This is a genomic window from Haladaptatus litoreus, from assembly GCF_900156425.1.
Classification (GTDB): domain Archaea; phylum Halobacteriota; class Halobacteria; order Halobacteriales; family Haladaptataceae; genus Haladaptatus; species Haladaptatus litoreus.
Genome location: NZ_FTNO01000002.1, coordinates 383183 through 439237, shown reverse-complemented (window position 1 = coordinate 439237; position 56055 = coordinate 383183). Strand labels below are relative to the sequence as shown.

At 58.6% G+C, this 56055-nt stretch carries 59 protein-coding genes (2 of these 59 only partly in view); 31 read left to right on the top strand and 28 right to left on the bottom strand.

The genetic code is table 11. The features are described from left to right. The 4 genes from BW974_RS13335 to ahaH form a co-directional block, all read right to left on the bottom strand. On the bottom strand, positions 1-291 hold the beginning of the coding sequence (locus tag BW974_RS13335; RefSeq protein WP_076430752.1) for a V-type ATP synthase subunit E. Its footprint begins 291 nt before the window's first position; 291 of the gene's 582 nt are visible here — the first part of the coding sequence; the start codon lies at positions 289-291; its stop codon lies off the left edge, out of view. Positions 292-315: 24 nt separating this feature from the next. Further along, positions 316-594 (bottom strand): F0F1 ATP synthase subunit C, encoded by a 279-nt coding sequence (locus BW974_RS13330; protein WP_076430751.1) that lies wholly within the window; start codon positions 592-594, stop codon positions 316-318. Between the two features lie 195 nt (positions 595-789). Continuing rightward, positions 790-2949: a V-type ATP synthase subunit I gene (locus BW974_RS13325; RefSeq protein ID WP_076430750.1), complete on the bottom strand. Its 2160-nt coding sequence runs from the start codon at positions 2947-2949 to the stop codon at positions 790-792. Further along, complete coding sequence (ahaH, locus tag BW974_RS13320) at positions 2936-3268, bottom strand: ATP synthase archaeal subunit H (protein ID WP_076430749.1); 333 nt, start codon at positions 3266-3268, stop codon at positions 2936-2938. Before ahaH ends, BW974_RS13325 begins: the two co-directional genes overlap by 14 nt. A gap of 383 nt (positions 3269-3651) precedes the next feature. On the opposite strand from ahaH, the gene BW974_RS13315 reads away from it, so the two are divergent. Continuing rightward, a complete protein-coding gene (locus tag BW974_RS13315) occupies positions 3652-4275 on the top strand; it encodes a methyltransferase domain-containing protein (RefSeq protein WP_076430748.1) in 624 nt (207 codons plus the stop codon). A 15-nt stretch (positions 4276-4290) separates the two neighbouring features. On the opposite strand, the gene BW974_RS13310 is transcribed toward BW974_RS13315, so the two are convergent. After that, entirely contained in the window at positions 4291-4755 is a 465-nt protein-coding gene (locus BW974_RS13310) for a type IV pilin domain-containing protein (protein ID WP_076430747.1), read from the bottom strand. Positions 4756-4782: 27 nt separating this feature from the next. Then, a complete protein-coding gene (locus BW974_RS26490; protein ID WP_245800079.1) occupies positions 4783-6048 on the bottom strand; it encodes a DUF7096 domain-containing protein in 1266 nt (421 codons plus the stop codon). A gap of 154 nt (positions 6049-6202) precedes the next feature. On the opposite strand from BW974_RS26490, the gene BW974_RS13300 reads away from it, so the two are divergent. From BW974_RS13300 to BW974_RS13280, 5 genes are all read left to right on the top strand, one after another. Next, positions 6203-7342, top strand: a complete 1140-nt coding sequence (locus tag BW974_RS13300; protein ID WP_076430746.1) for a helix-turn-helix transcriptional regulator — start codon at positions 6203-6205, stop codon at positions 7340-7342. 105 nt (positions 7343-7447) lie between these two features. Next, positions 7448-8239 (top strand): electron transfer flavoprotein subunit beta/FixA family protein, encoded by a 792-nt coding sequence (locus tag BW974_RS13295; RefSeq protein ID WP_076430745.1) that lies wholly within the window; start codon positions 7448-7450, stop codon positions 8237-8239. Then, the gene (locus BW974_RS13290) at positions 8236-9189 is read left to right on the top strand and encodes an electron transfer flavoprotein subunit alpha/FixB family protein (protein WP_076430744.1); all 954 of its coding nucleotides are present in this window, start codon (positions 8236-8238) and stop codon (positions 9187-9189) included. Before BW974_RS13295 ends, BW974_RS13290 begins: the two co-directional genes overlap by 4 nt. A gap of 85 nt (positions 9190-9274) precedes the next feature. After that, complete coding sequence (locus tag BW974_RS13285; RefSeq protein ID WP_076430743.1) at positions 9275-9997, top strand: class I SAM-dependent methyltransferase; 723 nt, start codon at positions 9275-9277, stop codon at positions 9995-9997. Between the two features lie 42 nt (positions 9998-10039). Then, complete coding sequence (locus BW974_RS13280; protein ID WP_076430742.1) at positions 10040-10882, top strand: polyprenyl synthetase family protein; 843 nt, start codon at positions 10040-10042, stop codon at positions 10880-10882. Between the two features lie 22 nt (positions 10883-10904). Here the strand turns inward: BW974_RS13280 and BW974_RS24680 are convergent, their stop codons facing one another. Next, positions 10905-11585: a DUF8100 family protein gene (locus tag BW974_RS24680; RefSeq protein ID WP_139328874.1), complete on the bottom strand. Its 681-nt coding sequence runs from the start codon at positions 11583-11585 to the stop codon at positions 10905-10907. A gap of 156 nt (positions 11586-11741) precedes the next feature. Between BW974_RS24680 and BW974_RS13270 the strand changes: the two genes are divergently transcribed. Beyond that, the gene (locus tag BW974_RS13270) at positions 11742-12197 is read left to right on the top strand and encodes a DUF5814 domain-containing protein (RefSeq protein WP_076430740.1); all 456 of its coding nucleotides are present in this window, start codon (positions 11742-11744) and stop codon (positions 12195-12197) included. A gap of 34 nt (positions 12198-12231) precedes the next feature. On the opposite strand, the gene BW974_RS13265 is transcribed toward BW974_RS13270, so the two are convergent. Continuing rightward, entirely contained in the window at positions 12232-12633 is a 402-nt protein-coding gene (locus tag BW974_RS13265) for a DUF8146 domain-containing protein (RefSeq protein WP_076430739.1), read from the bottom strand. A gap of 40 nt (positions 12634-12673) precedes the next feature. Next, on the bottom strand, positions 12674-13336 hold the full coding sequence (locus BW974_RS13260) for a helix-turn-helix domain-containing protein (RefSeq protein ID WP_076430738.1): 663 nt from the start codon (positions 13334-13336) through the stop codon (positions 12674-12676). An 87-nt stretch (positions 13337-13423) separates the two neighbouring features. Between BW974_RS13260 and hutU the strand changes: the two genes are divergently transcribed. The 3 genes from hutU to hutI are packed head-to-tail and all read left to right on the top strand — an operon-like array spanning position 13424 to position 17342. After that, complete coding sequence (gene hutU, locus BW974_RS13255; protein WP_076430737.1) at positions 13424-15169, top strand: urocanate hydratase; 1746 nt, start codon at positions 13424-13426, stop codon at positions 15167-15169. Beyond that, entirely contained in the window at positions 15166-16110 is a 945-nt protein-coding gene (gene hutG, locus BW974_RS13250; protein WP_076430736.1) for a formimidoylglutamase, read from the top strand. The genes hutU and hutG overlap by 4 nt, the downstream gene beginning before the upstream one ends. Beyond that, the gene (gene hutI / locus BW974_RS13245; RefSeq protein ID WP_076430735.1) at positions 16107-17342 is read left to right on the top strand and encodes an imidazolonepropionase; all 1236 of its coding nucleotides are present in this window, start codon (positions 16107-16109) and stop codon (positions 17340-17342) included. Before hutG ends, hutI begins: the two co-directional genes overlap by 4 nt. 112 nt (positions 17343-17454) lie before the next feature. Here hutI and BW974_RS25695 read toward each other — a convergent pair whose 3' ends face one another. Next, positions 17455-17616: a hypothetical protein gene (locus tag BW974_RS25695; protein WP_175609697.1), complete on the bottom strand. Its 162-nt coding sequence runs from the start codon at positions 17614-17616 to the stop codon at positions 17455-17457. A gap of 152 nt (positions 17617-17768) precedes the next feature. On the opposite strand from BW974_RS25695, the gene hutH reads away from it, so the two are divergent. Further along, positions 17769-19340: a histidine ammonia-lyase gene (hutH, locus tag BW974_RS13240; RefSeq protein ID WP_076430734.1), complete on the top strand. Its 1572-nt coding sequence runs from the start codon at positions 17769-17771 to the stop codon at positions 19338-19340. A gap of 22 nt (positions 19341-19362) precedes the next feature. Here hutH and BW974_RS13235 read toward each other — a convergent pair whose 3' ends face one another. From BW974_RS13235 to BW974_RS13225, 3 genes are all read right to left on the bottom strand, one after another. Next, a complete protein-coding gene (locus tag BW974_RS13235) occupies positions 19363-19590 on the bottom strand; it encodes a hypothetical protein (protein ID WP_076430733.1) in 228 nt (75 codons plus the stop codon). Between the two features lie 116 nt (positions 19591-19706). Continuing rightward, positions 19707-20387, bottom strand: a complete 681-nt coding sequence (locus tag BW974_RS13230; RefSeq protein WP_076430732.1) for an RPA family protein — start codon at positions 20385-20387, stop codon at positions 19707-19709. Position 20388: 1 nt separating this feature from the next. Then, a complete protein-coding gene (locus tag BW974_RS13225; RefSeq protein ID WP_076430731.1) occupies positions 20389-21318 on the bottom strand; it encodes a replication factor A in 930 nt (309 codons plus the stop codon). A gap of 268 nt (positions 21319-21586) precedes the next feature. Here BW974_RS13225 and BW974_RS13220 point away from each other — a divergent pair, with 268 nt between their 5' ends. The 4 genes from BW974_RS13220 (at position 21587) to BW974_RS13205 (ending at position 24198) form a co-directional block, all read left to right on the top strand. After that, the gene (locus BW974_RS13220; protein WP_076430730.1) at positions 21587-21898 is read left to right on the top strand and encodes a DUF7091 family protein; all 312 of its coding nucleotides are present in this window, start codon (positions 21587-21589) and stop codon (positions 21896-21898) included. A 282-nt stretch (positions 21899-22180) separates the two neighbouring features. Continuing rightward, positions 22181-22777: an HdeD family acid-resistance protein gene (locus tag BW974_RS13215; RefSeq protein WP_076430729.1), complete on the top strand. Its 597-nt coding sequence runs from the start codon at positions 22181-22183 to the stop codon at positions 22775-22777. A gap of 98 nt (positions 22778-22875) precedes the next feature. Beyond that, positions 22876-23865 (top strand): mannose-1-phosphate guanylyltransferase, encoded by a 990-nt coding sequence (locus tag BW974_RS13210; RefSeq protein ID WP_076430728.1) that lies wholly within the window; start codon positions 22876-22878, stop codon positions 23863-23865. A gap of 63 nt (positions 23866-23928) precedes the next feature. After that, positions 23929-24198 carry a hypothetical protein gene (locus BW974_RS13205; protein WP_076430727.1) on the top strand — a complete coding sequence of 90 codons (270 nt, stop codon included), beginning with the start codon at positions 23929-23931 and terminating at the stop codon, positions 24196-24198. Positions 24199-24277: 79 nt separating this feature from the next. On the opposite strand, the gene BW974_RS13200 is transcribed toward BW974_RS13205, so the two are convergent. The 4 genes from BW974_RS13200 to BW974_RS13185 are packed head-to-tail and all read right to left on the bottom strand — an operon-like array spanning position 24278 to position 26777. After that, positions 24278-24967: a Dph6-related ATP pyrophosphatase gene (locus tag BW974_RS13200; protein ID WP_076430726.1), complete on the bottom strand. Its 690-nt coding sequence runs from the start codon at positions 24965-24967 to the stop codon at positions 24278-24280. Continuing rightward, positions 24967-25752, bottom strand: coding sequence for an SDR family oxidoreductase (locus BW974_RS13195; RefSeq protein ID WP_076430725.1), 786 nt, complete (start codon positions 25750-25752; stop codon positions 24967-24969). Before BW974_RS13195 ends, BW974_RS13200 begins: the two co-directional genes overlap by 1 nt. 22 nt (positions 25753-25774) lie before the next feature. Further along, complete coding sequence (locus BW974_RS13190) at positions 25775-26290, bottom strand: Tfx family DNA-binding protein (RefSeq protein WP_076430724.1); 516 nt, start codon at positions 26288-26290, stop codon at positions 25775-25777. 37 nt (positions 26291-26327) lie between these two features. After that, positions 26328-26777, bottom strand: a complete 450-nt coding sequence (locus BW974_RS13185) for a TRAM domain-containing protein (protein ID WP_076430723.1) — start codon at positions 26775-26777, stop codon at positions 26328-26330. A 433-nt stretch (positions 26778-27210) separates the two neighbouring features. On the opposite strand from BW974_RS13185, the gene BW974_RS13180 reads away from it, so the two are divergent. Then, positions 27211-27390, top strand: a complete 180-nt coding sequence (locus BW974_RS13180; protein WP_076430722.1) for a hypothetical protein — start codon at positions 27211-27213, stop codon at positions 27388-27390. A gap of 25 nt (positions 27391-27415) precedes the next feature. Here the strand turns inward: BW974_RS13180 and BW974_RS13175 are convergent, their stop codons facing one another. Further along, a complete protein-coding gene (locus BW974_RS13175; RefSeq protein ID WP_076430721.1) occupies positions 27416-28411 on the bottom strand; it encodes a radical SAM protein in 996 nt (331 codons plus the stop codon). A gap of 83 nt (positions 28412-28494) precedes the next feature. Then, positions 28495-29376, bottom strand: a complete 882-nt coding sequence (locus BW974_RS13170) for an alpha/beta hydrolase (RefSeq protein ID WP_076430720.1) — start codon at positions 29374-29376, stop codon at positions 28495-28497. A 323-nt stretch (positions 29377-29699) separates the two neighbouring features. On the opposite strand from BW974_RS13170, the gene BW974_RS13165 reads away from it, so the two are divergent. Continuing rightward, complete coding sequence (locus tag BW974_RS13165; protein ID WP_049969296.1) at positions 29700-30797, top strand: DUF373 family protein; 1098 nt, start codon at positions 29700-29702, stop codon at positions 30795-30797. Positions 30798-30963: 166 nt separating this feature from the next. Here the strand turns inward: BW974_RS13165 and BW974_RS13160 are convergent, their stop codons facing one another. From BW974_RS13160 to BW974_RS25690, 4 genes are all read right to left on the bottom strand, one after another. Further along, positions 30964-32052: a hypothetical protein gene (locus BW974_RS13160; RefSeq protein ID WP_076430719.1), complete on the bottom strand. Its 1089-nt coding sequence runs from the start codon at positions 32050-32052 to the stop codon at positions 30964-30966. 339 nt (positions 32053-32391) lie between these two features. After that, entirely contained in the window at positions 32392-36513 is a 4122-nt protein-coding gene (locus BW974_RS13155) for a DNA-directed DNA polymerase II large subunit (RefSeq protein WP_076430718.1), read from the bottom strand. 1 nt (position 36514) lies between these two features. Further along, positions 36515-36934, bottom strand: coding sequence for a PPC domain-containing DNA-binding protein (locus BW974_RS13150; RefSeq protein ID WP_076430717.1), 420 nt, complete (start codon positions 36932-36934; stop codon positions 36515-36517). Positions 36935-37139: 205 nt separating this feature from the next. Continuing rightward, complete coding sequence (locus BW974_RS25690) at positions 37140-37313, bottom strand: DUF7556 family protein (RefSeq protein ID WP_175609696.1); 174 nt, start codon at positions 37311-37313, stop codon at positions 37140-37142. Between the two features lie 322 nt (positions 37314-37635). On the opposite strand from BW974_RS25690, the gene BW974_RS13145 reads away from it, so the two are divergent. The 12 genes from BW974_RS13145 to BW974_RS13090 all read left to right on the top strand — a co-directional run bounded on the left by BW974_RS13145 (position 37636) and on the right by BW974_RS13090 (position 51866). Next, positions 37636-39486 carry an ABC transporter substrate-binding protein gene (locus BW974_RS13145; RefSeq protein WP_175609695.1) on the top strand — a complete coding sequence of 617 codons (1851 nt, stop codon included), beginning with the start codon at positions 37636-37638 and terminating at the stop codon, positions 39484-39486. 195 nt (positions 39487-39681) lie between these two features. Next, entirely contained in the window at positions 39682-40698 is a 1017-nt protein-coding gene (locus tag BW974_RS13140) for an ABC transporter permease (protein WP_076430716.1), read from the top strand. Between the two features lies 1 nt (position 40699). After that, on the top strand, positions 40700-42169 hold the full coding sequence (locus BW974_RS13135; RefSeq protein ID WP_076430715.1) for an ABC transporter permease: 1470 nt from the start codon (positions 40700-40702) through the stop codon (positions 42167-42169). Continuing rightward, a complete protein-coding gene (locus BW974_RS13130; protein WP_076430714.1) occupies positions 42169-43245 on the top strand; it encodes an ABC transporter ATP-binding protein in 1077 nt (358 codons plus the stop codon). The genes BW974_RS13135 and BW974_RS13130 overlap by 1 nt, the downstream gene beginning before the upstream one ends. Beyond that, the gene (locus BW974_RS13125; protein ID WP_076430713.1) at positions 43242-44579 is read left to right on the top strand and encodes an ABC transporter ATP-binding protein; all 1338 of its coding nucleotides are present in this window, start codon (positions 43242-43244) and stop codon (positions 44577-44579) included. Before BW974_RS13130 ends, BW974_RS13125 begins: the two co-directional genes overlap by 4 nt. Next, the gene (locus tag BW974_RS13120) at positions 44579-45031 is read left to right on the top strand and encodes a DUF7555 family protein (RefSeq protein ID WP_076430712.1); all 453 of its coding nucleotides are present in this window, start codon (positions 44579-44581) and stop codon (positions 45029-45031) included. Before BW974_RS13125 ends, BW974_RS13120 begins: the two co-directional genes overlap by 1 nt. A gap of 37 nt (positions 45032-45068) precedes the next feature. After that, positions 45069-45641: a DUF7529 family protein gene (locus BW974_RS13115; RefSeq protein WP_076430711.1), complete on the top strand. Its 573-nt coding sequence runs from the start codon at positions 45069-45071 to the stop codon at positions 45639-45641. Between the two features lie 155 nt (positions 45642-45796). Then, a complete protein-coding gene (locus BW974_RS13110; protein ID WP_076430710.1) occupies positions 45797-46645 on the top strand; it encodes a CBS domain-containing protein in 849 nt (282 codons plus the stop codon). Next, positions 46642-48372 carry a glycine--tRNA ligase gene (glyS, locus tag BW974_RS13105; RefSeq protein WP_076430709.1) on the top strand — a complete coding sequence of 577 codons (1731 nt, stop codon included), beginning with the start codon at positions 46642-46644 and terminating at the stop codon, positions 48370-48372. Before BW974_RS13110 ends, glyS begins: the two co-directional genes overlap by 4 nt. 2 nt (positions 48373-48374) lie before the next feature. After that, complete coding sequence (locus BW974_RS13100; protein ID WP_076430708.1) at positions 48375-48950, top strand: diacylglycerol/polyprenol kinase family protein; 576 nt, start codon at positions 48375-48377, stop codon at positions 48948-48950. Positions 48951-49071: 121 nt separating this feature from the next. Next, positions 49072-51441 carry a DEAD/DEAH box helicase gene (locus BW974_RS13095; protein WP_076430707.1) on the top strand — a complete coding sequence of 790 codons (2370 nt, stop codon included), beginning with the start codon at positions 49072-49074 and terminating at the stop codon, positions 51439-51441. A 176-nt stretch (positions 51442-51617) separates the two neighbouring features. After that, positions 51618-51866 carry a hypothetical protein gene (locus BW974_RS13090; protein WP_245800076.1) on the top strand — a complete coding sequence of 83 codons (249 nt, stop codon included), beginning with the start codon at positions 51618-51620 and terminating at the stop codon, positions 51864-51866. Between the two features lie 80 nt (positions 51867-51946). Here BW974_RS13090 and BW974_RS13085 read toward each other — a convergent pair whose 3' ends face one another. Continuing rightward, a complete protein-coding gene (locus BW974_RS13085; RefSeq protein WP_076430705.1) occupies positions 51947-52588 on the bottom strand; it encodes an Sjogren's syndrome/scleroderma autoantigen 1 family protein in 642 nt (213 codons plus the stop codon). Between the two features lie 94 nt (positions 52589-52682). Here BW974_RS13085 and BW974_RS13080 point away from each other — a divergent pair, with 94 nt between their 5' ends. Continuing rightward, on the top strand, positions 52683-53351 hold the full coding sequence (locus BW974_RS13080; protein WP_076430952.1) for a CRISPR-associated protein Cas4: 669 nt from the start codon (positions 52683-52685) through the stop codon (positions 53349-53351). Here BW974_RS13080 and BW974_RS13075 read toward each other — a convergent pair. From BW974_RS13075 to BW974_RS13060, 4 genes are all read right to left on the bottom strand, one after another. After that, the gene (locus BW974_RS13075; protein WP_076430704.1) at positions 53325-53918 is read right to left on the bottom strand and encodes an L-threonylcarbamoyladenylate synthase; all 594 of its coding nucleotides are present in this window, start codon (positions 53916-53918) and stop codon (positions 53325-53327) included. The genes BW974_RS13080 and BW974_RS13075 overlap by 27 nt on opposite strands. Before the next feature lie 100 nt (positions 53919-54018). Beyond that, entirely contained in the window at positions 54019-54753 is a 735-nt protein-coding gene (locus BW974_RS13070; protein WP_076430703.1) for a M23 family metallopeptidase, read from the bottom strand. Between the two features lie 153 nt (positions 54754-54906). Then, the gene (locus BW974_RS13065; RefSeq protein WP_076430702.1) at positions 54907-55419 is read right to left on the bottom strand and encodes a redoxin domain-containing protein; all 513 of its coding nucleotides are present in this window, start codon (positions 55417-55419) and stop codon (positions 54907-54909) included. Beyond that, positions 55419-55688 carry a glutaredoxin family protein gene (locus tag BW974_RS13060; protein WP_076430701.1) on the bottom strand — a complete coding sequence of 90 codons (270 nt, stop codon included), beginning with the start codon at positions 55686-55688 and terminating at the stop codon, positions 55419-55421. The genes BW974_RS13065 and BW974_RS13060 overlap by 1 nt, the downstream gene beginning before the upstream one ends. A gap of 117 nt (positions 55689-55805) precedes the next feature. Between BW974_RS13060 and BW974_RS13055 the strand changes: the two genes are divergently transcribed. Further along, positions 55806-56055, top strand: partial view of a hemolysin family protein gene (locus BW974_RS13055; protein WP_084186272.1) — the beginning only. The gene runs 1139 nt beyond the window's last position; the window shows 250 of its 1389 coding nt (coding positions 1-250); the start codon lies at positions 55806-55808; the stop codon falls past the right edge of the window.

The following is a 56055-nucleotide window of genomic DNA, read 5'->3' as shown; positions in this document are numbered from 1 at the left end:
GCCAAGGGTTGCGATTTCTTCTTCTACGTCGGAACGAACGTCTTGCAGGACGTCCCGGCGGGCTTCCAGCCGCTTCTGCTTGGCTTCGAGTTTCGCGCTGGAGAGCTTCTGCTCTCGTTCTCGCTCGATTTGGCTCTCGATTTCGCGCTCTTTCGCCGCGAGAATCTCCTCGGCGTCCGACTCCGCCTCGGCGATTATCTCGTCCGCGCGGGTTTCGCCTTCCGCACGAATTTCTTCCGCACGCTCGCGGGCCTCGTTTCTAATATCCTCAACTACCGTTTCCAGGCTCATTGATAAGAGGGAATGTGTGTGTGTTTAGACCACGAACACAACGACGAGCGCCAGAATGACGAGCGTCTCCGGCAGAACCGTCAGAATGAGGCCCGTACCGAACAAGTCCTGGTCTTCCGTGACAGCGCCGACTGCGGCGGCACCGATACCACGCTCTGCGTATCCTGCGCCGAGTGCAGCGAAACCGACTGCGAGTGCTGCGGCGGCTTTTGGTGGAATGGCTGGCGAACTGCTACCCTGAGCGGCGCCGTCCTGTGCGAGCAGTACTGCTGCGTCGACGAATGCGAGTATGAATTCGAACATTGGTTTAGTCCTTTGTGGCTCTATAGCCTAACAAGTCGTAGTTCGAGTCACTGGATTCTTAAAACTTCCCAAAGCGTTCCGTCGGATTCGCTTGTATCGCGGGCTGTACCTGCTAAATCATGGTACCAAATACCAGTGTCGAGAGATGACCGAGGCCAAGTCGGCCGTGAAAAAACGAAAAACTGGGTTTCAGCGTCAGTCCTGCGTCGTGTGTGTTCGCTCGTAGCCGAACGGCTCGTACTCTTCGCCGCCGCCCTGATAGAACTTGCCGAAGAACTCGACGTATTCGAGACGCACCGCCTGCAGTCCTGCACTCGTAACACCGAGCGCCAGCACCAGCAGGTGGCCGACGACGAGAATGAGCAGTCCGACCAGCACGCCCGCGACGCCGGAGTGCATCAGACCGGGGAAGATGATGCTCGCTCCCTCGTAGTGGCTGTTCACGTAGCTCGGGCCGTACGAGAGCATGAAGTGCCATTCGTCGTGGTGTTCGTACGCACCGAAGAACAGCAGGTTGATGACGAACGCCATTCCCGCTTTCGCCAACAGCACCGCGGCGATACGAGTGTAGGAGATAACGTCCGACAGCGATTTCAGGCTCTCCAGCGTTCCGATGAGTGCGCCAGGGCCACCCAATTCGGAGACTTCACCGGCAATCATCAGCACGAGGCCGACTGCGGCGACCGCGAGCGCAATCGTTCCGACGGATGCCGGGAAGCCAGCGAAGCCGAGCGCAAACGGACTACCGTTGAATACCTCGAACAGGAACGGTGGCTTTGGCCCCATCATTTGCTTGCTGAAAATCCACACCCAGACGCCGAGCATGAGGATAATCCACGACCCCTTGTGGAGCAGTGCATCCTTGAACCCGTGTGAGAGTTCTTCGAAGAACCCGAACAGGTAGCCGAGCGTGAGGTGTGCAAGTCCGATGAGCAGGCTCAGAACGAGCCAAGTACTAGCATACTCAGCATTTGCGGGCTGAAGCCCTTTCTTGATCGGTGGCCCCATCTCGCCGTAAATAGTCTCACCGAGGATGTGTAATCCGAAGATTTCGCCGTACAGCACGCCGAAAATAGCGGTGAACAGACCGGCCCACAGTGCGATGCCACCGAGACTCTTCAGAGCGAGACTGCTAGTCTTCGAGTATATTGCATACCCGAATGCGAGGTACAGCAGTCCGTATCCGAGGTCACCGATCATGAACCCGAAGAAAATCGGGAACGTGAGGAACAGGATGACCGACGGGTCGAACTCGAAGTAGCGCGGTCGGTTGATGGTTTCGACGAGCAGTTCGAACGGTTTGACCGGCCCGGGGTTGTCCTGCACGACCGGGGGTTGTTCGTCGTCGTCAACGACGTGGCCGCCGTCGGTTGTGGCGACTTCTTCCGCCTCTTCAGTGACGGTGTGTGGGTGGCCTTCCTCGTAGTCGGCACGACGGAGTTCGTCCACTTCGACGTGGTCGCCGACCGTCGCGTCGAGGTCGCTCGCCAGTTTGTTGTACTTCTCGGTCGGAATCCATCCTTCGGCGATGAAGGCGTTTTCCGTCGTCGCGAACTGGAGCGGTGCTTCCGCCTTCTGCACCTCGATGCTGAGTTTCTCTTCCGCGGCGAGGAGGAATCCAGCACCGTCGAGTTTCACGTCGTGCAGTTCCTTTTCGACGCCGTCGAGTTTCGATTCGAGCTTCTGGCGTTCGTGTCGAAGCTCCGAAACGTACTCTTCCGGACTACCGGAGGCGTCCGGCACCTCAAACGATGCGAAATCCACGCCGACGAGTGCGTCGTCCAGCGCGTCTTCGTCCGCATCATCTGTCGGGTACGCGAAGATGGCGACGGTTCTGCCACCCGTGAACAGTTCGAACTCTTGGATGTCGTCGGCGTCGCGCAGCGTTTGCTCGATTTCGTCCGTGTTTCCTTCACCGACTGCGACTTGGAGGCTGTCGTAGCCCGACAGCAGGTCCAAGTCGATGCCGAGTTCCGCGAAGGGTTCCATCGAGTCGATGCGGTCTTCGACGCTTCGGAGTTCGTCTTGTAGCTCGTTTTGCTTGTCGTCGAGCGTGTTGACCTTCGTTCGGATGTCTTCCAGTTCGTCGTCCAGCGCGTCGTCGGTGACGATTCGCTGTGGCCCGGCGTCCTCGTCCTGCACATCGAGAATGCTCTCGATGGAACGAATCGTGACGAGTTTGTCGGACACCTCTTCTGCGCCCTCGATTGGGTTGCCGGGTTCGAATCCTTCCCACGACCCGTCGTAGTTCGACAGATGAACGAGATTCAGTTCGTGAATCGTCTCGATGACTTCGGACATAACGTCCCGTGACCCCGTCACCGAGACCTTGCTCATTTGCTCAGGTCTGAGCATGCACCGCCTCCTTGAACCGGTCGAGGACGAACTCTTTCGTGTCCTCTACGTTCTCTTGCGCGCGAGATTCGAGTTGCTTGCGTTCTTGCTCACCCGCCGCGAGCAGTTCTTCGCGTTCGGATTCGATTTCCGCGCGCGCTTCTTCCAAGCGTTTTTCTTCCAATTCTGTGGCCTCTTTTTCGGCTTCCTCGCGGATTTCCTCAGCCGTCTTGCGCGCCTCAGAAATCCGCTGTTCGCGGTCTTCTTTGGCTTCCGCGACGATGTCGTCAGCCTCCTCTTCGGCCTCCGTTATTCGTTCGAGAACCTCTGGCCTCGGCATATACTGTAATCACGCGGAAGGTTACTCTGGCGGCTATAAACTACTTGCGGAACCAAGCGCACGACGAGTGAAACGAGTCGTAAGCGATAGGCAGGCCGGTCAACCGGGAGAACTACAATCAACACAATCACACAAATCAGCAGGCTAATCAACCGCCAGCGGGCCAGCACACCCTCCATGAGCGAGGAGCGCAAGCGACGAGAGAGCGGGCCGACGAATCGTTCAAAGGAGCGTCGAAAACGCGACTGAGGGGGTGAGGAGGTTTTTGATCCACCTTTTTCTAGAGAGTTCGACCGGGGAGTGGCGCGATTCGCGCCACTCCTCGGCTCACGACCGCAGAAAAAGGTGGGGATTCATCACTACCCAGTCCCAAGCGCCGCCTAATGGGTATCCTCGAAAACAAACGTCGCGCACGAATCTTCTACAAATATCTCTCGAAGGTGTACGACACGGTCAATCCGTTCATCTGGAACGAAGAGATGCGAACCGAGGCGCTGTCAATGCTCGACATCGACGAAGACGACCACGTCCTCGACGTTGGCTGTGGAACCGGTTTCGGAACCGAGGGACTGCTCGAACATACGGACAACGTATACGGACTCGACCAGAGCGTCCACCAACTCGAAAAGGCGTGGGCGAAAATCGGCAAATACGACCCCGTCAGCTTCTATCGCGGTGACGCGGAACGGTTGCCGTTCAAAAACGACACCTTCGATGTGGTGTGGTCGTCGGGTTCAATCGAGTACTGGCCCGACCCAGTCGAAACACTTCGGGACATTCGCCGCGTGACGAAACCCGGCGGAGAAGTGCTTATCGTCGGCCCGAACTACCCCCGAACCGGCGTCATGCAGAAAGTCGCGGACTCGATAATGCTCTTTTACGACCGCGAAGAGGCCGACCGAATGTTCCGCGAAGCGGGCTACGAGGACATCCGCCACCGCGAGATGGGACCGCAGTACGACCCCGACATTGCCATCACGACCGTCGCGCGCGTGCCTGAAGAGTAAAGCTGACCGCCGTTTCTATTCTGCCGTCGTCTCTACCTCCGTCACAACCGTGTCGTCCACGGCGATTCGAACGACGACTCTGTTACCCGTTTCGAGAAGTGGTGCGTTCGTTCCCGCAATTCCGAGGCTCGCGGTTTCGCCAGCATCCCACGTTTCGTTCGTCGCACTGTTGAATGGCCCAGTCGGGCCGGGTTGGAATCCGTGTGCTGAAAAGAACGGAACTGGTGGCTGTCGTTTCAGTGGCGTCCCGTTGACGAGGACGTGGACGGACAGCGATTCGACGGCGAGCGAATCGCCCGCCCGATGGACGAACGTCAAACGGTCGGTGGCGGCGTCAGCCGAAACGTCGATGACGACGTATGTCGGTTCCTGAAACGAGGTCGATTGCACTGTAACTGCGCCAATCGTTCCCGCGAGAACGAGCGTGACGACGAGTAAAAGAACCGTTGCGACGACGGGTGAGAGAGCGCGGTTCGACACGCATCCGAATGGTTCCGTTTCGCTATTTCAACGTTCGGCTGTGACGATAGATTTCGGCGTCCCGACCGATTCATTCGATTGCGACAATCCATACGGGGTAACGGTGACGTTGAGCGGCGCGCCTCCGTGCACACTGGAAACAGTAAAGCTTCGTCTCGGAGCGACAGTCCACAGAACGCCGTCGCTTCCGGTTCGTCCGAGTTCTCGGTCGCCAATCGAGATGCGACTATCGACCGCATTGCCGTTTCCGTCAGTTGCGTTGATTCGGAGCGGGCCACCGGGATATGTTCCGTTGACGGTGAGTTGGTGGCCTATCGTGTCGTTTTGGATGGCCTCTCCGTAGGGAAGATGACTGTCACCAGTGAGATAGCTGTACTGCGTTTCTCGGAATATTTTCTCCGTCTTTCCGTCCAAAACCGCTCTGATGACTCCCTGTTCGTGTGGGAACGTGGTCACGAAGATACCCGTTCCGAATCTGGAGTTCGTACTTATTTCCCCGTTGTTGTTCTCTCGTGCCCATGGATATTGTGTCTCGGTAATGTTCTGGGCTTCCTGAGCGAGTAGTTGGTTCGTGCCGTTTATGTCTCTGTTTTCGGAGAGGTACGCCTCTCTCACGTACTGATTACCGTTGATACTCGATAGAACAACGCCTGTGTCCGTCGTTGCTACATATATCGTGCGTGATTCGGTTCGCCCATTGTACTGGTTTATCACCGACTCCCGAATGACTCCCTGTAGGGGGATGAGTTCCGCTTTGAGTTGCCACGCTCTCGGCGTAAACTGCGGAACGTCCTGCCCGCGGTCTTCCATGTGCTGTATCGAGCGCTCGACATTCGTCGCCTTCGCGTGAAGCACCGCGAGCCGTCGCACGTACTCCTCGCTGGATATTTCCCCGCTATTGAACTCCGTCCGAATCTCCCGTTCTGTGTACTTCAACGACGAGAGACGTGACCCAATGTCGAATCTGTACTGCCGAAGCTCCTGATGTCTGTTCCGGTCGTTGTTCGCGTTTGATAACTTTTCGTCGAGTTCGTATATCCGACTCTCCGTCTGTACCTCGTTTCTATCCATCTCCAACGCCGCACCGAGGCTGATCGATGGTGCGTCCGTGCCGGTGCGGTCGGGAGTACCCAGACTCAACTGTGCGGTCGTGTTGTTGACTCCCGGTGGCGTTACTACGCTATCCGTGTCCGCTCCGGTTTGCATCGAGGTCGCAGACCCAGTTTCGAGCGCAGCAGTAGGCGCGGTGAGGGCGAGGAGTACTGCGAATACGACGGGGAACACCCGGGTCATGTGAGTGGTGTACGTACCTCCGCATTAAAATACGTACGGGATTTCGAAGCAGTTGTATGAACGGCTAAGAAGGACGGAAATCATTCAAATTAGTCGCTGATGTTTTATCGCACGGATGGAAAGCATTTTCTTGCCCGATTGACCACACAAGTGTATGCGGTTACATTCCGCCCTCCTCGTGGTCTTCCTTACCCTCCTCGTCGTGGGTTCCGCTGTTTCCGCGGCGGATACGCGACAGGTGGCTTCGACCAACCTCGATACGCCGAACGGTGGCGAGGAGACGGTCGCAAGCCAATCAGCACCCCCGGAGACGACCACGAACGGCACCACGATTCGAATTACGCCACAACCCGACGGCGATGCTCGGTGGAATGTTTCGATGGAGTTCGTCACCAGGAACGAGAACGAAACCGCCGCCTTCGAGGAACTCGGCGACGATTTCGAACGCGGTAGCGCAAATGTTGGTCCCTCACAGGAGTTGTTCATCCGAATCGCAGACCAGATGCAGTCGGAGACGGGCCGCGAAATGAAGATTCTCGACGTAGAGCGGACGTACACGCCGGGGAACACGACTCACACGCTGTCGCTCTCGTTCGTCTGGACGAACTTCGCACAAGTTGAAGGAGACAAAATTATTTTACGTGATGCGTTTTTGCTCGACGACGGCTCATCGACGTGGCTCGATTCGCTCACTGCTGACCAACGACTCATCATCGAATCGCCGGACGGTTATCGGATTCAGAACTCGCCGAACTACGGCCACAACAACGGAACCGTCGCGTTGGAGGGGCCGATGTCGCTGAACCCCGAAACCCGCGAAATCGACGTAACGTACACCGAAACGGGCGACAGTGGCGAAGAACCATTTCTCTCTACGACGAACATCGTTCTTCTCTTGCTCGTCATCAGTACCGGGATTGGCGGTCTGTACGTGCTGATGCAACGACGGGATGATGAATCGGCAGATGACTCATCTCCCCGTGACCCGCCTGCGACGGTTTCGGAATCCAGACACGATTCGGGTGAAGAAGTTGCCTCCGATTCCGAACCGAAGGACGACGAACCGGATGTCGAACTGCTGTCCGACGAAGAGCGCGTCGAACACCTGTTGAAACAGAACGGTGGCCGGATGAAGCAGGCGAAAATTGTCACGGAGACGAACTGGTCGAACGCGAAGGTGTCACAACTCCTCTCGGCGATGGACGATGAGGGCCGCGTGGATAAACTCAGAATCGGCCGTGAAAACCTCATCACGCTTCCGGACGAAGACATCGTTGACTTCGATAGCGAATAATTTCGTCAAAATCCGGCTCAAACGAGTAAGAAAACCGAATAGTACTGCTCGTGCATTGTCGGCCGTTTCGAAAACGTTTACCCGCTACCCGGAAAGGAATTGATTATGAAGGTCTTGGTAACCGTAAAAGAAGTCGCCGAACTCGCGGATGACTTCGAAGTGGAAGGAACAGAGGTAGACGACCGCTACCTCGAATACGACCTCAACGAGTGGGACGACTACGCCGTCGAAGAAGGCGTTCAGATGAACGAGGAGGGCATCGCCGACGAAGTCGTCACCGTCACTATCGGCCCGGAGCGTTCGGAAGAAACGATTCGGATGGCGCTCGCCAAAGGCGCAGACCGTTCGATTCGCGTCTGGGACGAGTCGTTCGAGGACGTTGACTTGCTCGACACTGAAGCAAAAGCAGAGATATTCTCCGCCGTCGTCGCGGAAGAGGAACCAGACATCGTGCTGACCGGTGTTCAGGCAGGCGACGACGCATTCGGTGCGACCGGTGTCGCGCTCGCGGACGCCATCGACTTCGAGTGGGCGGCAGTCGTGAACGCGCTCGATATGGATGTTGACGAAGGTGTCGCGCACGTCCGTCGAGAACTGGAGGGCGGTGTCGAGGAGCTAACTGACGTGGAACTCCCCGCGGTGCTCACGATCCAGACCGGTATCAACGAACCACGATACGCCAGCCTGCGCGGTATTCGACAGGCTCAGTCCAAAGAAATCGCACCGAAAACACTCGCCGACCTTGGCCTCGACGCCGACACGCTGGAGAGCGACCTGACGCTGACCGACATGTACGAACCCGAAAGCGAAAGCGACGCAGAAATCTTCGAAGGAGACGCCGGAGAAACGGCCGGGAAATTGGCTGAAGTTCTTCGGGAGAAGGGGGTGGCAGAATGAGCGACGTTCTTGCCATCACGGAACACCGACGCGGCGAACTCCGCGACGAGAGTTTCGAAATCATCTCCGCCGGACGCGAACTCGCTGACGACGCGGGTGGCGACCTTCACCTCGCAGTCATCAGCGGCGACGTTGATTCCTTCGCGGACAGCCTGAACCGCGAGGGCGTGGATGCGATTCACACCGTCGAGAACGGCGAGGAGTTCAACCACGATGTGTACGTGCAGGCCATCGAGGCGCTGTACGAAGACCTCGCGCCGATGTTCGTCCTCATGCCAAACAGCGTGAACGGACTGGACTACGCGCCCGCCGTCGCCAATCGACTCGACCTGCCGCTCGTCACGGACGCAATCGGCTTCGAGTACGACGGCACGCTCACGACGACCCGCGAAATGTACGGTTCGAAAGTCGAGACGACCGTGGAAGTCGAAGGCGACCAGTTCGCCGTCACGACCCGTGGTGCCGAATGGCCGGAGGCCGAAGGCGTCGGTGACGCCGAGGTTTCCGCGTTCGACTTCGAAGTTGACGAGTCCGAAGTCCGTTCGACCGTCACCGGATTCGAAGAGGTCGGCAGTGGCGACGTGGACATTAGCGAAGCCGAGTTTATCGTCAGCATCGGCCGCGGTATCGAGGAAGAAGAAAACCTTCCGCTCATCGAAGACCTCGTGGAGGCGACGGGTGCGACCCTCGCGTCCTCGCGACCAATCGTGGACAACGGCTGGCTTCCGAAGAACCGACAGGTCGGTCAGTCCGGTGCGCAGGTCACGCCGCAGGTGTACCTCGCAATCGGTATTTCCGGCGCGGTTCAGCACGTCGCCGGAATGAAAGGCGCGGAAACCATCATCGCGGTCAACACCGACCCGAACGCGCCTATCTTCGACATCGCGGACTACGGTGTCGTGGGCGACCTGTTCGACGTGGTTCCGGAACTCATCGAACAGTTCAGCTAGAACCGTTCAGTTCTGTTTTTTTCACTCGAACGACGAACGCAGTTCAACTAGCGACCTTTTTCACCATTCTTGCAGAGTGAAGTGTATGACCGACGAGCGAGAGCAACCGCTGGCCCTCTCCGCCTACGAACAACTGGCCGACGATTATGCCGAGCGCGCGCCGACGAAACCGTTCAACGCAGACCTCGAACGACCGACAACGCAGGGATTGTTGCCGGATATTGCCGGAATGGACGTACTTGATGCCGGATGCGGGCCGGGAATCACGACCGAATATTTGCTGGACGAAGGTGCGGAAGTAACCGGTATCGACGCCAGTCCGTCGATGCTTTCTCACGCACGCGAACGGGCCCCCGACGCGGAATTTCTGCGGTGCGATTTCGGCGAGGAACTGCCCTTCGAATCGAACCGATTCGACCTCGTCTACAGTTCGCTAGCGTTCGATTACGTGGAAGACTGGGATTCACTCTTTGCGGAACTCGCCCGAGTGCTCCGCACTGACGGCCTCCTCGTCTTTTCATCCGGGCATCCCGTCGCGGACTACTTCCATTTCGACCCAGAGAACTACTTCGAGACGGAAGTCGTGAGCGAAGTCTGGACGAGTTTCGGCGACCCGGTCGAGGTTCCGACCTATCGGCGGCCACTGTCTGCAATACTAAACCCACTGCTTGCTGCTGGATTTCGACTCGACCGTATCGAGGAAAGCCAACCGACAGATGCATTCCGCGAGAAAGCTCCGGAAACGTTCGAGCGCGTGTCACGCGAACCCACGTTTTTGTCGATTCGCGCCGTGATGACAGCAAACTGAACCCGTCACGTATTTGCGTGCCCCGTCCTGAAGCACAGATGAATGGAGTACCTGATGGCCCGCAGGACGCTCGTCGAAGACCGATTGGAGGAGGTCGTAGCGCGGGTCGAACCACGCGAACTGTCGGACCAACTTGCACACACCGCGCTTTCGGGTGGCAAGCGCGTTCGGCCGACGGTTGCGATGCTGGTCTGCGAGGCGGCGGGCGGCGACGCCGAAGACGCCGTGGATTTCGGCGTCGGCGTCGAACTCGTTCACGACGCGTCGCTCGTCGTAGACGACATCATCGACCGCTCGGACGTTCGCCGGGGGACGTCGAGTGCGTGGGCAGAATACGGCTACGGCCCGGCCATCATCGCCAGCGACGGAATGCTCGGCGAGGCGTTCGAACTCTTTTCCTCACAGCCTCGTGCGATGGAAGTCGTCGCCGAATCGATGATAGAACTCGGCATGGGTGAGGCGTCAGAACTCGTCGATTTGCCCTCAAACCGGTCTGAGTACATGGAACTCGCGCGCCGAAAAACCGGGGCACTGTTCCGCGCCGCCGCTGAACTCGGTGCGATTGCAGCGGGTTCAGATTCGGAAACCGTGGACGCTTTCGGCGAGTACGCACAGCGCGTCGGCGTCGCGTTCCAGATTCGAGACGACGTGTTGGACGAGATTGCCGACCCGGACGACCTCGGAAAACCGACGGGACAGGACGAGGAAATCGGCCGCCCCTCCATCGTACAGGTCACCGACCTGAGCGCGGATGAGGCGAACGAACTGGCCCACGAGCAGTCCGACGCGGCCCTCGCCGCACTCGACCGAGTTGACGCGCCGGATTCCGAGGCGTTGGACTATCTGCGCGATTTCGCGGAGTTCGTCGTCACGCGCGAACACTGATGTTCCGGCTATCAAGCCGCGATTACAGTTTTCTGGATATTGTCATTCCGAGGAGAAGGAGGATTTTGGCGACGATGTTGGCGAATGCGAACATAATCCCGTGAACCGGGTGAATCGAGAAGAGAACCAGATACAGTCCATAGACTCCGACAATCATCGTGGCTCGGTACGTGAACGTCCGTCCGAGCTTCTTGAATCGCTCTTGGGTGTAGTGGAGATAGTTCATCCCCCCTCCGAGTAGGACGCCGAGCAACACCGCGACCCAAATCAGGACAGCATTTGCGTTCTGCGAACTGTCGAATGATGTGATTCCAAGTGAATCAGTAAGAGTCAGCAGTAAGACGTAGAGCACAATTTGAAGCCCTATCTGCCATAGCCCACTGAAAAACCCTCGTACAGTCGAAGGGTCTTCCCAGTCATCGGAAAAGCGGCTAAACCATCGCTCGGAGAGACTTGCCATTGCTCCAATTACTTCTGCAGCTATTTGACTTCGGTGGCTTTCGGCCTCGTAATCGCTTCCTCGAATCTTCACACCCGGTCTGGACGCGCGATGCGGACAGTTCGCGCCAGTCGCGCGACTGTCTGTATGCCCGGGGAGGTCGGGGGAGTACGAGGCAAGCGGTCTGCCTCGATTGCGAGCGAGGAGGAACGACCCGCGAGCGCCGAGGGCGAGTGCGCCAGCGGTCGGCGCACTCGCCCGCATGCGGTGGCGGTATTTGGAGTCGGCAACTGTCGGTCACATTGCGGTCGATTTCGATGACTACAGACAACACAAAAGCCCGGAAAATCTCAGCACCTCCGTCCACCTCTTCCGGTTGACGACACGCTTATCCGGCGGAACCGAATACATCCACTAAGCGTGGCTATCACGGACAAAATCTACGTCAAAAACCATCGCCAAATCTCCTCGCAGTTGGAGACGAACATCCCGAAAGGGGCGTTCAAAGGGGCGACGCTGGACATCCTGTTTCAGGGTGACGGCATGCAAAAATTGGACGGCGCGACCCGAGACAGAGTGCTCGATTTCGCCGAGGACTTCCTCGATTGTGACTGTCAGAGCAATCCGTACTGCGGCTGTCCGGAGCGGAAGTTCATGCGTTATCTGCTGGAACTGCGCGAAGGTGGCCTTGGCCCGGACGCCATCGTTGACGTGATGACCGACGATTACATGGTGTACGCCTACTCGGGCGACGTGCTGTCCTTTTTGGACAATTCGGTACGAACGCTGGAAGCCGTTGAGGAACTCGCCAACGTGGAGGGTGACGATTCGGCGGAAGCGCTCGCTCGGCAGAAAAAACACTCGCTGTCGGGGTAATCCGGTCTAATTGGCGCGAATCCACCCGACCAACTCAGCCGAGTCGAAACGGTTCGTCACTTTCTATCTCGTCGTCCAGTTCCTCCAAGTGAATGACCTCTTCTTCTGTTTCTTCGTCCACTTTCGCTTTGAGGTGGCGGACGTACTGCTTGTGTTCTTGGAGTTGGTCGCGGAGGTGTTCGGCCTCCAGTTCGAGGCGTTCGTGTTCGCGGATGAAACTCTTCGGCACCTCGATTTTTGGTGGGAACGAATCCTCGTCGTCTCTCACCTGATTTTCGGGGACGGCTTCCACCTTGCCGTCGTGGGCGACCAGCGTCTCGACGTAGTCGCGGAACACCGCTGACAGCGAAATGTCGCGCTTTTCCGCAATCTCCCGCAGGGTTTCGAAGGCATCCTCGTTGACCCTGAAGGAGATAGTTTTGTTTTTGTTGCCCATCGTTGTGTATATTGGTGGCGTAAGACTATTTAATGTTTTGTCAGACGGGAGTTCGGCCGCCGTAGAACGCGACCATTCCATCGACCAGTTTGTTCTCCGCGCGACGAAGGTGTTCTTCGAGCGTCCGGCGGTCAATGTCCATCTCGGCGGCGATTTCGGCGGTCGTCGTCTCCCGCGGAATCCGATAGTACCCCATTTCGTGTGCGGTGACGAGCGCCTCCTGCTGGCGCGGCGAAAGGTCCGAAATGGCGGTTTCAGGTGTGAGCAGTGGTCTGTCGCCGGGCACCGCGGCAATCTCGCGTTTCGATTCGACCGTCACCGAAAACTCGTCAACCAAATCTCGATAGAGTCCGGTCAGATTGGCCGAATCGAGCGCGAGTATCCGACACCATTTCTCGCCGTCCGCGTACCGAAGCGGTGGCACGAGCAGACAACTGTGCCGCGCCAGAAACGACTCGATAGTGTCCGTCTCGCGGTCTTTCAGGCAGGTTTCGGTCATCGCCAATCGCTCATTGCCCTCGACCAGTAGCTCTTGCACTCCGACGAGTTCTTCGAGGTGTTCCAGTGCGTTTGCCCCTGCTCGCCCGCTGACGTGGAGGAGGTCACAGTGGTCGTTACACCAGAGTTCGATGGTCGTCTCGGTTGCGCGAGTAGCCTCTGCGCACGCGCTCTCTCCCTCGATTCGAAGCACGGCCTCGTGCATCAACTCCCGATTTTCGTCAACAGTACTTAAATAGCCCTCCACACGCAGGGCCTGAGGTATTTGCGATTCGCGTGCGTATGACATACAATGAGCGAGCAATCCGAAACGGACGACGGAACCGAGACACACGGCGTCGGCGAACCGAGCGCCCAATGGCGCGAGTATCAGGGTGCGCCGACCGGAACCGACATCGAATGCAAGGGCTGGCGACAGGAGGCGGCCCTGCGCATGCTGAACAACAACCTCGACCCGGAGGTCGGGGAGAAACCCGAAGACCTCGTGGTCTACGGCGGAACCGGCCGTGCGGCCCGGAGTTGGGACGCCTACGACGTGATTCTGGCCGAACTGCGCGAACTGGACGACGACGAAACCCTGCTGGTGCAGTCCGGCAAACCAGTCGGGCGCTTCCGAACTCACGAGCGAGCGCCTCGGGTTCTCATCGCCAACTCGAACATCGTCGGCAAATGGGACGACTGGGAGCATTTCCACGAACTCGAAGCGAAGGGACTCATCATGTACGGCCAGATGACCGCCGGGTCGTGGGCGTACATCGGCACGCAGGGCATCATTCAGGGAACCTACGAAACCTTGGCCGCGCTCGCGGACGAACACTTTGCGGGCGACCTGCGCGGCAAAATCGTCGTCACGGGGGGACTCGGCGGAATGGGCGGCGCACAACCTCTCTCGGTCACGATGAACCACGGGGTCTGCATCGCGGCAGAAGTCGATGAATCCCGAATCGACCGCAGAATCGAGACGGGATACTGCATGGAAAAATCCGACGACTTGGACGAAGCCATCGAAAACGCAAAGCAGGCCGCAGAAGCGGGCGAACCGTACTCGGTCGGCGTCCACATCAACGCCGCCGACATGCTGGAAGGGATGCTTTCCCGCGATTTCGTTCCGGACGTCATCACCGACCAGACGAGCGCGCACGACGAACTGGAAGGCTACTACCCTTCGGGATACACCGTCTCCGAAGCAGACGAACTCCGCGACGAGAATCCCGAGAAATACGTCGAAGAGAGTTTGGATACCATGGCCCGCCACGTTCAGGGCATCCTCGATATACAGGACGCGGGCGCAATCGCCTTCGAGTACGGCAACAACATCCGTGGACAGGTGAAAGAACACCGGGAGATGGAACACGCTTTCGACTTCCCCGGATTCGTCCCGGCCTACATTCGGCCCCTCTTCTGCCAAGGAAAGGGGCCGTTCCGCTGGGCCGCGCTTTCGGGCAATCCAGAGGACATCCACCGAACTGATGAGGCAGTGGTCGAACTGTTCCCCGAAAAGGAGCAACTCCATCGCTGGATTGACCTCGCACAGGAACAGGTCGAATTTCAGGGACTCCCATCCCGAGTTTGCTGGTTAGGCTACGACACCGATGAAGACGGACTCACCGAGCGCGCTCGCTTCGCCCTCAGAATCAACGAACTCGTCGCAGACGGCGAAATCGAGGCCCCAATCGTCGTCACCCGTGACCACCTCGATGCGGGGTCGGTCGCCAGTCCGAACCGCGAGACGGAAGCCATGCGCGACGGTTCCGACGCCGTAGCTGATTGGCCGATTCTCAACGCCCTGCTCAACTGCGCGGCGGGTGCGGACATCGTCTCGGTTCACGACGGCGGCGGCGTCGGCATCGGCAACGCACTTCACACGAACAACCACGTCGTGCTGGATGGTTCCGACCTCGCAGCGGAAAAAGCCCGTCGCGTCTTCACGACCGACCCCGGAATGGGCGTAATTCGACACGCCGACGCGGGCTACGACGTTGCACTCGACCAAGCGGAAAAATCAAACGTCTCGATTCCGATGCGTGATAGCGAATGAGCGACTTTATCCACACCTTCGATTGGGACGGCACCTCTGCCGACCCGAACGACGAACAGTTCGGCGACGTGGTCGAACCCGCAACGACCGACACAGCAGACGAGTTCGACGCCGTCCTCGTCGGTGAACCTTACGACGGCGCGGTTATCGGCAGGAAAGGCGCGAGCGGAGGGCCGACGGCCCTCCGCGAGCAACTCTCGGGAATCAAAACCCACCACTTCGACGCCGGGCCAGTCCAGTCGGTCGGTGACCTCGGCGACGTAGCCAATCTCGAAGACACCGAATGGGTGGAAGAAGCCCAGTCGCTCGCCCACACTGCGGCCAGCAAAATTCACGAGGAATCGGTGTTCCCGGTTTTCCTCGGCGGCGACAACTCGCTCACATACGCCAACGCGGTGCATCTGCTCACGGAGGACTCCTCGCTCGGCGTCATCAACTTCGACGCCCATCTCGACGTGCGTGAAGTTCGTGACTCCCCGACCAGCGGAACGCCGTACCGCCAATTGCTCGACTCCGACCTCGGCGGCGGCCTCGCTTCCTACGCCTGCGTCGGCGCTCGTCACTTCGAGACGAGCACCGACTATGCCCAGTTCGTCCGCGAGGAAGGCGGCGAAATCGTCACCGCGGAGGAGGTCGGCGAGGATTCTGTTTCCGCAATCGACACCGCATTGGAGTCGATGGGCGACGTGGATACCGTCTACGTCAGCGTCGATTTGGACGTGCTGGACGCCGCGTTTGCACCCGGGGTCAGCGCGCCCACGCCGGGTGGAATCACGACTCGCGAACTGTTCCGGATGCTCCGGCTGGTCGCCAGCGACCCGCGGGTCGCTGGCTTCGAAATCGTCGAATGTGCCCCGTCGCTGGACCAGAACGAGTTGACGGTAAAGGCCGGTGCGCGGGCAATCGCGCACTTCCTCTCTACACTCGGAGGTGGCCGATGAGCACTCAAAATTCGGAATTCACCGCAGTCGTCCACGACGCGGCGGAAATCGTAACCATCGAGGAAGAGGGTTCACTCGGAATTTACGAGGATGCCGCAATCGCCGTGGTCGATGGGGAAGTCGCGCGAATAGGCGCGACCGGCCCCGTAACCCGCGAATATCCACCAGAGGATGCACAGTTCGCGGTTGATGCCACAGGCAAGGCCGTGATTCCGGGTTTCATCGACCCCCACACGCACGCCCTCTTTGCAGGCGACCGTTCCGACGAATTTGAGGCGAAACTGCAAGGAAAGACGTATCAGGAAATCCTCGCGGAGGGCGGCGGCATCCTCCGAACCGTCCGGGCAGTGCGCGAGGCAAGCGACGAGGAACTTCTCTCGAACCTCTTCTCGCACCTCGACACCATGCTGGCCCACGGAACGACGACTGTGGAAATTAAATCCGGTTACGGACTCGACACTGAGACCGAACTCCAGATGCTGGACGTCATCGCTCGCGCCGACGACCAGCACGCAGTCGATGTGATTCCGACGTTCATGGGTGCACACGCGGTTCCCGAGGGTCGGGACGCGGACGACTACGTGGACGAAGTTGTCAGAGAGCAGATTCCCGCAGTCGCGGAACAAGGCATCGCGCAGTTCTGTGACGTGTTTTGCGAGGAGGGCGTTTTCTCCGTCGAGCAGTCCCGGCGCGTACTGGAAGCGGGCGAAAAACACGGCATGACGCCGAAAGTCCACGCTGAGGAACTGGCCCACATCGGCGGGACGCAACTCGCCGCGGAACTGGGCGCGACCAGCGCCGACCACCTGCTCTACGCGACACGGGAGGACATCGACGCAGTTGTCGAGTCGGGCGTCGTTCCCGTTTTACTGCCCGGAACCGCCTTCGGACTGGGTGCCGAGTTCGCCGACGCGCGGGCGTTCCTCGACGCGGGTGCGCCCATCGCCATTGCGACGGATTTCAATCCCAACTGCTACTCACAGAGCATGGGCTTCGCTGCATCCCTATCCTGCGTCGAAATGGGCATGACGCCCAAAGAATCGCTCGTCGCAGGGACGAAACACGCCGGAATGGCGCTGGATATGGCGGATGGGGCAGGGACGCTTCAACCCGGAACGCCGGGGGATATTGCCGTTCTCGATGCTCCCAGCTACGTCCACGTTCCGTACAATTTCGGCGTGAACGCGGTCGAGACTGTGTTGAAAAACGGTCAGGTGGTACATCGTGCGTGAACGTGAGTTGGTGGTTGGTGAGTCTGGAGTCTATTCTCTGGATGGTTTGTCGCGGACAGTTGCCGACTCCAATCGAGAGCAGTGCTACAGAAATGCGCTTTGTGGCGTGTCGCTAGCTACTGCCGACTCCAATGAGACCGCTACCGCCCCGCACCCGTCCACACGCCTCCCCAACCGACTCGCTTCGCTCGTCCCTCGCGCGGGCGAACCGGAGGTTCGCCTTCGCACGCCATCGCGGTTGGCCGACCAGCCGAAACGCGTACGCACCAGTCAATCACGCGAAACGCAAATCTCGTCCGTACAACTTCCTTGGCAGGCTGCAAGGACGAGCGTAACGTCCGAGGGCTTTCGGCATCACGTCCTCAGTGGTTACGACGCTCCCGATTCAGAACCGACCAACAATTTCTCAAAGAAGGTGAACTCTCTATGACCGAAATCCGACTCGATGGCGAATCGCTCACACCGGAAGACGTAGAAAAAGTGGCGCGTGATGACGCAACCGTTTTGGTCCCCGAAGACGCCCGCGAGCGGGTTAGAACCGCCCGCGAGCGCGTCGAACAGGTGGTCGAAAGCGGCGAGGCAGTGTACGGCGTCAACACCGGATTCGGCGAACTCGTGGACGAGCGAATCCCACCGGAGGACATCGAAACGCTCCAAACGAATCTCGTCAGAAGCCACGCCGCTGGCGCGGGCCGGGAACTGACCCGCGAGGAAGTTCGCGCCATGATGGTCGGGCGAATCAACGCGCTGGTCAAAGGCTACTCCGGCATCCGCGAACTCGTCGTTGACCAACTCGTGACGATGCTGAACGAGGGCGTCCACCCTGTCGTCAAATCCCGCGGAAGCCTCGGCGCGAGCGGTGATTTGGCACCCCTCGCTCACCTCGCGCTGGTGCTGATGGGCGAAGGAACAGCGACCGTCGATGAGGAGAAAATGTCCGGCGCGGACGCGCTCGAAACTGCCGGACTCGAACCGGTGACGCTCGCGGCGAAGGAAGGGTTGGCGCTCATCAACGGAACTCAACTCTCGGTCGGCCTCGCCGCCCTCGCGGTTCGGGACGCGGAACGCGCGATTCGGGCGGCGGACGTTGCGGGCGCGCTAACGACTGAAGTGACGATGGGAACCACTGCGTCCGCAGACCCCGTTATCGCGGATATTCGTCCCCACGACGGTCACGCGAAAACTGCGCGAAACGTCAAACGGCTCACAGAGAACTCCGAAATCGTCGAGTCGCATCGCAACTGCGACCGGGTGCAGGATGCCTACTCGATTCGCTGTCTCCCGCAGGTTCACGGTGCGGTTCGGGACGCCGTTTCCCACCTCCGTGAAGCGGTGGAAGTCGAACTCAACAGCGCGACGGACAACCCGCTCATCTTCCCCGCCGACGCCGTGAACAGCAGAGCCAGCGGGACGGGAGATGCCGCAGTCCTTTCGGGCGGAAATTTCCACGGCGACCCGCTCGCGCTTCCGCTGGACTATCTGACCAACGCCGTCACCGAAATCGCGGCCATCTCGGAGCGCCGCGTTGACCGCATGCTCAATCCGAATATTCAGGAACCGCATCTTCCGCCCTTCCTCACCGAACATAGCGGTCTGCGGTCTGGCTACATGATTGCCCAGTACACTGCCGCGGCGCTGCTGAACGAAAATCGCTCGATTGGCCGCGCCTCGATGGACAACACGCCAGTTAGCGGCAATCAGGAAGACCACGTCAGCATGAGCGCCCAGAGCGCGTACAACGCTCGCCGGGCGGTCGAAAACACGCTTGCCATCGTCGGTATCGAACTCGTCTGCGGTGCGCAGGCGAGCGAATTCATCGACAACGACCTCTCACACGGCGTCGGTACCGGCGCGGCCTACGACGCGGTTCGGGAAGTCGTTCCGCCGCTCACCGACGACCGCCCGATTCACGAGGATATTTCGGCCGCCGAAACGCTCGTCTGGTCTGGCCTCCTCGAATCGCGCGTCGAAGATGCGCTGGATGAATCGCTGGACTGACCACCCGACTATCCTGTCTGTTTCAGTCGGCGTTTAGCCGTTTCGGACTGGTTCCTATTCGTGGCGTTCCCGTCTTGTCGAGTGCCCAGACTCCGTGTTCTTCGCACTCGAACACGCGTCGGAAGATGCGCCTCGATTCCGCTCCGCAGTCGGGGCAGGGATTAGCCGGGCCTTCGGCGGACGTGTTCGTCTCCATCGCATCGTACACCTCCTGCCATCCACTGCTCGGTGATGTCCGTTCGTCGGGCATTTTTAGTGATTTTGCTCGTCTGGCAGCTAAAGCCGCCAAACTGTTCGGTAGACGATTCTCTGTTCGACAAAATCCTCGTCTGACTACGACTACTTCGAAAGATAAGCGGCGTCTGGCTACTGCATCGGCGTTTCGTTCTCTCCGCTTGCTTCGTCGCTCGTTCCGCCGTCGTTCATCCCGCCGTCGCTCAATCCGTCATCCGATTCTCCCCCGTCGCTCGACTTGCCATCCGTATCGAGACTTTCGAGCGCCCGAATGGCGTTGTCTCGGTACGTATCGACCGGTCGGTCGTACTCCTCTCTCGCCATGGCCGCATAGCGATTCGTTTCGTCGTCGAACGTCGAAATTCGTTCGAGGGTTCGCTCGGCGGTTTCGACCACCCAGCGGTCGCGCGTCGAATCATCGACCACGGTGATGGATTCTGGTCGGAGCGACACGTTCACGGTTCCGTCGTCCATCTCGTAGGTTCGCGGCTTCCCAGCGATGGCGACGTACTCCGGTGCTTCGAGTTCGCGGAGCATGGCCGCGGCGTCGGGTTGATACTGCCCGGCGTAGACGAAGAACGTGTCGCCGTTCGGGTCAACGACCCGACCACGCCAGTATTCGCTGTCTTCGCCAACGTCTTCTTTCTCGGTCAGGGTTCCGACGACGAAGACACGGTTCGCTCGCTCGCCCGTGGGGAGGAGCAAGTAGACCGGTGCTCGCTCGTCGTCCGATTCTTTGAACGTGTAGCTCGCGTCGTTGAACTCCGCGGCGAACGTCCTGCGTGCGACTTCTCTGGTAGGTGCTCCACTCATGTTACATCGACCTCGCTTTGATTAGCGCCGCTTCCGCATCCACTGGCCCAGACAGCTGTTCGACATCGTTCGCCAGCACGTATCGACCCATGGTCGGGCCGGACACGCGGTAGTAGTAGCCGAGTGTTTTCTCGCGCATTTCGTCGGCCACGACGGTGGTGTCGAGTGCGTCCATCGCCATCTGTTTGGCTTCTTCCAGTTCGATGCCGGTCAGGTTCTCCGTTGCTTCCTCGTTGAAGATGACCTCGTGAACGTCGTTTCCGTCGTCCACGACGCCTTTAATTCGGAGGTCGAACTCGCCTTCCTGTTCGCCGTGTTCGGAACAGCGTCCGTTCTGCAGAACGCGGGTACAGTCCTCTTTTGGACATCGCTTGATGAGGCCACTGCCGGATTGAATGTCGATCAGCGCGCCTTCGACTTCGGTCGCGTTGTCGCCGACTTCGATGTCGGTGTCGAGTTCTTCGACGTTCGTAGTTCGGTTGAGCTTCACCGAATATCGGCCCTGGTATTCGTCTGTGACGACGTTGCCGAGTCGGTAGACTTTGTCTTCTTCGAGTTCGGGCAGGTCGGATTTGGCCCACTTCGTGAACTTGATGGTGCCCGTCTCGTCTCCGAGCAGACCGACTTGGCCGACCGAATCGCTTCGCGGTTCCCAGAGGTCGACGACTTTGGCCGTGAGGTTCACCCACTGCTCGTCGGTTTCGATGTCTTCGACTTGTACGTCGCTGGTACCACCGGTTCGGATGTCGTCGCGTTCGAGTCCGGCCTCGTCCAGATAATGGCTGGTGACGCTTCGTCGTGCCTCTTCCATGGGCACCTTGTATTCGTTGACGAGGCTGTCGAGACGCGATGCTACGTCGTCTACGGTTACGTCGAGATGGTCGGAGAACTGTTCGTGTATTTCTTCCGCATGCTGTCGCACATCGGTCATGGTTGTTCCGTCTCCACTTCGTTTTCTATGGGAGACATACGGTGGTTGGTTCGCGATGGTATAAAAGGTTACGTGGGGCCAGAGTGGAAGTGAAAACCGTCGCTTCGGGCCGCCTTGCGCCTTTTCTCTGTGAATTCAGTTTTCAGACGCCCGAACCATCTTGCCGGTACAATAGTGCTTCGCTGGTACGATAGCACCGATTCTGGAGGACGACACTGTGCGGACTGCATCGGGGAAACCTTTCATTCCCCCACAACCAACGTGCGGTATGGACGACCGTCTCGAACGCTTCCTTCGCATCAAACTCAGGGAAGTGGGCAAGAAGTATGCCGAAACGCGGGAGTCGGCAGATAAGCAGATGGAGGAGGCAAAAGAAGCCTATCGGAACGCCCGCGACACCACGCTCGCGGATTTGCCGCAGGACGAACACGGACGGGCGAAAATCGTCTGTCGGCGATACGCCGAACGTCGCGCGGCGCGACTCGACAAGGAGGGTCGTCCGGCCTGTTTCGACGCGGAACATCCGGCCTGTGAGGGATGCGTGGAGGACATTCGGGAACGAACAATCGAAACGTGGTAATCACGAAACGAATGACTACTTCCTGACTATTTATCTCGGCTTTCGAACCGAATGGCGGTTCGGCAATTTCGAATCTGATTTTCCTAACATGATCACTAAATGGATATTCCAAACATGGATTCTGTCTGCGTACTGTCGTAAATTCTCTAATTGGATTTCAGGTAACAGAGCTGTTCTGTACTGTGAATCTCTCAAAAAATGGTCTGATATCGGGAACTCTCTTCAAATAATAGACGTAATTTATACTCTTGGCTAGCCTATACAATACTCGGGGAAATAACAATGAGTACGAAAGTAGAGAGCGGTGCTGACGTGGTATCCGGCACTGCCGAAACATCGTGGCGAGCTTCAATGGGTGCGGGGGCAATCATCGCCGTCGTTGGCATTCTTGCCATCCTTTCACCATTCGTGGCGGGTGTGTCCCTATCGATTCTACTCGGCGCGCTACTGGTCGTCGGCGCGCTGGTGCACGTCGCACACGCCTTTTCGGGCGGGTGGAAACGATTCTTCGTCCAAGGACTGCTCGCGGTCGTGTACGCCATCGCCGGTATCGCACTGCTGTCGAATCCCGTCATCGGACTAACGACGCTGACCATCCTGCTGGTTGCGTTCCTGTTCGTGGAAGGCATCCTCGAAATCGTGATGGGATTCCAAGCCCGCAGTGAGAAGGGCTGGGCCGCGCTCGTCGTGAGCGGCGTTCTCGCGTTGGTCGTCGCTGGACTCATCTGGGCCGGATTCCCATCCAGCGCGCTGTGGGCGGTTGGCCTCCTCTTCGGGGTGAACTTGCTCGTCAGCGGCGTCTCGATGATGTTCATGGCACAGGGAAGCAGAACCGAGGCCCGCGAAACCGCTCCGTCGGACACAGCACGCGGTGCCTGAGGAACCAACCACGACAACCACATTCGTTTTTGCCCGTCGATTAGCTGAGTGAGAGTCGGATAGACCGATTTTTGAAACCACCACTCGTCACTTGCTCCATGACTCGCCCGCTCGTCGCCCTCATCATGGCCGGTGGAACCGGGACGCGACTGTATCCCGCAAGCAGAAGCGACCGCCCCAAGCAGTTCCTCTCGCTCCTCGGGGACGACTCTCTGCTTTCCCAAACCGTCGAACGCGCCGGTTTCGCCGACGAGATATTCGTCTGTACCGGGGAAGACCACGCCGACCTCGTGCGCGAACACGTCCCCGAAGTCGGCGTGCTGGTCGAACCCGAACCCAAAGACACCGGTCCTGCGCTCACCTACGCTGCCCACCGAATCCGCGAACAGGTCGGCGATTGCGTTCTGTTGTGCATGCCGAGTGACCACCACATTGCTGGCGATTTCGAAACGACCGCCCGCCGTGCCGCGTCGGTTGCAGTGGAAACCGAGGGGGTCGTAACTGTGGGAATCGAACCCACCCGCCCCGCAACCGGATACGGCTACATCGAACCCGGAACGGACTACGGAGGCCATTTCGATGTCGCCCAATTCCGGGAAAAACCGGACGCTGAGACCGCAGAGCAGTTCGTGAAGGACGGCTTCTACTGGAACGCAGGACTGTTCGCGTGGACGCCAGATGCCTTCCTGCAAGAGGCCCGTGATTCTCCACTTTCTCCCCTCGTCTCGGCACTCGAAGAAGGCGAGTCAACTGACGGATTCGACGCGGTCGAATCCGTCAGCGTCGATTACGCCGTGATGGAGCGAACCGACGAAGCCTCCGTCGTTCCCGCCGATTTCGAGTGGGACGACTTGGGTTCGTGGGATGCACTCGAACGACTCGTCCCCGGCGAAAACACGGTTCTCGGCGACGTGCTGACCATCGACGCAAGCGGCAACGTCGTCGCCAGCGACAAACACGTAAGTCTCGTCGGAGTGGACGATTTGGTCGTCACATCGTACGACGACCGCGTCCTCGTCGTCTCGAAGTCCGAGGCTCAGCGCGTGCGCGAAGTAGTTTCAGAACTGCGAGCTGAAGACCGCTTCTGAGTACTGCCGCTTACTCTGTTTAGCCACCACTTTTGTTGCTCTGCCGCTCGAACCCCAGAAACCATGACCGACATGCCAAACATCCAGTCGGTCGAAACGGAAGACGAATACATCCACGTTCGGTTTCGCAGCCCCGACGAGTTCGACACGATTCGGACACCGGACTGGGCGGAACACGCCGCACAGGACGTATCACAGGGTGCAGAAGTCAGAACCGGAAAACGGAAGCAGAGCGACGACTGGGAAGTTCAGAGCGTCCTCATCAAAAAGCAAGCAGGAGAGGACAAAGCCCGCGACGAGGCGAAACAGATAATCGAGAAAATCGAATCCTAAAAAGTATGGAGGACGTAGGGAAACTCCGACGAATCGGCGCGAATCGCGCCGATTCGCTCCACTGCAAGGACGATTTTCTCTACCGCAAATCGCAGTAGTGGAACTCGCCGTCACCCACTTCGCGCGTGACGACCTCGCCGGTTTCGACTGAAACCGGCGAGTCGAAAATCGGACCGTCCCAGACGAACGTGTGGAACTCGCCATTCTCGCCGCAGGGGTCGATATTGTCGGGTAAATCCGCAAGGAACCTCGAATCGAGTTCTCGCCCCGGGAACGACGAATCGAGCAGTGAACCATCAACCGCCACGACAGTCGCGCGAAATCCGGCATCGAGAAACGCCTCGATTTGTTCGTCGGTGTCTCGATTCCAGATCGGCCAACTGCCGTCGATGGTCGTTTCCGAGAGCTGATTTTCACGGTACTCACGTATATCCTCCAGAAAGAGGTCTGCGAAGGCAACGCGTTCGATGCCGAGCGATTCGTACTCTGCCATCACGTCCGCCATTCGCGATTCGTACTCCTCGTTCGAACATTCCTGTGGGAGTTCCACGAATCGAATGGGCAGACCAATTGCCTCCGCCTGCTTTTCGTACAGCTCTCGGCGCACGCCGTGCATGCTACTGCGCCCGTTTTCCGAAATCGTCGTGAGCAGTTCGGCCACGTCGTCTCTCTCCAATTCGTACAGGACGTAGGCGGCGTCTTTCCCGCCGCTCCACGACAGAACCGTTCTCGATTCGGTCGGTTCTGCCGGTGCGCTATGCTCCGTCATTAGCTTCTCAGTCTGCCGCCGTCTATCGGGAGCGCAACGCCGTTTACGAAACTCGCCCGGTGGCTGGAGAGGAAGGCGACTGCGTCACCCAGTTCCATCGGGTCGCCGACGCGGTTCATCGGAATGTCGTTCGCCCAGTCCGCGAGTCCTTCCTCGTAGCTATCGTACTCGCCCCGTTCGAGGGCGGCTTCCACGAGTTCCTGAATCCGCGGCGTTTCGTGCGCACCCGGTAGAACCGCGTTGACTCGCACGTCGGGGGCGAACTCGCGGGCTTGGGTCTTCATCAGCCCGATGACTCCCCGACGAACCGCGTTGGAGAGGACGAGTCCGTCGATTGCCTCCCGAACGCTGGTCGAGGTGATGTTGACGACGGTTCCGGCGTCGCTCTCTGCGAGATGCGGATGGGCGCGCTTGGTCAACCAGACTGCGCTCATCACGAGCAAATCGTAGGCGGCGTACCAGTCGCGTTCGGTGGTGTCGAGAAACGGCCCACTCGGCGGCCCACCTGCCGAGGTAACGAGGTGGTCGAGTCCGCCGAACTCCTCCACGGTCGCCTCGACCAGTGCCTCGATTTCGTCCGGGTCGGTGATGTCCGTCGGCACAGAGAGAACGTCGCCGCCGTCTACCGCCTCGATTTCTCGTTTTGCTTCGGCTAACCCGTCCTCATTCCGGGCGCAGATGACGACGTTTGCTCCTTCGCGGGCCAATGCTTTTGCACTCGCCAATCCCAGTCCGCTCGAACTCGCCGTTACCAGCGCCGTGTTGCCCTCCAAATCGAGGTTCATACTTCGAACTCCGCGGGAACCGCTAAAACTCCTCGGGGGATGGTTGCCGAACCGTCACTTCGCCGTCGTGTGTCACGCCGATGAGCAGAGGCGTGCGAACCGCCCGTCCCTCGATGGCGTCACCCGCATCGTCGCTGATTCGTTTCATCAGTTCGGGTGCGGCGTGGTTCACCTTCACTCCGGCTTCGTCGCAGGCGTCGTACACTCTCGACGGGACGTCGTAGAGGTCGGTTTCCGGTTCGACTTCGATGCGAACCGGTGCCCGGAGTGCTTCTGCGAAGGCAACTGTCTCTCGCGCCTTGCTGATGTTTTCGCGCGCGCTGGCTTCGACGCTGGAGACGTTCGCCCGTGAGGTACCCAGTTCGTTCGCGATGTCGGCCTGTGCGATTCCACGCTCGCGGAGAACCAACACCTCCGCTTGTCGCTGGGTGAGGACGCTCGTCTCCGCGGAAAATCCTGCTCGGCGAAGAATCTCGTCTACGTCTGTTTCGTCGCTCATATCGCTTTCCCTCCGACTTCTCCCGGCATGTCCGTACATACATGCCCGACCCGCAAAGGACTGTCCACTCGGCGGGTTATCCGCCCCAGAAGTTGTCCCGACTTCCGAGGCGCTCGCGACGTTCTCGCTTGTTGTCGCGATTCGTTTCGGACGCTTCCGTGTCGTCCTCGCTTTCGTCTTCGTCCTCCGGTTCCATCGGAAGACGCTCGATGGGGTCGGCAGTCGCGTGGTTACCTTTGACGTTCGTGATTTTCACCTTGGCGCGAGCGTCGGGGAGGATACCGTCCACGAGGACGATGAACCCCTCGTCGGTCCGACCGACGCCGGAACCACTCTCGTGGATGTCGTCGATTTCCACGACGACTTCCTCGCCCGGTTGGACGGGTGCGGTTTTCAGCTCGCGGATTGGCTGGTTGTAGTGGTTGCACCACTCCGCGCCGCCACGGTCGCCGTAGTGGTGACAGCCCATTCCACTGATTCGTTCTTCGAAACTGGGGCAGCTATCTGCCAGTGGACAGTCCGGCATGAGTGAGAATTTTGTGGCACTCGCCTAAACACTTCCGCAACCTGTTCTGCGGTCGTGAGCCGAGAGCGAGCGCAACTCTCGCCCACTCTCCCTAAGAAATTGACCAAAAGCCTCCTCTCCCTTCGGTCGGTCGTCGGCCCGCTCGGTCGTCGTGCTCAAAAATCGGAGATTTTTGGCATCGCCAGAAATCTACAATTTCTGGCTGGCAGTCAGAACGGTGTTCTGACAGCATCACGAAAGAGCTTCGCTCTTTCGAACGACTACACTCTTCGTTCGCGGTGACTCCCCGTAGCAGGTGTGTTGACTGCTGTCTCTTGCGGTTCGTGCTACTTGCCAAAATTCGATGATTGTTTTCCGGTCTACTGGTTTGCGTCTCTCCCGCTTTTCATCAGAATCCGGAAGATAAAAATGTCGGAAATGGGAGTAATACCCGATGAACCGAATCGTCGCTGTCGTCGGCCTGTTCGTTCTGTCCGGCCTACTCATCGCTATCGGGGCCATCAGCTTGCTCATCGGATTTGCACTCGCACCCGAATTTATCATCTTCGGCGCACTGTTAGCCCTGCTTAGCACCATCCTCGGCGCAATCGTCTTCGCGCTGGAAGAGACGTAAAAACGAGACGAAAATTGGAAGGGACTTACGCCAACGGCGTCCGTTCAACGACTTGCCCGTCGTAGGTTGGATACTGCTCCACGATTTCGCCTTTGCTCACGTCGCCTTCTTCTATCATCTCTTCTAGTAACCACCACGCAACTTCGATGTGGTCGGATTTGACGGTGTAGAACTCCTCCGGAACGCCGAGCTCCGCAAATCGCTCTTCCGCGGCCCACGTCTTGCCGTAGATGAGCGTGCCGTCGTCGGTCACGTCGTCGAACTCCCGGCGAATCTGGCGAGCCATTCGCTTCAGGCGATTCCGGTGTTGGGCGGCGTCCTTGAACACCGAGGTACAGAAGTAGACGCGCTCGTGGTCGCCCATCACGTCCAGAATCTCCTCCTTCGAGCCATCGACGGCGGACATGTGACCTTCTTGGAGTTCGTATCCTTCTTCCTGCATTCTGCGGTAGTTCCCCTGACTCATCTCGAACTCGTTGACGTTGCAAAACTCCGCCGCGCCTTCGTCCAAAAATTCGAGGAACTCCTCTTCGGCACGAATGCCGGGAATTTCGAACGAGGGTGTGATGCCCTCTTCGCGGGCGATGTAGAGAATTTCTTCCCACTCGGTTCCGTGCATGTCGCCCCAGAGTTCGTATGGCGGATGGAATCGAATCTCGTCCAGTCCTGCTTCCGCGAGTCGGCGCATATTCTCACGCCCACCTGTAATTCCTGTGTAGAGGTGCGTGTGGTGGTCGTCGCCGAACTCGTCTTTCAGCAGCGAGATGTAGCGACAGGTCTTCGCCATCGCCTCTTGGGGTTCGCCGCCTGTGATTGAGGTTCCGAGGGCGTCCATCCGCTTCGCCTCGGTGATGATGTCCTCGTCGTTCTCGATTTTTCGCTCGTTGGCGTACACGTCGGTGACGTTCTTCCGGTTCTCTCCGAGCGGGCAGTAAAAGCAGTCACGCTGGTCGCAGTACCCGTAAACGAAGAGCACCATCTTGCCACCCATGGCGCACTGTTCACAGCCCTTGGAAATCATTGGTTATCCCGTTTTACCCGCGGAGCCTCAAAAAGCGTGCGAATTACGCCACTCTCGATATACCCGTCGCGTTTCTTCCTGCCTCAGCCACACACCGTGCTTAGCAGTCCACCCAGCAACGACTGCATCTCGCTTTTGTTGGCCTCGAAAACTCGCTGACCGTGCGCACCTCCTGTAACCTTCTCGTGGCGCTTCGGATTCGAGGCGTTCTGATGCATTTGCTTCGTCGTCTGCACGTACTGACTCTCGTCGTCGACGCTCACGACGAACAGTTTCCACCCTTGCATCCGACTCGCCACGTCAGCATTTTTCCCCGGAGCGAGCGCGAGCGTTCCGTCGATGGTTCCGCTTCCCGCTTGGGCGTTGGCGCGAACCACTGCGTTCGCACCCGCCCCAGCACCGACGAGAACGACGTTTTCCACGCCGACGCGCTGGCGGAGATACCGAACCCCCGCGAGAACGTACTCCGGAGTCGTGTTCTCGTTTCCTAAATTCAGGTCGATTGCGAGACAAGTGTATCCCTTCCCAGCGAACATTTTCATCTGTGGATTCCACACGCCGCGGTCAAAGCCAGTATCGTGAGCGAACACGATGCCGCACGACCCGTCGCCGAGAAGCGTTCCTTGCACCGTCGCACCTCCGCTGGTCGAAAACTGCACGTTTCCGCCGCCCTCCGGCGGTTCTGTCCCGGTCGTGGTTTCCTCGGGCGTCTCCTGCTCGGTTGTCTCTTCCGTCGTCCCATCGGTGGTTTCGCCGGTTGTTTCACCTGTTGTCTCGGTTTCACCTCCTCCAGTCGTTGTCGTCCCGCTTTGCGCCGTGGTAGCTGCTTCTGTTTCTTTCCTGGTTCCCTGCCCGGTTGTCCCGGTGGTCGTTTCGTCGCCCTCCGACGAACAGCCAGCGAGGCCAACCGCCGTGGCGGCTCCGACCGCTTGAAGAACGCGGCGCCGTGTCGGTGTTTGCGTCATGGTCGGGCAACTCGTGCATACCTGTATTATTATAAGCAACCTAATGTCGCGCGAGCAACTCTCTGTGTATCGTTCATCCCGTTTTAGCTTCGTTTACGGTTGTTTTTGTTCGCTCGCGGTTCGCTATCACTCACCGCTCGCTGTTTCGAGACAGACCGCTTGCCTCGTTTCTCGCGGTTCGTTGTCAATCACCGCTCGCTGTTTCGAGACAGACCATTTGCCTCGTTTCTCGCGGTTCGCTATTGCTCACCGCTCGATTTGCGAAATGTCTCCATCTCGTTTCTCCCGAAAACAGTTAAACATCCCCCGCGTACCTGCGAACAATGCTGCTGGTGCTGTGTGTCGACCTCGATGACGACCTCGGCCGAAAGACCGACTTCGAAACTCCGGTTATCGGTCGAGACAACGTCGAGGCCGCCGCGGTCGCGCTCGCAACCGCAGACCCCGAAGATAGCGACGTGAACGTCATGTTCGAGGGCGTCCATCTGTACGACCGAATCGACGCGGACGAGAGCGTCGAAGTCGCAGTCGTCACCGGAAACGAGGGAAGTGACATCAGCGCCAACCGGGAAGTCGGCGAGGAGGTGGACACCGTCCTCGCGAGCATCAGCACGAGCGAGGAGATTACCACCGTCATCGTCACTGACGGAGCGCAAGACGAGAGCGTCGTCCCGGTTATCCGTTCCCGAATCCCCGTCGATGGCGTCCGGCGGGTCGTCGTCCGACAGGCGCAGGATTTGGAGTCGATGTACTACACCATCAAACAGGTGTTGAACGACCCCGAAACGCGCGGAACGCTCCTCGTACCGCTCGGTATCCTCCTGCTCATCTACCCGCTCGCGCTGCTCGCAGACCGAATCGGAATGCCAGGTGCGGTTCTCGGCGGCACCTCCGCGCTCCTCGGACTGTACATCCTCTTTCGCGGACTCGGACTGGAGCGCTCGGTTGACCACGTCGCCGAAAAGACCCGGAACAGCCTGTATTCCGGCCGAGTGACGCTCATCACCTACGTCGTGGCCGCGGCCCTCCTCGTCGTGGGCGGCGTCAGCGGCGTCGAAACCCTCGAAATGGTGCGCGCCGAGCGCGGCGGTGCCGACCTTGGCGCGCTTCGGGTGCTCGCCTCCCTCGTTTATGGCGCAGTCGTGTGGTTCTCCGCGGCGGGAATCACCTCCAGTCTCGGTCAAATCACCGATGAGTACCTCGACGATGAGTTCGAATGGCGGTACCTGAACGCGCCCTTCTACGTCCTCTCAATCGGCGGGGTGCTGTACGCCGTTAGCGCCTACTTCCTCAGCCGAGTTTCGCTCGAATTCCTCGCCGGAATGTTGACCGCGGGAACCCTGCTCGGCCTCACCAGTACGCTCATCTTCGCTATCGCAGAATCGCGGTACTCTCGCTCCGGTCGGGCGCGGGTGAGCTAGGGATGTTCGGCCTCTCCGAACTTCTCGTTCGGTGATGAGTATCTGCGGTCGTGTTGAATACAGGGCGCGTAGTCAGCAGGCTCCGAGATACGTTCTTAAGGAAGAATCATCGACATTGGATATTGTCCGTATGGGCTACTGTCGCCACAGGCGGTTTTAGTAGCCTTCAGAACGGATTGCGCCGCGACTGGTGAGTGGTGTAAACGCCATCGTCTGGGCCGCCAGCTGCCAGATGGTCGAATTCCTTCGTCGGAATCGTTCCCGCTGTCCATGCCAATCGGCCCTCGGTTTCGACATCAAGCCCATCGTATGCACCGAACCGTTTGGATTCCGATTCGATGTGGTCTGACAGTTCTCCGCTCTCCGCCGCTTCGGCGTTGGGATAGGTGTTCGCAAATGTGAGGTGAGTCGTCTCGGTTCCGAATCGCCACGATTTGAGTTCGCCTGTGATGATGTCCTTCCGGAAACCGCGTGACATCGACCCGTCCATGTTCTCCGGATAGCACCAGAGTGCGTGGTTTTCGTCAACGACTCCCATCATTGCCGCCACGTACTCGTTGCTGTCGCCATAGTGGCCCGTCTCCCCGGGCGCGTCAATGACTGCTTTCGTATATTCGAACGAGTTATCTTTCTGCCACGAAGACACCTCCATTAGGACATTTTCGGAGACAGCGTAGACGTATCCCGTATCGTAGAGGTCGAATCCCTTGTAGTGTTCCGGTTCCGTCCGGGTGGTTTGCGTCGCTGTCGTGGAACTCTGTGTTGTTGTGGATGACTGCCTGTCACTGGTAAGCTTTTCACCGATTGCCTCCGGATCGAACGAACCGAGAACCAATCGCACATCGTCGAAACTCAGTGCGGCATCGACGGCAGTTTTATCGACGTACTCGCTGGGAACGGGGCGCAACATCTGGTCTTCGAGACGGGAGTAGGCATTCTCGTGAATGGAATCTTGATGAGAACGGATGGCTTTCAGGTCGAAATATAGAATCTCATAGCCATCTCGGAGTGGGGTTTTCGTTGGATCCGGAAGCCACCGTGCGAAATCCGACGTTGCGGTTCCCTCCGACGAGTTCGGTGTTGATGATTCGTCTGGAGTACTATCGCTGCTAGTCGGTGAGTCGGATGTTGGTTCGTCTGGACTACCACTGCTCCCAGTTGATGGGTCACCGAGACAGCCAGCAATCGACGCGAGCGTTCCGCTACTGAACGCAAGACCTGCAGTCTTCAGGAGGGTTCGTCGTGAGCGGGGCATGGTACGAAATTCTTAGGCTAGTGTCATAAGTTTTATCACTTTTTGGGACAATGAAAATATGTGCGGGATAGTCGGATGGGCTTCACTGCGTTTCGGTCGAGTACCGGGCAGTACGAACTCTCGAAAGGTTTGAACCTGACCGGAAAAACATCCCGCTCGCTCACCGCGCTCGCCCGCAGAGCTCACATAAAGTTCGCAATGCCCGACTGCTTGTTTTTGTCGTCCTGCAAGCACCTTTTTGCTCCGTCGGGTGTCCTCGCTCACTTCGCTCACTGTGGGCACCATTCCTCACAAAAATCTGCATCAAAAAGTTCCGCTCGCTCTTCGTCGCTCGCGGGATTACATAAAGTCCGCAATCCCGGACTGCTTGTTTTTATCATTCTCGAACACGCTCTCCAGTGACCTGTCCAGTATCTGGAGTCGCTGTTTCGTGTACTCCCGACAGTCGTACTCGTCGGCCACCTGAATCGCGGTGTCCATGTACTTGTTCACCGACCCCTGATGCACCGTCAGGTTCACCCGGCCACCGCATTCCCGACAGTCGCCGGAAAGCGGCATCCTGCGGTATTTTACGCCACAGTCCAGACACCGGGTTTCCTGCCGCGAAAAGGCGCGAAGATTTCCGATGAGGTCTGGCAGAAAGTGCCCTTCGATGACGCGCTCCGCCACGTCTGTCTGGTCTACTGCCCGCGTTTTTCTGGCCAGCTCCAACTGCGCGTTCATTTTGTCCATCATCGACCCGAGGGTTTTGTAGGCGGAGAGGTCTGGCCCAAGTGCGATGTTCGAGGTGTCGTGGGTGTGCCGGAAGTTGGTATACTCCTCGTCGGTGCCGAGGTAGTCCTCCGCGATGGTGATGTCCACGTCCTCCGGGTCGGCCATCTCCAGCGTGGCCTCGTAGAACTCCCGTGAATACTGCTCCACGATGTCCATGTTGTGCGCCTCGTCGTCGATTTCGGATGGGTCGATGCGCGAGGACATCACCAGCGGGGCGTCCATCTGGCCGCCCCGCTTGTCCGGCAGGAACTCCTTCGAGAAGTTGAGCAGGCCGTCCATGAGGAGCATCACGCAGTCTTCGTCGCCGTCGCACTGACCGACGTAGAGGTCGTTTGCGACGAGTGTGTGGGTGTCCGAGACAGTGACACAGTAGGTGTGCGAAATCTCCGACTGTACGATTTCGACTCTGGTTATTTCGTCACGCTCGAACGAACCGCCGTCTGCGACTACTCCTGAACTTACTTCCACTTTCAAGCAGTCGGTTCCCGGTTTCCGAGAGAAACCGGGAACCGACATACCGACTTCCAATTCCCGCGCCTCAATTTCTTCGAGGCTGTCGTCATGCCACTGGAGCATCGAGTGGTCGGGTGTCACAGTTATTTCCCGTCCACTTCGCGTCTCTATTTCGACCAGATGCTCCGGCGCAGGATGCCTCGAAACTGCCTCGATTGGTTTCCGAACAACGTTTCCGTTTTCATCTATCGAGGGAACCAGAACTTCACAGTCTAACTCTTCTACCAACGCACCGAAATCGTCCTCTTTCGGGTTCTTCAGTCGTTCTTCGACCAACCGCTGAATCTCATCGTATCGCCACTTTTCATCCTCGTCACGATACCAAACCTTGGTTTCCGGGTGGAAACAGTTCCGCCGCTTCGCCGCGTGGAAATACGGATGCGCGTACCCAACCGCCGCACTCGTGAACCCGATAATCCGTCCAACGACTGCGGCGGAGGTGTGCGGGGCCATCCCGAAGACGAGTTCGCCGACCAGTTCCTCGCGTTCGTCCATCTCGTAGAACGGGTCGAGTCCGTAGTAATCGGTGAGGAGGTTGTCCACGAAATCGGCGGTTTTGAGCAGGTGTTCCGCTGCCCCGTCGGAGAGGACGATGTCCTGCACCCGCAGTTCCACGAGTTGGTCGTCGTGCCGGAACGGTTCGCCGTGAATGTCCTCGTCGTAGCCCAGTGCGCGGAGTTGGTCGGCGCTCACGTCCAGTTCGTTCGGGCGAACTGCCGTCACGGGCAGGTCGGTCATGTCGTAGCGAATCGTCCCGTCCTTGAACGCGCTGACGCCGTGTTTCGCGCGAAGGATTCCTTTTTCGATTGGTTCGGGCGTCTTGTGCGCCGAAGTCAACCCTTTGACACCTTTGAGCGTGTCGAAGACGTTTTCCCGCTCGCCGACCGATTCGAGCGCGCCTCTGTACTCGTCGTTCAGATTGACGGTCTGCGGTTCGACGCTCGTCGCGAGGATTTCACAACGTGGACATTCCGCGCGTCCGGACTGGTCCGGTTCGACCGTCGTGCCACAGTCGGGACATTCGTAATCCGGATACGTGTTGCCGCCGCAGTCGGGACACTTGCATTTGAACGTGAGGTTTCCGCAGTCCTCACACTCCCGGCGACCGATTCGAAGTTCCGCTTGTCCACGAACGCCTGACATGCCTTCTGTATGCTTCGCGGCCTTCGCCACGTCGCGCTGGTCGCCGCCCGCTTCGCCCAGTGGGAACAGCGTGTGAACTGCCGGGCTGAGTTCGCGTTTTTCCGACTTTTCGGGCCGTCCCATCCGGTTCCCGATTCTCGTCGGCGCGCGCTCTCGGACTGTGAACGGCGCGACTTCGTTGACTGCTTCGATTGCATTTGTGCCGCCAGCGACTTCCGCATCGTCTCCGTCTCCGTTCCCGTCTCCGTCTTTCCCCCACTCTCGCGCTTTTCGAGATAAATCGTCGATGCCATCCCAGTCCCTGTTCAGGTCGTCGTCGAATCCGAGCGAGCGAACGAACGGTTTCCACTCGGAAATCTCGATTTCCTCGCCCTGCCAGTGCTGGACGAGAAGGTGTTCGAGCGCGATTCGAACGTCGTCCGTGTTTTCGAGGTGCAGTCGCCCATCACGAATTTCACCCGCCTCTACGGCCTCGGCGAGCAGGTCGAACTCTCCAACCGAAATGTCGTGCCAGAGGTGGGTACAACTCGGATGCAGTGGTGCATCGTACTCGATTGCCCAGTCGAGCGCCTCCTCGACGGACGGATTTTCGAGGTCGATGTGTGGGTTGTCGCGCATGGCCTGCACGTCCGCCCCCGAATGTTCGAAGTCCTGCACCCACCACTCGAACGTGTAGGAGGCGGGTGCGAGCGGATGGTTGTTCTCCACGAACTCGCCGTAGTTGACGAGGTATTCGCCGAGGTCGAGAATCCGCTTGACACCGTTTCTCACCTCGACGGCTTCCTCGATGTCGTCGATTCTTCGAACGTCGCCGTTTGCGAGGCGCACCGTTGGCCCCTCGATAGTGTCCACCGGAATGACGCCTGCCGCTTTTCCGGGGCGCTCGGTTTTGATTTGTGTTCCCGTTGCGAGGAAGTCATCCACGAGGTGCATCGTCGCGGGATGGACGCCCGCGGTTGCGAATCCGTGATTCCGTGCTCTCCCGTATCTGAGGCGGAAGCCGCCCGCTTCGCTCGGATGGGTAAACACGGGCCTCCCGGCGATGAGGTCACGGAGGAACTTCGTCGCGGGTTCGACGCGCAGTGGGCCGTCCGGTTCGTCGGTTTCTGCCTCTTCGTCCGCCGTCTCTGTTTCGTCCTCGCCCTCGGAATCGTCGGCTTGCGCCGCCGATTCTTCGTTTTCGTCGTCCTTGCCGATGGTGCCGTCGATGAGGTCTTGGAGCCACGGCCAGTCGATTTCGTCCAGATTTCGCGTGTATCGCTGAATCTTGGGCGCTTTGAGTGCAATCCCCTCCGCGAGAACGAGACACATTCCGCCCCGGGCGCTGTTGGTATCGACGCGCTCCAAGTCACGAAAGCCGGAAACTTCCTCGTCGCCAGTTGCCTCCCCGTCTAGCATGACGGGGATGTTTTCCGCGATGAATTTCGACTCCTTGTCCTTCGGCGAATACTGCAACCCGGTTTCGGAATCGTAGAGGTTGATTTCCTCGGCGTATCGCTCGATTTCGTCGTCTCTGGCTTTGAACTCGTCCAACCCGATGAGTGCGCGAGTGTAGTCGGCAACGAGTACCGACAGCGCCTGTGCAGTTCCACCCGCGGAGCGAATCGGCCCGGCGTAGTAGACGTTGACGAACTCGGTACCGTCGTCGTTCGTGAGGATTTCCACGCGGTCGATACCCTCGATTGGTGCGGCGACCACACCCTCTGTCAGCAGGGCGACTGCGGTTCTGACCGCACCTTCGACTTTGCCGTCACGGGTATCGTAATCTCCGACGTTCCCCTCTGCGAAGTCTTCCGCTAGTTCGAGTGCGGCCTCCTCACGGGACATCTGCCCTTCGAGTTCGCGGACGCGCTCCGCGACGCCTTCGATACCGAGGATGTTCTCGACACGGTCGGCCATGTCCTTGGCGACCGGAATCTCGACTTCCGGTTGCGGGTCGCCGCTGTTTTCGCGCGCGGTTTCGGCAACGTCGAACGCCTCGTCCAACTGCGATTCGAGTCGCTCGAAATACTGCCGGTCTTCTTCTCGCATGTTAGAGCCAGAGGTCTAACTCGGTCGCGTCGTCGTGTTCGCGAACCAGCGGTTCCTCGAACGTTCGCATGTACAACTCCCCTGCAAACACGGTTGCTGAATCGAGGTGCCCCGCGATTGCTTGGCCCGACCGACGTGAAAGAACGACGTGCGTGTGTGCAAACGGTTCCCCGTCGAGGAGCGAGACGTTGCCGACGCAGGAGGCGACTTCGAGCGGTTCGTCGAAACTCACTTCTCGGTACTCCTTCTCGTCTTGGTCGTAAAACCACACGTCCGCGTCCTGTACTGCGCCCATGGCGACGAACCACGCGGAATCGACATCCTCGTCTTCTGCCAGCGATTCGATTTCAGCGCGCCAATCCGCGCCGTGTCCGAGTCGGGCGACGAACTCCTGTTCCCCGGTGACCTCCCGATAGTTCATGTCTGCATGGAACCGCACCAAGGACAAAAAAGGTTCAGTATTGCGCTGTTTCCTCTCTCATCGTGTTCGACGTGGTGAACGTTTTCTGGATGGCACCCATTTCCAATCACAATCTGAACAGGAATGCGTCGTCACTTCTCGAACGGGAAAGAAAACAAAATGCGTTGTGGGGGGCTGTTCGGGGAGCGAAACGAGTTATCGGGGATTATCGCCAGTCCGGTAGCGAGGTTGTGCCTTCTACACGCATGGAAATCCATGCATCCTCGCATGAGATGTCTGCGATGACGAGCCGCTTCGTGTTCCCGTCATCGTCCACCGAGGCCATGACCTCGGAGTCATCTGCAACCGACACCGACACTGCTGCCGTATCCGGCGTCATACTTTGAGAGTGTGTACCAAAGGATATAAGCACACCGAAACGCTGGCACTCAGTCTAGCTACTGACAATATTCTGTCCCAAAACTGAACAAAACACGAAATAATGGCGCGTTTCACGAACGTATTGCATCATTTCATAGCTGATACGTTCCATTTTTCCTATAACGTTCATAGCCGAACGTTTCACTACGCCTATCGAACTATTTCTTCATCAATGAATACCTAAACCCGACGCCTTCTGCAATTAAAACGCTGTTTAAGACCGTAAGGGTGCCAATCCTAAGCGGTAAGTTTATCCGCCGTGACACACAAGCCGTTGATGGATGACAGATACTGACAACCTGACCCGTCGGCGGTTTTTGCAAGCGACTGGTGGTGCGGCAACGGCTGCCGCGCTGGCTGGCTGTACTGGCGGTGGCGATGGTGACGGTGACGGTAACGGTAACGGAAACGGCGACAGCAGTGGGAAGAAACTCCAGCTCATCAACTCGACGATGACCACGCTGGATCCGGTCAAGGCGACTGACACGGCATCCGGAACGGTCATTCAGCAGATTTTCGACCCGCTGATGAACTATCCGAACGCGGAAATTGCGGTCGAGAACCTGCTCGTCGAGAGCCACGAAGTTTCCGACGACCAGCGGACGTACACATTCAAACTCAAGGAAGGCGTCAAATTCCACAACGGAAACGAAGTTACGGCAAGCGACGTCGTCTACTCGTGGCGGCGTCTCGCCGAATCGACGAACTCCCGCCGTTCGTACTTTATTCTCGACTCCATCGGTGTCGAACACGAGACTACCACGAAAACGTACACGAACGAAGAGGGTGAGAAAGAGGAACTGACCGTCGCAAAGTCCGACTCGCTGTCGCTCAAATCGACGGGCGACTACGAACTGGAAATGACGCTCACCGAGCCGTTCCACTCCACGCTGGAGATGCTCGCCTACACCTCCTTCGCAGTCATTCCAGAGGGAATCATCGGCGACATCAAAGGCTACGACGGCGAAGTCGATCACAGCAAGTTCGCCACGAAAGAACCCGTCGGTGCCGGGCCGTTCAAGTTCAAATCGTGGACGAGCGACGACCACGCGGAAGTCTCGAAGTACGAGAACTACCACGGTGAGAAGGCGAAAGTCGACGGCATCCACTGGATGATTTCGTCCGACGCGGACGCCCAGCACACCTACGGTTTCATCAACAAGAACGCGGACATCCTCTACGCCGGAAACCTTCCAACCTCCAAATACAGTCAGGACAAGATCAAGGACACCAGCACCGACGACCAAGGCCGTACTGTCGGCAAGTACGGTTCGACCGCGGGTGGCGCGACGATGGACTACCTCGGCGTTTCCACCATCAGTTCGTACTACATGGGCTTCAACACGGAAGCCGTTCCGAAGGCTGTCCGACAGGCCTGTGCGTACCTGATGAACCAGGAGCGCCTCGTCAAGGAAGTGTTCAAGGGTCGCGGCGAAGCGTCCCACCACTTCACCCCGCCGATGATTTACCCCGGCGGTGCGAAGGAGTACAAATCCCACGCTGAGAACAACTACCCGTACGGGTACAACACAAATCAGCGTGACAAAGCAGAGCAGGTGTTGAAGGACGCTGGCTACGGCCCGGGTAACGAGAACTTCAGCTTCACGTTCACGGTCTACCAGTCTTCGACCACGTGGCCCAAAGTGGGCAACATCCTCCGCGACCAACTCAAATCGGTCAACGTCAACATGGAAGTCGAGACGGCACCGTTCAACACGCTCCTCTCGCGTGGTCGCAAGGGTAATCTCCAAGCGTACTCACTCGGGTGGGTCATGGACTGGCCAGCACCGGACAACTTCCTCGGTCTGCTCTACCCGCCGCTGACGGACACCTCGAAGTCCTCGCCGCAGTCGTACACGAACTGGTCGGGTACCGACGCCGCGAACCAGGCGACGAGCGCGTGGGAGAAAATCCAAAGCAACCGTGGCCCAACGGACAAAGCACAGACCGCCCGTAACGAGGCCTACGTCACTATGGAAGAGGCCAACTGGGAAGACGTCGTGTTCCTCCCGACCTACCACAACCTAGAAGAGCGGTTCTCCTACGAATGGGTTGACGTGCCCAAGTACGGTGGCGCTGGTTACAGTCGCCAGATGTACAACAACGTCGAAATTGGCGAACGCACCAACTAACGACCTGTCGTCGTTTATTTTTTGACGCAGGCTCCGTGACAGATATGTATCTGTCCAAATTTACGATGATGTTATCGCAAGACATAATGAGTGGAGCGCAAAATACGGGTATGTATCAGCCATGAACGCGGTTACCATAGGGTGCAACCTACCGCACAACACGCTTAACAAAAATCAGGAGGTGAGCGGAGAATCATGAGTCGATGGCGCTACTTCGCTCGTCGCCTACTACTGTCCATTCCCATCTTGCTATTCGGGACGACGATAACGTTCGTCGTCATCCGGATGGGACCGCTTGACCCCGTCGGGGCAATTCTCGGCCCGACAGGGGACCCCCAAGCGTACAAACAAATCGAAAACCAACTCGGATTGAACCAACCACTCTGGCAGCAGTATATCGAGTACATGACTAACATGCTTACCCTGCAGTTGGGGAATTCGTGGGTGCTTCAACCAGACACCAGCGTGTATTCGATGATAATGCAATACGCCCCAGTTACGCTTTGGCTGGGATTCTGGTCTGTGCTCATCGCTCTCTTCATCGGTATTCCGCTCGGCTTTTACGCCGGGCTTAACCCGAACACGTGGAGCGATTACACCGCCTCGTTCGGCGGTATCGTCTGGCGTGCCATGCCGAACTTCTGGCTGGCAGTGATTCTGACGCAGGTTCTCTCACAGTCCGAGGGTATCCTGTTCGGATTCGACTGGCAGAACTGGATCGTTCCGGTTGGCGTGATTGGTCGTCCGGATTTGACCAACTTGACGAACTTAGACCAGTTCCTCGCCGCCACCAAGAAAATCGCACCAGCGGCGCTCGTCCTCGGTTCTGCGTCCATGGGGAACGAGATGCGTATCGGCCGAACTGCCGTGTTAGAGACGGTCAACTCCAACTTCATCGAAACTGCACGAGCGAAGGGGGTTCCACCCCGCTCGCTCGTCTGGAAGCATATTTTCCGGAACGCGCTCATCCCGCTCGTCCCGATTATTACGGGTGAGGCGTACCTGCTCATCGGTGGCTCCGTGCTCGTCGAAACGGTGTTCAGCCTCAACGGAATCGGCTACCTGTTCTTCACCGCAGTCATGAACGGGGACTTACCGCTAGTCGGTTCGTTGATGTTCATATTCATCCTCCTCGTCGTGATAATAAACATTCTACAGGACTTCCTGTACACCGTCATCGACCCCCGTGTCGGATACGATGGAGGTGCCTAAAATGAATCGTACTCCTGACGCTGAAGACGAACGACCGATCCGCGAACGTATCGCAGACAATCCACGCCCGGCGATGCTTTGGTTCGCTGGATTCGCCCTTCTCGTCGCGCTCGAATTCGGCGCGCTGGCGAGTACCGTGATGGCGATGCCGTGGGAATTGCTGATGGACAAACTGCCGTCGTTCATGACATCCATCGCCGCGCCGTTCGCCACTGTTGGTGACGCACTCGCAAATATTCCAACGCTACTGTCGAGGGAGGTCTTCGACAACGCCGGATGGCGACTGCCCGGTGGCGGGTGGGGCGGAACGTTCCTCGGACTGTCTCCGGCAATCGTCTGGGCGCTTCGCGTCGTGCTCGTCTACGCGTATGCCCTCATCTTCCTGTACTGGCTCTGGCGCGGCTACCTGACGTTCCGCGAGCACTACCGCTACGCGGAGTGGACTCCGCGTGACGACATGGTCAACCGATTCCGCGGTCACTCGTGGGGACTGTTCGGATTCATCGTCGTTTTCATGTTCGTCGTGATGGCGGTTTTCGCCCCGGCGCTCGGTACGACGACGGTGGAACGAACCATCGAAAATCCGTTCTCCTACGAAACCAAATATCTGGACAAGGAAACAGGACAAGTCGAGACTACCCTCATCGGTGAGGCAAACCGCGGGTCGGGTTCAGAAGGCGCCGGTGCCAACGTGGGTCCGATGACCTACGACAAGTTCGACCGATGGCATCCGTTCGGTACCATGCCATCCGGGAAGGACATGTTCACATTCATGGTACACGGTGCGCGTGTTTCGCTGTTTATCGGTGTCGTCGCTATCGGTCTCAGCGGTCTCATAGCGGCAGGCTTCGCCCTGCTGACGGCATACTACAAGGGTCTCATTGACCTCGCCGTCGTCATCGTGGGTGACTCGATTATGTCGCTCCCGAGACTGTTGTTCCTCATCCTACTCTCCTTCGTTCTCCAAGGGACGTGGATAGCGGGCATTTATAACGGCGGCTTCCTCTTGGCGTTGCTGTTCGCCGCTACAGGATGGCCGTTCTTGTGGCGTGCCGTCCGTGGTCCCGCGTTCCAAGTGGCGGAACAGGAGTGGATCGACGCAGCGAGAAGCTTTGGACAGAAACCACGCGTAACAATGCAAAAACACATGGCACCGTACATCCTCGGCTACCTACTCGTGTACGCATCGATGACGCTCGGTGGCATCATCATAGCCGTTGCAGGACTCTCGTTCCTCGGACTCGGTGTCCAGGCGCCGACGCCCGAGTGGGGTCGTGCAGTTGACGTTGGACAGACATACGTTGCGACGCAGTCGTGGCACATCTCGTTCATTCCGGGTGTGCTCATCGTGCTGGTCGTAACCGCATTCAACGCACTCGGTGACGGCATCCGTGACGCCATCGACCCACAGAGTGACTCCGGTGAAGACGGTAGTTCCGAAGTCGCCGCGGCAGGAGGGAGTGGTGCATAATGGCGTCGAGCCAATACTCCACGTCGAAAACCAGCGAGGACGCAATCTTGCGGGTGGAGAACCTCCAAACCGCGTTCTTTACCGACAAGGAAGTTATCCGCGCCTGCGACGGTGTCTCGTTCGACATCAAGCGCGGTGAGACGGTCGGTATCGTGGGCGAGTCCGGTTCCGGAAAGAGCGTGACCGCACGCTCCATCATGGGGCTTGTCGATTCGCCGGGACGGATTCTCGGCGGCAGTATCAAGTTCAAAGGCGAGGAGCTGACCTCGAAGTCGGAAAAACAGTACCGACAACTGCGCGGCGGGGACATCGCAATGGTGTTCCAAGACCCGTTGACGAGTTTGAACCCCGTCTACAGTGTCGGGAACCAAATCAAAGAGGCGCTGAAGCTTCATCAAAACCTCAGCGGAACGGAGGCGACGAAGGAAGCTATCAGCCTACTCGAAGCAGTCGGGATTCCGGACGCTTCCCGTCGGGTCAAAGAGTATCCACACGAGTTCTCGGGTGGAATGCGCCAGCGTGCTGTTATCGCGATGGCGCTGGCCTGTGACCCCGAACTGCTCATCTGTGACGAACCGACGACCGCACTGGACGTGACGATTCAGGCGCAAATCCTCGAACTGCTCGATGAGCTTCAGGAAGAGCGCGACCTCGCAATCATGTTCATCACGCACGACATGGGCGTTATCGCCGAAATCGCAGACCGCGTCAACGTGATGTACGCGGGCGAAATCGTCGAAAGTGCTCCCGTCGTCGAACTGTTCGAAAATCCACGGCATCCCTACACGCAAGGACTTCTGCGGAGCATTCCTGGAAGTAACCCGGACGCGACTCGCCTCGAAACTATCGAGGGCGACGTGCCGACGCCGAACGAACCGGCGACCTACTGCCGGTTCGCGCCTCGGTGTCCCAAAGCTTTCGCAGAGTGTGACAAAGTTCACCCCGTACCGCTCTCGGTCAACGAGGATGCGGAAAATCACACGTCTGCATGCCTGCTGTATCCGGAGGACGTATCACAGTCCGAGGCTGTCGAGATGCATCGCAACGCCGAAACAGAAAGTGAGGAAGAACTATGAGCAAGGTACAGCAAACCGAATCTGAATCAGTCAGCGTCTCGGAAGGCGAGACGCTCGTACAGGTCAACAATCTCAAGACCTACTACGGTGAGGGCGGACTCATTGATTCGAACCCCGTCAAAGCCGTTGACGGTGTTTCGCTAAACATCAAACGCGGCGAAACGCTCGGACTGGTCGGTGAATCCGGCTGTGGAAAATCGACGCTCGGTCGAACGCTCATTCAGTTGGAGAACGCGACTGACGGCGAAGTGCTGTTCGACGGCACCGACATCACGCAACTCTCCGGCACTGAACTCAAAAACTGGCGACGGAACAGTCAGATGGTGTTCCAAGACCCAGAATCCAGCCTCAACGACCGGATGACTGTCGGTGAAATCATCCGCGAACCGCTGGACGTTCACGACTGGGAGACCCCGCGGGAGCGCAGACAGCACGTCCGCGAACTGCTCGACGTGGTCGGGCTTCAGCCCGAACACTACTATCGCTATCCGCACCAGTTCTCCGGCGGTCAGCGCCAGCGTATCGGTATCGCTCGTGCGCTCGCACTCGAACCCGAGTTCATCGTACTGGACGAACCAGTGTCGGCACTGGACGTGTCCGTGCAGGCCCAGATTCTCAACCTGCTCGAAGATTTGCAGGAGGAGTTCGGCCTCACGTACCTGTTCATCGCCCACGACCTCTCCGTGGTTCGCCACATCTGTGACCGCGTCGCGGTGATGTATCTCGGTCACATCATGGAACTCGGCGAGGCAGAAGAGCTGTTCGAAAATCCGAAAAATCCGTACACGATTTCGCTGTTGTCGGCGATTCCCGACCCCGACCCGACGGCGAAAGGTGACCGGGTTACCCTTCGTGGGACGCCACCAAGTCCGCGCGACCCGCCGAAAGGTTGTCCGTTCAGTACGCGCTGTCCGATGAAAATTCGCCCGGAGGAGTTCCAGCACATCGACGACGACCTGTGGGTCGCCGTCGAAGTGTTCCGCGAAGTCGTGCGCGAACGCTCGCGGGCAGAGCGGTCGATGACTGATCAAGTGAAAGAAATCCTCGGAATGGAGACGCGCTTTTCCGACATCGGCGAAATTCGTCACGAACTGTTCGCCGAGTTCGACGTGCCGCGAGAGGTCGAAAAGCACATCGACGAGGCCGCAGGGTACATCGAAAACAACAGTGACAAGCAGGCTCGGAACTATCTCCGCGACGTGTTCGGAAGCGTCTGTGACGCCGAAAATCCGGACGACAACGTCGTGAGCAACACTGGTCGCTTCAGTCACTGTCACCGACATCTGGACGACTACGAAGAACCGGACGAGTTCACGCCCTACACGATGCGGTAATGGTCGATGCGAACCAGTCCCCACGGCGGTTTCGACAGGTGCTCGACGCGCTCGTCTACGCAATCGCGGTGGCTGGCTTCGCATTCGTCGTCGGCGTCGTCGTGAGCTTTTCGCTCGGTTCCGACCTCGTCGGAGTGAAATACTTCCTCTTCCTCATCGGCTTCCTGCTTTTCGGCTACGCGACGTTGCTGATGCTTCCGTCCGCACCGTGGGACGTCAATAAAACCGACGACGGTGGTGTCGAAATCGTGCGAAACGAAGAGCGAGGCGAAGTTATCGGGTCGCGCGAGGAGACGCGATTTCAAGCGACGGTACAGCGGATTCCGCCGCTGTCTCGCTATCCGATTCCACCAGAGGAACGGTTTCCGTCTTCGATGAAGCTATTCGTGGCCAGTATCGCGGTGCTCGCCACGTCGTACATCATGGAAACCGTGTTCGGCGTGGGGCTGTAACAACAGTTTTTACCGCTTCGACACCTGACATGGCTGTATGCCAGAAATCGGTGACGAGGACATTGACTACGCCGACCGAATTGCGGCCAACGCGGATGTCGAGAAGGGAGCGTGGAAGCGGACGCTCGATGACATGGAAGCGATGGCTGAAGAACTCGAAGAAGAGGGATGGAACGTCATCGACATCCCGGCCAGCCACACAGCGCCCGAGAATCCGGATGCAGGACGAACCGACCGGTTCGGATTCGTATACGTCATCCCGGACAACTACGCTGACGAGTTCAGCGAGGCGGTCGAAGCGGGAACCTTCCCGTCCTATCAGGTGTTCCGTCAGGAGATGTCCTCCCGCGTGTTCATGCTCACGCAGTATCTCGACCCCGACACGGAAACCGCGATTCTCATCGCCGGAACTTACGAGATGATGCACGCACCAGCACTCGTCAAGGCCGCGATGCGGGAAGAGGAGATGTTCAGTCACGTCCAAACCATCGACGGCACGGTGCTCGGGTCGTTCCGCCACGACGATTACACGAAGTTCTTCCCGAATCCAGAGAAGTACGAAAACTACGTGGTCGAACCGAGCGTCGGTGACCACCACGACGAGGAATAACGTTCGCTCACCGATTTCTGTTCGGTTGCTCACCCTTGTTTGTCCGTTCTATTGTTTGATTTCAATTCAACAGCTCACCTAGTATATAAACCCTGTCGCCAGTAGCACTGCATGCTTCGCAGGGTACAAGAAGGGTGAAACCGTATCCGGCGCGTATGAACGTTGCCGAAGCGATGACGCCCCGGTCAGACGTGGTTACCGTCGAGCTTCCGGGCACGCGCGACGACGTGCTCGAATATCTCCAAGAACGCTCGTTTTCCTCCGTTCCGGTGGTCAAACAGACCGACGACGGTGAGCAGTACCGTGGCCTCATCTCCCGTGACGACCTCATCGAAAATCCCGACGAAGACCAACTCGCGCTGCTGATGCGCGACGTTGCGACGACGACGCAGGACGCGACCATCGAGGAAGTCGCCACGCTGATGCTGGACGAAGGCACCCGCCGCGTTCCCGTCGTGGACGGCGAACTCGAAGGAATCGTCACCGTCACCGACGTCGTTCGAGCGATTGCCAAAGGCGAAGCCGACGGTGACACCGAAGTCGGCACGCTGGCCAACAGAGACGTGAACACCTGTTACGTCGATTCGCCGCTGACGGTCGCGGAACGCGAGATTTTCTACGCCAACGTCCCCTACGCGGTCGTTCTTGACGCGGGGGGTGAGATGGACGGCATCATCACCGAAGTCGATATTATCGAAGTCGCTCGCGTTGTCGAAGGAGAAGACGATACTGGCGGAAGCATCGCCAACGAGGACGACGAATGGATGTGGGAAGGAATCAAATCGGTCGGTAACAGCTACATCCCGACACGGAACGTCGAGATTCCGTCCGCGCCTGTTCGGGAGTTCATGACCGAAAACGTCGTGAACGTCACGAAACGCAAAACTGCTCGCGAGGTGTCCCAGATGATGCTGAACAACGACATCGAACAGGTTCCGCTCGTCAGCGGCGACAAACTCGTCGGCATCGTCCGGGACGTGAACCTGCTGGAGGCGCTGAAATGAGCGACGAACTGGTCGAACTCGCCAAACGGCGCGGCTTTTTCTTCCAAGCCGCAGAGCCGTACGGCGGCGTTTCGGGATTTTACGTCTACGGCCCGCAGGGCGCGGCGCTGAAGCGCAACATCGAGGATTCGTGGCGTGACCGGTTCCAAGTGCAAGAAGGCCACCGAGAAATCGAAGCACCGACCATCATGCCGGAACCCGTGTTCGAAGCCTCGGGCCATCTCGACACCTTCGACGACATGCTGGTCGAATGTCCTGAATGCGGCGAGAGCCACCGCGCCGACCACCTCATCGAGGACAACACGGACATCGAAGACGCAGAAAGCTTCCCACTGGACGAAGTCGGCGACCTCATCGCCGACCACGACCTGCACTGCCCGAACTGTGACACATCACTCGCGGGCGAACCGGTCGAGGATTTCAACCTCATGTTCGAGACGGACATCGGCCCCGGTTCGGGCCAACCCGGCTACCTCCGTCCCGAGACGGCGCAGGGTATCTTCGTGGAGTTCCCGCGACTCAAGGAGTACGCGCGCAACCAACTTCCGTTCGGCACCACGCAAATCGGCAAAGCCTACCGGAACGAAATCAGTCCGCGAAAATCCATCGTTCGCGTCCGCGAGTTCACGCAGGCGGAACTGGAACATTTCATCGACCCGGAGGAGGACGAACCGCCGCTCGAACGAGTCGAAGACGTGGAAGTGCGACTGTACTCGGCACCCAAACAGAACGCGGACGACGGGGACTATCTCGACACGACGATTGGCGAAGCGGTCGAAGAAGGTATCATCGCAAGCGACTGGGTCGCCTACTACGTCGGTGTCGCCCAAGAGTGGTACGAGCGAATCGGTATCGACATGAATCGGTTCCGATTCCGCCAGCACCTCGCGGGCGAACGCTCGCACTACGCGAGCGACTGCTGGGACGCCGAGGGTGAAATCGGCGGTGACTGGATTGAACTCGCGGGTATCTCCGACCGAAGCGATTACGATCTCTCGAAACACGGCGAGTACTCCGACGATGACTTCACCGTCTTCCGGCAGTACGACGAACCGAAGGTGGTCGAACGCGCGACGGTCGACCCCGACATGAGCTACCTCGGCCCCGAGTTCGGCGGCGCGGCGGGCGACATCACCGACGCGCTCCAGCGTCTCGCGGAGCGCAACCGCTCGGCCTTCGACAGCGACGAAGTCACCGTCGAAGCCAATGGCGAATCCTACACGATACCGGTCGAGAAAACCGGCTTCAGCGTCGATGAGGTCAAAGAATCCGGCGAACACATCACGCCGCACGTCATCGAACCCTCCATCGGTGTGGGTCGCGCGCTCTACACCGTCCTCGTCCACTCCTACGAAGAGGACGACGTTGAGGGCGAGACGCGAACCCGATTGTCGCTCGAACCTGAACTCGCGCCGACTACTGTGGGCGTCTTCCCACTGATGGACAAAGACGGTATGGGCGAAACAGCGCGCGAAATCGCCACTGACCTGCGCACCAGCGGTTTCGACGTAACCTACGACGATTCGGGTAACATCGGTCGGCGCTACCGACGACAGGACGAAGTCGGCACGCCGTTCTGCGTCACCGTGGACTACGAAGGCCTCGAAGACGACACCGTAACACTGCGCGAACGCGATTCGACCAAACAGATTCGAGTTGCTGTCGCCGACCTCGCCGACATCCTCACCGACCTTCGAAGTGGCGACCGCGAATTTAGCGACCTGTAACCGTGTCGGGCGAAATCAAGCGCCGACTGGTGCACGTCAGCGGAACCGGATTTCCGGCGCTCTACCTGCTGGATTTGGTGACGTGGCACGAATTGCGCTTGTTGCTCGTCTTCGGGTCGCTCGCGGCGCTCGTCCTCGAAATCATTCGTCTGTACGTCGGATTGGACTGGAAGATTTACGACGAACTCACGCGCGAGTACGAACAGGACAACCTCGCTGGTTACGCCCTCTACTTCTTCGGAATGACCGTCACCGCATGGGCGTTCCAACCACAAATAGCCATTCCGGCGATGCTCATGCTGACCATCGCCGACCCGATTAGCGGTCTGCTCGGGTCTGGCGAACTGGGCATCAAAGCGGTTCACACCCTGCTCGCAACGTTCGGCGTCTGCGTCGCCATCGCGTCGATTTTCGGCCTGCCGGTTCCGGCGGCGATTCTCGGCGCAGTCGCCGCAACGCTCGCGGACGGCGTGAAACCGGTCATCGCGGGCTACGTCATCGACGACAATCTCACGATTCCAATCGGTGCGGGAGTGGCGATTTTCGTGGGATTGCAGTACATTCCGGCGATTGTCTGAGCGCTTCTTTCATTCTCTCATCCGTCGGGTTTGGTGCTTTTTTCCGCATAAACCTTCGCTTGTTCACTTTCACTCCGCCACACGAACCCTTTAACCGAATGACGACGAAACCATACGACGAATGGCGACCACGGACGCTGAAACGAACTACGTGGAACATCCCTATCTCGCCCAGACGTTCATCGAGCGGCGACTCTACCAGATTCAACTCGCGGGCACCGCACGCAACGACCACACGCTGGTCTGTCTGCCGACGGGACTGGGCAAGACGACGGTCAGTCTGCTCGTCACGGCGGAACGACTGAACGAGGTCGGCGGGAAATCCCTCCTGCTCGCGCCGACAAAACCGCTGGTCAACCAGCACGCCGACTTCTACCGACAGGCGCTCTCCGTGCCGGACGAGGAAATCGTCGTATTTACTGGCGAGGTGCGACCCGCCGAACGCTCGAAACTGTGGGATTCCTCGACGGTCATCATCGCAACGCCACAGGTCGTGGAAAACGATTTGGTGGGTGGACGAATCGACCTCGGGCCGGTGACCCACATCACCTTCGACGAGTGCCACCGGGCGACCGGCGATTACGCGTACAACTACATCGCCGAGCGGTATCACGCGGACGCTCACGACCCGCTCGTCACCGGAATGAGCGCGTCACCGGGAGGGGACAAGGAGTCGATTATGGAAGTCTGTGAGAATCTCGGCCTCCACGAAGTCGAGGTGATGACCGAGGAGGACAGCGACGTGTCCACCTACACGCACGACACGGAAGTCGAGTGGGTTCGCGTCCAACTCCCCGACGAAATTCTTGAGATTCGGGACGCACTGAACGAAGTCATCTCCGACCGACTGGAGCGACTAAAACAACTCGGCGTCGTCAACACGACGCGCCCGGACATCTCCCAGAAGGATTTGAACAAGGTTCGCGGGCAGTTACAGAAACTCATCGACAACGACCAGTCGGAAGGGTACAAGGGAATGTCCGCCCACGCGGAAGTGATGAAACTCCGGCGTGCGGTCGAACTCGCCGAAACTCAGAGCGTCGAATCCCTGCGTCGATATTTCGAACGCCAGCGCAATTCCGCCCGGTCGTCCGGAGCATCCAAGGCGAGTCAGCGCATGGTTTCGGAACCGAAAGTGCAGGAGGCGATGCGGAAAGCGGTGCAGTTCGACGACCGGCATCCCAAATTTCGTAAGGCGCACACCTTCGTCGCGCAGACGCTCGTGGACGGCGGCCAGCGAATCATCGTGTTCACCGAATCGCGCGACACAGCAGAAACGCTGACCGAGTTCTTCGGCCAGCATTTCGATGCTCGGCGATTCGTCGGACAGGGCGACAAGGACGGAAGCGACGGAATGACCCAGAAAGAACAGCAGGAAGCACTCGACAACTTCCGCGCTGGCGAGTTCGAAGTGCTGGTGTCCACCTCCGTCGCGGAGGAGGGTCTGGACGTGCCGGAAGTAGATTTGGTGCTGTTTTACGAACCGGTTCCAACTGCGGTTCGCTCGATTCAGCGCAAGGGGCGAACCGGACGACAGGCCCAAGGACAAGTCATGGTTCTCCTCGCGGAGGACACCCGCGACGAGGCGTATTTCTGGATTTCGAAGCGCCGGGAGGACGAGATGGAGTCGGAACTGCGGAAACTGAAAGGCGTGGCCATGGAAGTCGAGGAGGAACTCGACAAATCACAGCAGACGTTGGGTGATTTCGACGCAGATTCTCCCGACGAAGTCAGCCACGGGCTACAGGAGTTCGACACCAAAGATGGCGATACTGAAGACAAGGGCACTGACGAACCGGACGGCGTCGTGGCGACTGCCAGAAAACGCGACAACAGCGAGAGCGTCGAAATCGTCGCCGACCAGCGCGAACTCGACGCGAACATCGCGCGTGACCTCTCCGCCCGCGAGGGCGTGGACGTACGTCTCGAAACGCTCGCAGTCGGCGACTACGTCTTGAGCGACCGGGTCGCCGTGGAACGGAAATCGGTGAGCGACTTCCTCGATACGCTGGTGGGTGGCGACCGTTCGGTGTTCGAGCAGGTGGGCGACATGAATCGGCACTACGCCCGACCCATCGTTATCATCGAGGGCGATGGACTGTACGAACAGCGAAACGTTCACCCCAACGCGATTCGCGGCGCGCTGTCGTCACTGGCGGTCGATTTCGGTGCGAGCATCCTTCGGACGGAAGACGAGAAAGATACCACGGATCTGCTCGAAGTCATCGCCACACGTGAACAAGAGGTAAGCGACCGCGAAGTTTCGGTTCACGGCGACAAACATGCGAAGACGCTTCCGGAGCAACAGGAGTACGTCGTCGGTTCCATCGCGGACATCGGTCCCGTAACCGCTCGCTCCTTGTTGGACACGTTCGGAACGGTTCAAGCGGTGATGACCGCGGAGAAAGACGAACTTATGGAGGCACAGGGAGTCGGCGAAGTCACTGCCGACCGAATCCGCGAAGTCGTCGCCGAGGAGTATGACTCGTAAGCAGTGCTTACCGGGGGACGGCAACCGGGTTCGTTTCCGACAGCACCGTGCCCAGTTATTTTAGCCTAACACGGGTTCGTTCCCCGAAGTATGGGTAGGATGAACCACCGTAAACGACCTGAACGGTCAATCCACATTAAACCCTTCACGGTGATTTACCCGATGGAGAGTAAACCATGTTACCCCGGCCCACCATGCAGGACGATGATGACGGGTTGGCTGTAGAGGAGTTATACGGAAAGCCACAGCACGAAATTTCCGCGGAGGCAAGTGAACAGGAGTTGTACGGCGACCCACAGCACGACACTCCCAGCCGCTTTTCAACGGATTTCGACCCGGATTTCGGACACGCGATGAACTGGTTCGATTATCCGAAAGAAACGGCATCCCGTCTTCGCCGGGGGTTGTTCCCCACGGAACGATAGCTACTGACGCGTTTTACCTCGAACACTGTTGTCGTGTCGAAAACCGACGCATTTGACTTTTTAGACAAAATCGGTCGAGCCTACCGCTTCGCTCGGTCTAACGCGTCCAAGGCTTCCGCTCCTTCTCGTGTCGCGGCCAGCAGTTCGCGGGCGCGCCCAACGTCGTCAGTTTGCTCCGCTTCCATCGCGAGTCGCGTCAGCTTTCGAACCAGCGCGTTTCGGGCCTCCGCGAGGTCGCCTGCACCACGTTCGTTCTGCTCGACCGCCGTTCGTGGTTCCGGGCTTCGACCGTTCGATGTATCCGCCTGACTCGGTGACGCACGCCGAGGCTGATTCGATGGAGCCGTGGATTGGCCGGATGGTGCCGACTGACCGGTCGTTTCCGCATTCGATTGTTCGACTTCGATATTCGTCGCATCTGCGGAAGGAACTTCCGCAGATGCGGTTTCTTCTGTCTGTCTCTCTTGATTGTCGGCATTCTGCGCCGATTCCGATTCAGCAGGCGTTTCACCTGCTGGCTGTTGCTGTTGGCAGGTCGGACAGAATTCCGTTCCGTTCTGGCGGAAAATAGGGTCGCCACAGGTGTCGCAGTGTTTACCCGTCATCGTCGCGCCCTGCAACAGCAACTCGCTCATTCGCTGTGTCGCCTTTCGCTCCTCCTTTTCGGCTTCGTACTGCTGGCGGAGTTTCTCCCGCTCTGCCTCCTTATCGAAGTCGCTCATGTGCGAACAGAGTCAGTCCAGACTCTTGCCCCTTTTGCTGTTTTCCCTGCTTCCCGCCCGGAACTTTATATACGATACCACGGCCAAAACCGTCGTGTCGAAGATTCCGTTCAGCGAACTCGCAACCGCCGCGTACTGCCCGCGAAAACTGTACTACCAGCGTCAGGACGACATCGAAATTCCCGACCTCGTCGCCGAACGACGGCAACTGGCATTCGAATACGAATCGCTTCTCGCCGCCGCCCCTCCCGACCTGACCGAGCGCCCGATTGCAATCCCGCCGGAGCAGTTTCGTTCGAATCTCGAACGCGCAAGCAAACTCGATGCGTGGCCCGAACTTGCCTCCCCCTCCGGCCGCGAACGACTCACCGAAGGGAAAGACTGCCGCGGAATCGTCCACAAAGTCCTCGATTTGGAGACGCCTGTCCCGTCGATGGTGTTCACCGGAACGCCGCCCGAATACGGCGTCTGGGAGGCACAGACCGTTCGCACCGTCGCCGCAGCGAAGGCGCTCTCGTGGGAGCACGAACGGATGGTAGAGCGCGCGTTTGTCGAATATCCCGCCTATGGAATCGTCCGCGAAATTCGGCTCGGAACCCGTCGAAAAGCCGCGTATCGTCGCGCCGTTCGCACTACTCAATCCATCGACGGGCCGCCACCGCGTCTGAAAAACCGGTCGAAATGCGAGGCGTGTGAGTACCGCGCGGAATGCGGCGTCAAAACCCGTTCGCTTCGCTCACTCCTCGGTCGTCTCGGCGGTTAGCCACGCCTCTATTTCGTCGGCGAGTTCGCCGCGTCGAACGATTTCGCTGCGCTCGACGTTAACGACGGTGCTCCCGGTTCCGCCGGTTTCCCCGCCGTCGATAACGACTGCCACGGCATCCTCGATTTCCGAATCGAGGTCGGAGACGCGCGTCACGCTCGCTCGGCCGCTCACGTTCGCGCTCGTGCTGGTAATCGGCGCGACGTGTTCGAGTAGTTCCAACGCACCTTCGTGGTCTGGAATCCGAACGCCAACGCGGGATTTGCCAGCGGTGAGCACGTCCGGAACCACGTCCCGCTTTTCACAGAGAACGGTAACCGGGCCGGGTAAAAACTCCTGCATGAACTTCCGTTCGCGCTCCGTCGGGCGAACGTAGGAAAGCGCGGACTCCACGTCCGGAACGGCGAGCGAAATTGGCTTCTCTCGCGCTCGCCGTTTCGCCTCGAACACTCTGCCGATGGCATCCGGGGTGAGGGCGTCCGCTCCAAGCCCGTACACCGTTTCGGTCGGATAGACGACGAGATCTCCATCTCGGATGGCACGCACTGCTTGCTCTATTTCGTCCATATCCACGTTTCGACCACGGGACGAAAAAAGCGTAGCGTCGTGGTTTCGTCATGTCGGTGGTTTCGTTCTGGTGCTGTACCGATGTCGTGACGAGGTCTTCTTAGAAGAAGACGCGAGGCACGCCGGTACTCTGCACTGCCCAGTCGCCGTCGTCGTAGTAACAGCGGAGTTTGTTCCAGTTGGTATCCCACACTTGGAAGTCGAGATGTGGGCCGGTTCCCGCACCCGTGTCCCCTTCGTATGCGATGACATCACCACGTTCGACGGTTGCACTGTCGGCGACGTTGAACGACTGAAGGTGGCCGTAGCCGGTTCGCCAGCCGTTGTCGTGAAGGATGGTTATCCAGTTTCCGTACCCTCCTTCGTCGTATCGGTGTTCGACGGTTCCGCTTTCGGCGGCACAAACCGGTGTGCCACCGCCGTTGGCGAAGTCCACCGCGCGGTGGTACCTGCTTCCGCCGTCGCGGGTGTCCCAGTACGTCGAGGTAACCGTTCCCGTCATCGGACAGGCGTAGTTCGCACTGGAGAGATGATTCTCGACGACCCATCCGGTGACCGCGTCGTTGTCGCTGTCGCCCGAGAACTGGACTTTCCACCAGTTGTAACCGTCGCCGGTTTCCGGCCCTTGAAACACCCGTCCGCCGGTTCGCTTTGCGGCGGTTTCGATGACGCCCGCGCTCGTCGTATGGTCATTCCGAACGTTGAGCGCCGATGTGGTGAAAACGGGCGTCAGATAGCCGTACGGTTTCGCCGCGGATGCGGTGCTGGCGGTGAGTGCCCCGCCTGTGATTGCTGTGCCGGTTGCTTTCAGGAACGTTCTTCTATTTGGATTCATGCTGCGAATCAATTACTACTATCGTAGTTAAATTCATAAAATTTTCTACTAATAATGAGAATTAAAATATAGGTGCGTAGCTGAAATCCTCCGACAGCGGCGTACAACGTTCTCTTCGAGTCGAATAAGTCAATCAAAAACACGCGATTGCATCTACTGCTCTTCGATAGCTGCTTCGACTTCGTCGTACTCGGGGAACTCCGGCCATTCGGTTGCGACCCACGCGTATTCGACCGTTCGCTCTTCGTTCAGCAGGAACATCGCGGGTCGCGGTTCGCTGATGCCCGCCATTCCGTCCATCTCGAAGTCGATGCCGTACTCTTCTGCGACTTCGTTCGCCGGGTCGCTGAACAGTCGGAAATCCATCTCGCGCTCCTCGATGAGAGTCTTGTGTTCGTAGGGCGTCGAAATGGACAGGCCGACGATTTGCACGTCGTTGTCCTCGTCCCACGCGCGTTCGCGCAGTTCGTTCCAGACGTAGGTCGCCGGAAATCCGCCGTCCATGGTGTAGAAGACGAGCAGTGTCGGCCCGTCTTCTGTTATCTCCGAGAGCGAAACGTCCTCCCAGAACTCCTCGTTGACGAGTGGTCGCGTGAAGTCGGGCGCGGTTTCACCGACTTCGGGATACTCTGCCTTCCCGAGTTCCACGACGTCGAAATCGACCATCAGTTCTCCCCTCCGTAGGTGTTCTCGATGTACTCGACGATGTTTGCACTCTCGCTCATCGTCACGCCCGTATCTTCGTCTACGATGGCGGGAACGGTTCGTTTTCCGCTGATTCGCTTGACGACGTTTCGGTCGGAGTGCATCGGTTCGACGAATCGCGACTGGTACGGGAGGTCGTACTCCTGTAGTTTCCGAACGACGCGCTCACAGTAGGGACACGCTTGCAGTCGATACAGCGTGATTGCCGGGTCTGCGCTCTTGGCACTCATAGAGGATGTTTGGGACGAAATACCCGTAAGGGCTTCGCTCGCGGCAGTTTCACCCGTGACATCAGTCAGCAAAAGAATAAAGAGTTAATCCCACCGACGCTCAAGGTGGGTTATTGAATGACACTCTCTCCGAAACTGGTCATCCTCGCGCAGACCGCCCCGCCCGATAGTATGCTTGGCATTCCAATCTCCGATGCAGTTATCCAGTGGGGTGGATTCGGCGCTATCGTCGTCCTGCTCATCCTGTCCGCGTTCTTTTCCTCGTCCGAAATTGCGATGTTCTCGCTCGCAAAGCATCGAGTCGAGGCACTGGTCGAGGACGGCGTCAAAGGCGCAAAAACGGTCGATTCGTTGAAAAACGACCCGC

Coding starts and splice junctions, on each gene's coding strand:
- BW974_RS13330 (WP_076430751.1), bottom strand. CDS start 594: ATGTTCGAATTCATACTCGCATTCGTCGACGCAGCAGTACTGCTCGCA.
- BW974_RS13325 (WP_076430750.1), bottom strand. CDS start 2,949: ATGCTCAGACCTGAGCAAATGAGCAAGGTCTCGGTGACGGGGTCACGG.
- ahaH (WP_076430749.1), bottom strand. CDS start 3,268: ATGCCGAGGCCAGAGGTTCTCGAACGAATAACGGAGGCCGAAGAGGAG.
- BW974_RS13315 (WP_076430748.1), top strand. CDS start 3,652: ATGGGTATCCTCGAAAACAAACGTCGCGCACGAATCTTCTACAAATAT.
- BW974_RS26490 (WP_245800079.1), bottom strand. CDS start 6,048: ATGACCCGGGTGTTCCCCGTCGTATTCGCAGTACTCCTCGCCCTCACC.
- BW974_RS13300 (WP_076430746.1), top strand. CDS start 6,203: ATGCGGTTACATTCCGCCCTCCTCGTGGTCTTCCTTACCCTCCTCGTC.
- BW974_RS13295 (WP_076430745.1), top strand. CDS start 7,448: ATGAAGGTCTTGGTAACCGTAAAAGAAGTCGCCGAACTCGCGGATGAC.
- BW974_RS13290 (WP_076430744.1), top strand. CDS start 8,236: ATGAGCGACGTTCTTGCCATCACGGAACACCGACGCGGCGAACTCCGC.
- BW974_RS13285 (WP_076430743.1), top strand. CDS start 9,275: ATGACCGACGAGCGAGAGCAACCGCTGGCCCTCTCCGCCTACGAACAA.
- BW974_RS13280 (WP_076430742.1), top strand. CDS start 10,040: ATGGAGTACCTGATGGCCCGCAGGACGCTCGTCGAAGACCGATTGGAG.
- BW974_RS24680 (WP_139328874.1), bottom strand. CDS start 11,585: ATGCGGGCGAGTGCGCCGACCGCTGGCGCACTCGCCCTCGGCGCTCGC.
- BW974_RS13265 (WP_076430739.1), bottom strand. CDS start 12,633: ATGGGCAACAAAAACAAAACTATCTCCTTCAGGGTCAACGAGGATGCC.
- BW974_RS13260 (WP_076430738.1), bottom strand. CDS start 13,336: ATGCACGAGGCCGTGCTTCGAATCGAGGGAGAGAGCGCGTGCGCAGAG.
- hutU (WP_076430737.1), top strand. CDS start 13,424: ATGAGCGAGCAATCCGAAACGGACGACGGAACCGAGACACACGGCGTC.
- hutG (WP_076430736.1), top strand. CDS start 15,166: ATGAGCGACTTTATCCACACCTTCGATTGGGACGGCACCTCTGCCGAC.
- hutI (WP_076430735.1), top strand. CDS start 16,107: ATGAGCACTCAAAATTCGGAATTCACCGCAGTCGTCCACGACGCGGCG.
- hutH (WP_076430734.1), top strand. CDS start 17,769: ATGACCGAAATCCGACTCGATGGCGAATCGCTCACACCGGAAGACGTA.
- BW974_RS13235 (WP_076430733.1), bottom strand. CDS start 19,590: ATGCCCGACGAACGGACATCACCGAGCAGTGGATGGCAGGAGGTGTAC.
- BW974_RS13230 (WP_076430732.1), bottom strand. CDS start 20,387: ATGAGTGGAGCACCTACCAGAGAAGTCGCACGCAGGACGTTCGCCGCG.
- BW974_RS13225 (WP_076430731.1), bottom strand. CDS start 21,318: ATGACCGATGTGCGACAGCATGCGGAAGAAATACACGAACAGTTCTCC.
- BW974_RS13220 (WP_076430730.1), top strand. CDS start 21,587: ATGGACGACCGTCTCGAACGCTTCCTTCGCATCAAACTCAGGGAAGTG.
- BW974_RS13215 (WP_076430729.1), top strand. CDS start 22,181: ATGAGTACGAAAGTAGAGAGCGGTGCTGACGTGGTATCCGGCACTGCC.
- BW974_RS13210 (WP_076430728.1), top strand. CDS start 22,876: ATGACTCGCCCGCTCGTCGCCCTCATCATGGCCGGTGGAACCGGGACG.
- BW974_RS13205 (WP_076430727.1), top strand. CDS start 23,929: ATGACCGACATGCCAAACATCCAGTCGGTCGAAACGGAAGACGAATAC.
- BW974_RS13200 (WP_076430726.1), bottom strand. CDS start 24,967: ATGACGGAGCATAGCGCACCGGCAGAACCGACCGAATCGAGAACGGTT.
- BW974_RS13195 (WP_076430725.1), bottom strand. CDS start 25,752: ATGAACCTCGATTTGGAGGGCAACACGGCGCTGGTAACGGCGAGTTCG.
- BW974_RS13190 (WP_076430724.1), bottom strand. CDS start 26,290: ATGTACGGACATGCCGGGAGAAGTCGGAGGGAAAGCGATATGAGCGAC.
- BW974_RS13185 (WP_076430723.1), bottom strand. CDS start 26,777: ATGCCGGACTGTCCACTGGCAGATAGCTGCCCCAGTTTCGAAGAACGA.
- BW974_RS13180 (WP_076430722.1), top strand. CDS start 27,211: ATGAACCGAATCGTCGCTGTCGTCGGCCTGTTCGTTCTGTCCGGCCTA.
- BW974_RS13175 (WP_076430721.1), bottom strand. CDS start 28,411: ATGATTTCCAAGGGCTGTGAACAGTGCGCCATGGGTGGCAAGATGGTG.
- BW974_RS13170 (WP_076430720.1), bottom strand. CDS start 29,376: ATGACGCAAACACCGACACGGCGCCGCGTTCTTCAAGCGGTCGGAGCC.
- BW974_RS13165 (WP_049969296.1), top strand. CDS start 29,700: ATGCTGCTGGTGCTGTGTGTCGACCTCGATGACGACCTCGGCCGAAAG.
- BW974_RS13160 (WP_076430719.1), bottom strand. CDS start 32,052: ATGCCCCGCTCACGACGAACCCTCCTGAAGACTGCAGGTCTTGCGTTC.
- BW974_RS13155 (WP_076430718.1), bottom strand. CDS start 36,513: ATGCGAGAAGAAGACCGGCAGTATTTCGAGCGACTCGAATCGCAGTTG.
- BW974_RS13150 (WP_076430717.1), bottom strand. CDS start 36,934: ATGAACTATCGGGAGGTCACCGGGGAACAGGAGTTCGTCGCCCGACTC.
- BW974_RS25690 (WP_175609696.1), bottom strand. CDS start 37,313: ATGACGCCGGATACGGCAGCAGTGTCGGTGTCGGTTGCAGATGACTCC.
- BW974_RS13145 (WP_175609695.1), top strand. CDS start 37,636: ATGACAGATACTGACAACCTGACCCGTCGGCGGTTTTTGCAAGCGACT.
- BW974_RS13140 (WP_076430716.1), top strand. CDS start 39,682: ATGAGTCGATGGCGCTACTTCGCTCGTCGCCTACTACTGTCCATTCCC.
- BW974_RS13135 (WP_076430715.1), top strand. CDS start 40,700: ATGAATCGTACTCCTGACGCTGAAGACGAACGACCGATCCGCGAACGT.
- BW974_RS13130 (WP_076430714.1), top strand. CDS start 42,169: ATGGCGTCGAGCCAATACTCCACGTCGAAAACCAGCGAGGACGCAATC.
- BW974_RS13125 (WP_076430713.1), top strand. CDS start 43,242: ATGAGCAAGGTACAGCAAACCGAATCTGAATCAGTCAGCGTCTCGGAA.
- BW974_RS13120 (WP_076430712.1), top strand. CDS start 44,579: ATGGTCGATGCGAACCAGTCCCCACGGCGGTTTCGACAGGTGCTCGAC.
- BW974_RS13115 (WP_076430711.1), top strand. CDS start 45,069: ATGCCAGAAATCGGTGACGAGGACATTGACTACGCCGACCGAATTGCG.
- BW974_RS13110 (WP_076430710.1), top strand. CDS start 45,797: ATGAACGTTGCCGAAGCGATGACGCCCCGGTCAGACGTGGTTACCGTC.
- glyS (WP_076430709.1), top strand. CDS start 46,642: ATGAGCGACGAACTGGTCGAACTCGCCAAACGGCGCGGCTTTTTCTTC.
- BW974_RS13095 (WP_076430707.1), top strand. CDS start 49,072: ATGGCGACCACGGACGCTGAAACGAACTACGTGGAACATCCCTATCTC.
- BW974_RS13090 (WP_245800076.1), top strand. CDS start 51,618: ATGTTACCCCGGCCCACCATGCAGGACGATGATGACGGGTTGGCTGTA.
- BW974_RS13085 (WP_076430705.1), bottom strand. CDS start 52,588: ATGAGCGACTTCGATAAGGAGGCAGAGCGGGAGAAACTCCGCCAGCAG.
- BW974_RS13075 (WP_076430704.1), bottom strand. CDS start 53,918: ATGGACGAAATAGAGCAAGCAGTGCGTGCCATCCGAGATGGAGATCTC.
- BW974_RS13070 (WP_076430703.1), bottom strand. CDS start 54,753: ATGAATCCAAATAGAAGAACGTTCCTGAAAGCAACCGGCACAGCAATC.
- BW974_RS13065 (WP_076430702.1), bottom strand. CDS start 55,419: ATGGTCGATTTCGACGTCGTGGAACTCGGGAAGGCAGAGTATCCCGAA.
- BW974_RS13060 (WP_076430701.1), bottom strand. CDS start 55,688: ATGAGTGCCAAGAGCGCAGACCCGGCAATCACGCTGTATCGACTGCAA.